Origin of the sequence: Streptomyces wedmorensis, assembly GCF_000716445.1 — a bacterium.
GTDB classification, from domain to species: domain Bacteria; phylum Actinomycetota; class Actinomycetes; order Streptomycetales; family Streptomycetaceae; genus Streptomyces; species Streptomyces wedmorensis.
In genome coordinates this window covers 57672-114386 of the sequence record NZ_JNWK01000020.1, presented here as the reverse complement: position 1 = coordinate 114386, position 56715 = coordinate 57672, and the positions used below count along the sequence as shown (strand labels likewise).

The following is a 56715-nucleotide window of genomic DNA, read 5'->3' as shown; positions in this document are numbered from 1 at the left end:
CCTGTCGGCGCGGTCGAGGACGGTCGTGTACCGGGCCTTCCTGGCCGGCGGGCGGAGCGTGGTCATCAAGCTGTACGCGGTCACCGCCCGCCGCAACGCCGCGACCGAGGCGGCAGCGGTCCGGGCCGTCGCGAAGCACGTCCCCGCGCCCGCCGTCCTCGCGCACGGACACGTGCCCGGCCACGAGGTGACCGCTCTCATCACCGCGGACCTCGGCCCGCTCACCCTGGGAAGCGCCGTGCGGTCCGGCCGGGTGGGCGACGAGCGAGCCCTGAGGGACCTCGGTGGCCTGCTCGGCCGTCTACACCGGGCCCCGGTCCAGCCGTGGGCCCCACGCCGGCCGTTCCACGAGCAGGTCACCTCGATCGGCCGTCGCTGCCCGGCCAGCGCTCTGGACCGCATCGCGCCCGCCCTGGCCGCCATCGCCGACGCCCCGGCGGCTGCCCCGGTGTGGTGTCACAGCGACCTGCACGGCGACAACGTCGTACTCGTCGGGCCCCGAGCCGTCCGCCACCTCGTCGACTTCACCGACGCCGCAGCCGGTCCCCGCGAGTCCGACGTGGCCCAGACCCTGGTCATGACCGGCGCCATCGCCTCCGCCCGGGCCCGCACGGTCACCGACGCCTATCCGCTCGCCTTGGACCACCACCAGTTGGCGGCCTGGGCCGTCCTCCACACGATGCGCTGCTGGGCCCACTCCGAACCCGGAGACGACCGCGCCCGGTGGGCCGGCCGCCTGGACGAGCTGAGCCGACGGACCCCGCACCTCTTTCGCGTACCCCGCCCGGAAAGGACGTACCGATGACCACCCCTGCCTTGTCGGTGGTGATCCCCGCCTTCAACGAGGTCGCTTACCTGCCCCGCTACCTGCCCTCCGTCCTCGCCTCCGTCGCCCGCTGGGAGGAGGTCACCGGCCGCACCGGGGAGGTGATCGTCGTCGACAACGCCAGCACCGACGCCACCGCCGACATGGCCGCCTCCTTCGGCGCCCGTGTGGTCACCGAGCCCGTCCGCAACATCGGCCGGGTACGCAACACGGGAGCGAGCGCCGCCCGCAGCGGCCGTCTCTTCTTCACCGACGCCGACGTGGCCCTGCCGCTGGAGGCGGTCAGCGCCGCCGCTGCCGCCATGGACGCCGGGGCCGTCGGCGGCGCCATCCCGCCGCTCTACACGCCCGAACGGCTCGGAGCCCGCCTGCTGTGCGCGTACTGGGACCACTACCGCACCCGGCGCGGCGGAGCCCAGGGCGTCAACCAGTTCTGCACCGCCGATGCCTTCCATCATGTCGGCGGGTACCGGGACGACCTGTTCATGAGCGAGGACGTGGAGTTCTTCGCCCGGCTCACCGCCCACGGCCAGACCACCAGACGGCCCGTGACGATCATCGACGAGCTGCGCGTACGCCCGTCGACCCGCCGCTACGACCAGTGGTCGAGCCTGCGGATGCTCTGGTGGCAGAACCCCGTCACCGCCCGCCTGCGGCTCCGGTCGCCCCGCATGTGGCGCCACTGGTACGAGACCACCGTGCGATGACGAAGGAGACCCCTGTGCGACCTCAGCGCAAGCCCCTGCCCGCCGTCGACCTGCCGGTCCCGGACGGCAGCGGCATCTACACCTTCCCCGACGACCTCCACCGCGTCCACCAGACCCACACCCAGCAGCTCGCCGCCCGCCACCGGGCCATGGACCACCGTGTCCTGGAGGTGACGGCGCCCCACACCCGCGTCCCCTATTACGTCGAGGCCCGTACCCCCGTCGGCCGCCCGGTCCTCGTCATCGAACCCCACCACGACGACTTCGCCCTCTCCGCCTCGGGTGCCTTCCTCGCCCGTCCCCGACCGCTGACCGTGGTCACCGTCTTCACCCGCTCCCGGAGCGTGCATCCCGCCCTGGAAGCCACGTACGCCGATGTCGACACGGTGTCCGAGCTGCGCGACCGCGAGGGTGCCGCCGCGCTCGCACCCTTCGCCGCCCGCCGACTCCTTCTCGGCCACAGGGACGCCGAGCCGCCGTACAGGTCCTATGACCCCGAGCTGCTCGACCGGGTCACCGAGGAGCTGCGCCGGATCGCCGCGCTCCACCCCGACGCCGAGCTCCTCGCCCCCGCCGCCGTCACCCGCCACCCCGACCACCTCCTCGTCCACGAGGCCGCCGTCCGCCTCGGCTGCACCTGGTTCTGGGAGGACCTCGCCTTCTGGGCGACGTACGCGCTCGCCGGCTGCGACCAGCACCTGTTCCGTACGCGTACGGGGGCGGCCATGCGGCCCGAGCTGGTCGACATCACCGACGTCGTCCTGGACAAGGTCACCGTCCTGAGGATGCACGGCTCGCAGATGCACCCAGCCCGGAAGATGTACCGGCCGATCCGGCACGCCTTCACCACGGCGGCCGACCTCGTCGACGGCACGGGACTCTACGCCGAGCGCTTCTACCGGACGGAGGAGACGACGTGCTGATCATCGCCCTGGAAGGGCCCTCCTACGCCGGCAAATCCACGGCTATACGCCACCTCCGCCACACCGCCCTCGGCTCGCGCGCGTTCGTCTCCGACTGCTACGTCAAGCACATTGCCCACCGCGACGACATCCCTCCGGCCCGAACCGACTCCGCGGCCGCCCAGTTGGCCGCCTTCGAGCGGTTCATGGAGATCGAGGCGACCCGAGTGGCCGAGGCCGCCGCGAGCGGCAGGCAGCTCGTCGTCCTCGACCGCTCCGTGGACACCCTGCTCGCCCACGCCTACGCCCTGGACGCCCTGTTCGGATACGGAGTCCACCACCGGCTCCGCGGCCGACTCACGACGCTCCCGTTCCTGCGCCCCGATCGCACCCTCTACCTCGACGTACCGGCCGAGACGCTCCACCTCCGCCGGAAGACCGCCGGCCACACCGCCGCCGAGTCCGAGTACTTCCTCCACGAGCCGGGCTTCCTCCACCACGCACGCGACTACTTCGTCCACACGGCCCGCCGGCCCATGACGCGAGAGCTCACGGTCCTCGCCGCCGACGCCGACCCGGACGAAGTCGCCCGGGCCGTGGAAGCCCTCGTCGGCTTCTGGACGAGGTGACCGCCGGTGCCCACCGCCCTCTTCGCCTGGCGCCGCACCCCACCCCCCTTCCTCATCGGAGGTGCCGAGGTCACCCAGCAACTCCTCGCCGAAGAACTCGCCGCCGCCGGCTGGCGCGTCACCTACCTCGGCTCACACGAGGCGCCGTGGGACGGAGCCACCCAGCTCACCGACATGCGCGCCCATCTCCACAGGAATCGCGTCCCGTACGACGAAGCGAACGGCACCCTGCGCTACCGGTGGAACGGGGTCGAGTGCGCGGCGCTGACGCAGAACAACGTGGAGCACGCACTGGGCAGCCTCCTGGGGGAACTCCGCCCCGACGTCGTGTTCACCGCCCAGGAAGGATCAGCGAGGCTGGCCGAACTGGCGAAGCCGACCACCCTCGTCGCCGGCCTGCTCCACTCCGTCTCCGCCACCGGACTGGGCGTCCTCGCCGGCCGTCCCCACTATGGGCTTGCTGTGTCGAAGTTCGTCCGAGACCGGGCACCCCACACGCCCGGCACCCGCATCGACGTGGTGTACCCGCCGTTCGCCCGCCCACGACTGGCTACGGACACGGAGCGCACCCCAGCCGTACTGATGGTCAACCCCATCCCCGCCAAGGGCGCCGAGCTGCTGCACCAGCTCATCCGCCTCATGCCGGAGCAGCTCTTCACCCTGGTCGAGGGCTGGTGGGACACGTCTGCCGACTTCGCGGCCTATCCGAACGTCACGTATGTGCCCCGTGTTTACGACATGGAGCCGCTGTACCGTAGCCACCGCCTTCTGCTGGCCCCGTCCACCGTGGAAGACGCCTTCCCCCGCGTGATCGTCGAGGCCGCCCTCCACGGCGTCCCGACCATCGGTACCAACCGCGGCGGGATCCCCGAAGCCATCGGCGACACCGGGATCGTCCTGCCCGCCACCGCCGGCCCCGAGGCGTGGGCGCGAGCAATCCGAGACGTGGACCGCGAAGCGCTGGGGGAGCGGGCACGGACCAGAGCGGCACGTTTCACCCGCCCGTGCCTCCCAGAGCTCCGGGAACTGGGGATCTAGAGAGCGCCGCCGAACGCCCGCTCCACTTCGTCGAGCCGCTCCGTCCACCAGTGGAGGAGCGCTTCGTCGGCGATGAACAGGTCGTCGCAGGAGTGGTCACCCCGGTCGTAGTGGAATTCGAGCTGCCAGAAGTCCGTCATCCGCTTCCACCACAGGCGACGTGCGGCGTCGAGTAGCGCGGCCGACTCCAACGGGATCACCGACCGGTAGCCGCTCACGAAGGCCGCCACCCGCTCCAGGTCGAAGACGCCCTCCACCCCGAACTGCACCTGTGTCGTCCGGGTGACTTCCTCGGCGTACGGGCGGACGCCCAGCCGGTCCCAGTCCAGGACGGCCGTCAGCTCGCCGTCGGCCCAGAGGAGGTTCCGGTACTGGAAGTCGCCGTGCGTCCAGCCGTACGGCCCTGCGGGGACGTCCCCCTCAGGGCGCAGGGCCGCGTACTCGGCGAGCAGCACCCGACGCTTGGCGAGGGCGTCGAGCGCCGCCGCGTCGAAGGAGTCGCCCGAACCGTGGGCCCGCGCAGCAGTGCCGAGCCGGTCGGCCTTCTCCGACGCCCGTTCCGGCGTGACGACGTCCGCGGTGAGATTGTCGGGAACAGCGGGGAGGACCCCGGTTTCGGCGGCGTGCCCGAGCGCCAGGTGGAGCTTGGCGAGGACTGCGCCGAGCCGTCGCACCTGAGCGAGGGGGAGGTCCACGCCACGAACGTGCGCCCCTTGTGCCCAGGGGAACAGGCAGTACCCGCTCCCGCCGACCTCGACCACGACCCCACCCGACGAGCCGACCACAGGGACGATCACTGGAATGCCGGCCTCGGCCAGGGTCGGCAACACGGCAAGATTGCGGCGCAACCTGTCGAGCGGTACATCCGTGACCCGCTTCAGAGCGAAGGTCCCTCGCGACGTGTTCAGCTGCCAGTTCATGTTCATGAGGCCGTCAGCCAGATGACGCCAGTCGACGACGTCCCCGAGGTCGAAGTCCTTGATCAGTTCCGCGAGATCATGGGAGGGAATGCGGTGCCTGCTCGCCATATGCGCGTTGGTCACCTTGGCGACGATACGTGAGCTGAGCACCCGGGTGCACAAGGATCACCGCGCGGCACCGGCATTAGTGGTCCAGCCGACGCTTGTACTCAGACACCGTGCCCTTCGTGCAGGTGGCACGCGGCTTCTCCGACCCGGCCCCGTCCGCGGATGCCGACGGCTAGGGTCTGAATCGTGACCGCAGGGGAGCGCGTCGACGAGGGGGGCAAAGCCATGAACGACCGGCCGAAGAAGCCGTTTCTGTATGTCGTCGTCTGCGCCGCCGGCATCGCGGGCGACGTGCACAAGCTGATCACCGCCGCGCAGGAGCAGGGCTGGGGCGTCGGCGTCATAGCCACACCCCAGGGCCTCGGCTTCCTCGACACCAAGGCGATCGAGTCCCAGACCGGCTACCCGATCCGCTCGGCCTGGCGTAGCCCCGGCGACCCGCGCCCCCTCCCGCCCGCCGACGCCATCGCCGTCGCGCCCGCCACGTTCAACACGATCAACAAGTGGGCTGCCGGCATCGCCGACACTCTCGCGCTGGGGATCCTGTGCGAGGCGTACGGGATGGGTATCCCGACGGTCGTTTTGCCGTACGTGAACGCGGCCATGGCCGCGCACCCGGCGTACGGCCGGAGCCTGGACCAGCTGCGGGAGATGGGTGTGCTGGTCGGGGCGTACGAGCCCCACCGGCCGAAGGCGGGCGGAGGAGCGGACCGCTTCCGGTGGGAGGAGGCGCTGGAGCTGCTGGAGGGCAAGCTCGACTGAACGCGATCTCGCCCCCTTCTCGCTTGGAACGGGTTCGCTGTCCCGGCGCGGAACGGCATTTTTGAGAGCTGCGACCCGTTCACCGGGTGAACGTGGGATGTGCCGATTGGGGCAGTGTCTGTGTCAGCAGCTCCTTGGAAGGGAGTCTGACCACGTCGCCCATGGCGTGGGTGTGACAGGACCATGCGGATCTCTGTATGCCGGCCTGTTGTGCGGGACTTCCCGACTGCCAGATCCGGAAGGCGCCCCAGGCGCCAGGTGAGGACTTCGGTGACATTGAGGGTGGTGTCGAGAGTGGGCCAGGCGGGTTCGGAGAGGATCTACTCGGCAAGGCCAGGGAGCGCCTGGAGCGCTACGGCGGCTTGCCGCTTCTACTGTGTCCTCGCCCCCGGCGGTCAACTCATCACGGATATGCTGGATGCGGCCTTCGTCCTCTGCCACTATCCGGCGGATCCGGAGGACGCCCGAGAGATGATCAAGCGTTGGTGCACGAAGCGCGCCTGCTGCGAGGACATCAACACCTATTTCGACTTCCGCGACCAGGACGACCACGTGACGTACGCGCCTCATCACTGGGCCCACGTTCTGGACAAGATCCGCCAGTTGTTCGCGGAGGCCGGCTTCGCGAGAGTGTCGAGCCGTGGGAATTCGACCCGACGATGGCCAACCCGAGGTGTAAGTGGGCCAGCGTGTACTTCGTGCCGATCGGCTGAGGGCGCGATTCGAGAGCCACTGTCGGTGGGGTACGTGAGACTGTCGAGGTGTCGTCAATCGGTTATCTCATCCTGGCCGTTGAGCTTGCGGCCTTGGTTGCAGTCCCCCTCTTCCTGATTCCCGGGCCCGTCCAGCGGTGGGGGGTGCGCTCTTTGGAACGCTTCGAGCGGATACGCCACTCTTCAGGGGTGTGTCGAGCCGCTCCGCTTCTGACGCAGATACTGGTACTGCCTGCTCGAATACAAGACCGTGTCGACGGTCATGGGCTGGCCCCGCTGTACGTCGTGCGCTGGTGGCGCGCCGCCCCGCTGGCGATGCCAATCAGGACACTCCAGTTCATCCTGCTGGAAATCGTCTTGATGAACGTCGACGACATGGCCGACTGGGAGCATCTGCGGTTGAGTGCGGACCCGGGGCCGACGCCCGGCGTGGTTCAGGAACTGCTCAGCAGCTTGATCTCAGTGCCGATCGCAGTGCGTACCTGGAACCTGGGGGTGATCGGTCCGGCAGCCGGAATCACGGCATTTGCCCTGTTTCTGGTCGCCGAGATGTGGGTCATCAAGCGCAGTAACCTGACCAGCTCCGGCAGCGGCGCGACCTACGCGGCATATGACCTGGAATCTCTCAAGGGATACCCCGACAAGACGAGCGCCCGAATGGAGTACCGGCGCTGCTGGCCGACCGTTGCTCTGTTGACGGTCGCAGCGCAGTGCGCCACAGTCCTCCGCCGTTGGGAGGAGACCCAGCCGGACTGTCAGATTCCACGAGTTTCCATGCAGCCAGTCGAGCAGGTCATCTGGAGGGCCCACCGCACCCGCCGTGCCAGGGCCCGACGACACAACGAACGTCAGTTCAAGGCGCACGCCGCCTTGGTGGTAGGAGCGCTACGAAGAGCCGAGGCCCGGCAGGATTCTGAACCGGGTCGCGCCTTGGAAGACCTCATCGTGATGCTGCTGACGATTGCCGAGCGCTATGCCGAAGGCCGCATCGACGACCTGCTCGACGCTGATCAACTCGCCGATGTGGCTCCGGCCACGCCGCGGGAGCGGACGCGGATGCTGACGGTGGGCGCCGTCGTCGTGCTGGTTATGGCTGGTGCGGCAACCCTTGGCTTGCCTGAGGCGGCGCTCGTCCCACTTCTGCCCGTGGTGGTGTTGTTCGTCGCGGTGGTCTTCAATCGCGGCCGGATACCAACTGCTGGGCAACTTAGCGATCTGATCATCCCCCGCTGAAGGGTGCAAGGTCCTTGCACCTTGGGGGGCGCCAGATCGGGTGTCAGCGCGTCCCGCGTTGAGACTTCTCCGGCAACTCGTTGCTGGCGTGATTTGCCCCAGGGCTTGGCCGCCAGAAGCCAGGAGGCTTCTGGACGCCGGAGGGTCGGCGGCGGGAAGTTCCCCGCCACCGGCCGGTTTTCCGTATGGGTCTCTGGGTCGTCTCAGTGCTTGAGGATCACGAATCGGTGCCCGCGACGATGATTCCGCACAGGCGGTCGTACTCCAGCATGTCCTCGTGGGTCATGAACTGGACGAGGGACCGGTGATTCCGGAGGGCGTAGGAATGCACCAGTTCGACGAGTTCGGTCGCGGCCGCTTCAGCCTCGGTGACGGCTTCGGGATTGTGGACGCGAACACCGGCGGCCTGGAATTCTTCGAAGGTGGCGTCATCGGCGAGCGCCTGTTCCTCGTCGGTGAAGGGCCGGCCGTCGAGGTGGCGGAATCTGCGGGATCCCCAAGGCCGGTTGAAATCCGTGTCGAAGAGCAAGGTCATGACGTGAGGGCGAGGGGTCGGAGCAGAGGCGGGGATGAGGAATCTCCTGAGGGTTTCGGGGTGGTCGGCGCTCGACTGGCCGGGACGGTGGGCATCCACTGGGGTGGTTGGTCCAGCGGAGTTTCCGGCCGATGGTCTATTTCTTCTCGTCAGAAGGCGTACGGGGTGAACGGGCGGACGGGATCGATCATGAGCCCGAGCAGTCGGTTGAACTCGGCCCGCTCGTCCTCCGTCATCAGCTCGTGGGCATTGCCGAGGTTCTTCTCGTCGAGCTGCTCCATGAACGGGGCGAGGAAAATCTGGATGGTCTCGGGCGCTTCCTCGCACTCACGGATTTACTCCAGATAGCGGGCCTGCTGTGCCTTCAGTTCTTTGAAGTCGGCTCGGGTGACCCGAGAGATCAGAGCCATTTCTTCTTCCGTGAAGGGACGGCCGTCCCGGTGAGTCCAGACGTCGGTTTCGTGCAGGTGTCGAGCACGTGTGTCCCAGAGTAGGGAGACGACTTCGGGATGGGCTTCGGGCTGGGGCATGCGGGAGTCCTTCCGGATGGGGGTCGGAAGGTCAATTGTTGGGAGAATCGCCGGTTAGGCTAACCGGCGATTCTGGGATATCTTTCCGCCTCGTTTCCCGGATCACCGTCGTCGGCGAGGAGTGTTCGCCGACCCTGTATCGATGTGTGCCGCCCGTTCCGGCGAGGAAACGGCAGCGGTGCCTCGTGTTTGCCGGCTCCGGGGGTACAGGGGCTCGGCAGGGAGGGCGGCCATCCGTCGTAGCCGCCACACGAGCACGTCGCTCATGCGCTCCACCGTGTCCATCTCCCGTCGGGCGGCTGCCTGTGCGAGCAGGTCGGTGGAGTTGTGGCCGGCGATCCGGGCTTCGTCGAGGGTGGCTGCGAGGGCGGGCCAGCTGGGTTCGGCGAGGATGCGGTCGGCCAGTTCGGGCAGGGCTTGGCGTACGGCGGTGGCGTGGTGGCGCTGCCAGGTGGGGGCCAGGCGGCTGCCCTGCTGGTGGAGCAGGGCCATGGAGTGCCCGACAGCGGCCGGGTAGGCGGCGCGGAGATGCGCGGCTGCCTGGTGGGCGGCTTCGGCCTGCTGGGCGTGCTGCTTCTTGGCGTGCCAGTGGGCGGCGGCGGTGATCAGGAAGAACAGCGTGTCGATGACCATTGCGGTGGTGGCGCCGTCCTCGCCCCGCCCGAGGGCCGGGCCGCTGTGGACGAGGTCGCGGGCGGCTCGGCGCAAGGCGTGATCGTGACCGCGTGCGGCGCGGACGTGGGAGCGAGAGGCGCGTTCGAAGACGGCTGCTGCGGCTTGGAGTTCGTGGCGGGTGTGGGTGGCGGAGGTTTTGGCGAGGGCGTCGAGGACCTCCCCTGCGGCGGCGATCTGTGCGGCGATGACACCGTCGTCGCCCTGGTCGATGACGAGCAGGGCCTGCCAGGCGGCCGTGGTGGCGCGTCGGCGTGCGGACGCGGGCCCGGTCACCCACGGCTGGGACGACTCCGACGAGGGGGCTTCCGCGGACTTGGTCCAGCGTTCACGGATCCGGGGCAGCGAGAGGTCCGGGGCGAGCTTGGAACCGGAGAAGAAGACCGGCTCGCCCTTACCGTTGCGGTCATCAGGGAGGGCGATGGTGTAGCCGAGGGTGTCGCCCGAGGGTGCGATGCGCCGCCGGACGAGCAGGCCGGCCGAGGCGAGGTGGTTGAAGAATTCCTCCTCACTGGCTGTGCCGGCCGCCGAGCGGCGGACCGCTTCGCGCAGCTCCTCGCGTGGGGTGCGCTGCTGGCCGAGGCGTTCGGCTTTGTGGCATTCGGCGCTGGTGGGGCGTTTGGCGGCGGTACCGTCCCCCGCCGCCACGCGGTGGAGGCCGTAGTCGACTTCGATCTGGCGGCATTCGGTCTGGGCGCGCTTGCCGGAGCGGTGGTGGTCGGGGCGGCGGCCGTCTTCGCGGACGAGGGTGGCGATGAGGTGGATGTGGTCGTCGGCGTGGCGGACGGCTGCCCAGCGGCAGCCCGCGCCGTCGCCGGGGTCGATGCCGGTAGCGGCGATGACGCGACGGGCGATGTCCGCCCATTCGGTGTCGGTGAGGGCGCGGTCGCCTGGGGCGGCGCGAACGGAGGCGTGCCACACGTGGGTGGTGGGGCGGGTGTCTGCGGCGAGGAGGTGCAGGGGTGCGTCCAGGAGCTGGGCGAGGTCGCGGAGGGTGGCCTCGGGGTCGCGGCCGGGGTCGGGGGCGAGGCTGTCGAAGGAGGCGACGAGGTGAGGGTCGGTGTGTTCCTCGCGGCGGCCGGGACCGTAGAGGTAGGCGAGCAGACGGGCGGTGTTGCGGCCCTGCTGGTGGATGCGGGGGATCAAGCGGGGGTGCCTTCGGAGAGCGGGCCTGTGAGGCGGGATGTGACGTTGCGGACGGCGTCGGCGGCGTGGCGGACGGCGGCGAGGGTGTCTTCCAGGCCGTCGGGGCAGGTGCCGCTGTTGAGTGCGCGGGCGGCCTGGTTGAGGTTGTTGTTCGCGTGCCCGAGCTGGCGCCGAAGTGCGAACAGGGCGGTCAGGGCGTCTTGGCGGGTGGCGATGGCGGCTGCGGTGCGGTCGAGGTCGCGGGCGGCGGCGAGTCCGCTGTGGGCGAGGAAGCCGGCGATGCTCATGCCGACCGCTTCGGCGCCGGCGGCGACGGTCGCGTGCTCGGCGTCGCTGAGGCGGACGCTGTGCGCGCGGCGCTGCGTACGAGCGCGTACGCGGGGCTTGCCCCGGCGATGCCGCACCGGCTGCGGTCCGCCCCCGGTCGCAGCTCCTCCCTCCCGCGCCCCCTGGCGCGGGAGGGTGCCCCCCACCCCCGGGGCGGGCACGGGTTTGGACGCACCCCCGACGGGGGAGTGTCCGAACCTCCAACTTGCTCCGCCCGGGGCAGGGCTGGCGGACACCTGCGGCGGTGCGGGCCGGTCATTCGGCTGGGGCGGGATCGTCGCGGCAGGGGTGGGGTGCTGCGGGGCGGGTGTCATACAGGGATCCTTCGGTGGGGCGGCGGTAGGGGAGGTCCGTGCTTCGTGGACGTCTCGACGGGGCTGGAGGCTGTCCGGAAATGCGGAGGGGACGGGCCGGTCGGTCCGGGTTGGGATGACCCGGACCGACCGGAATCGGGTTGACCTGCGGTTATTTCCGGTCAGTGGTCCTCAGGGGTTTCGGACGGTCCCTTGGGGGCCGTCCCACCGCGGAGCTCCTGGAGTTCCGTGAGCCGCTCGTTGCTGATGGTGTGGCCGATGGCGCGGAGGGTTGCCCGGATGGTCTTTCGGGTCTGCTTGCCCTCCATCTGCTCGACGATCCGGACGAACTCGTCGAGTTCTCCGGTCGTGGGACGGCCGACCTTGCGCGGGCGTACCGGGGGCTTGTCGGCTGCAGCTGCCTCGGTGGTGCGGTCGGGGCCTTCGGTAGCGGACGGGGCGGGGACGGGATGCGGGCGGGGACGGTCCCCTTCCCGCGGGTGCCCGGCCACCGCAGGCCCGGCGACCCGGAGATGGACAAGGCCAGTCTCACGGTTCGGGCGTGCGAGGTGCTGGTGGATCTGGCGCATGAGGACCCCGAAGGCGAGGAGCGCTGCGGTCGGGGGTACGGCGGCGACGACGTAGTCGAGGACGGGGACGTCAGCGGGGTCACGGGTGCCGGTGACGCCGGCGACGTTGAGGGCGATGGAGCCGAGAGAGCCGGTGGCGGTGAGGGCGATGGCCCACCCGTCGGGCTTGCGGCGCAGGCCGGCCCGGAGCATGAGGAGTTCGCCGGCGACGACGAAGGCGTCGAGGGTGGCCGGCCAGGCCCACTGGCGGGCGGGGGAGTTGCCGAGGCCATGGTCTCCGGCGACCTCGGCGAGGTGGGCGTAGGAGAGCCAGAAGCCGGCGGCGGTGAGGGCGAGGATCACGAACCCGGCAGCGATGAGGGTGTACCGGTCGGTGGGGTGCGGGGCAGGGGAAGGCGAGGTCAAGCGGGGATGCTCCAAGGGCAGGGTGGTGAGGCGTCCGTGGCGAGGGGAACGGACGCCCGGGAGAGGGCACCGCGGTGTGGTGGCAGATGTCAGGCGGCGGGTCTGGTGCGGCGGCGGTCGTCGCCGTCGAGGGTGACGCGTTCGGTCATCTGGGCCAGGCGGGAGGCGACGCGGTCGCCGAGGGCCGCGCGCAGGGTGTCGGTGGTGAGGTTGCTGGTGATCAGGGTGGGGCGCAGGTGCTCGTACCGGTGGTTGATCAGCCGGTAGGTGAGCTCCTCGGTCCACTCGCTGGTCTTCGCCGCGCCGAGGTCGTCCAGGAGCAGCAGCGGGCAGCGCATCAGGCTCTGTAGGTCGCGTTCGCTGTCGAACCCTGGGCGTGGGCGCAGGCGGGCGTAGAGGTCGGCGGCGGTGATGGCTTCCCAGCGCAGACGGACTCCGGCGGCGAGCAGGGTGCGGATGGCGCCGTACGCCTGGTGGGTCTTGCCGGTGCCGGTCGGCCCGACGATGCGCAAGGAAGGCCCCTCCGCGATGCCTGGTGCGCCGGCGGGGCCGCGGCGTCCGGCGCGGGCGATCGTCTTCGCCCAGGCGGTGACCTGGGGGTGGTCGGCGAGGGCGTGCCGGAAGCGGGCCGGGATACGGGCCTCGGCCAGTTCCAGTGCGGTGACCGGCTCGGGCGCCGGCTCCTGGGCGGCGGTGTCGGGGGCGATGCCGCGCTGGGCCAGGATGTTGCAGAGGCGGCCGGTGATCCGGGCGGGCTGCTGCGGATCGCGGGTGAGGGTGGCGGTCAGAGGTCACCTCCGTAGGCGGCAGCGGTGTCGGTGGGGTTGGTCCACGCCCGGTGGGGAGCGGTGGCGGCCGGGACGGCGTTCATGACCTCGTGGACGAGACTGGGCAGGAGGCTCGCGTGCAGGCCCTTGGCGCGGTGGCGGACGAGGCCGGCGCGGATGTGATCCGGGGCGATGCCCTCGGCGAGGAGCTTCTTCACCTCACGGCCGAGGTGGCTGAGCACGTCCTGCGGCGGGCGATGGGGGCACGCGGCGGCGTACTCGCCGATCAGGTCCTGCGCCGAGACCGAGTCGGGCGCGGGGGCGCTGGCGCCCCCCAACGGGGTAGATCCTAGATCCCTGTTCCTAGGTCCTAGATCCGGACGGTGAGGGCTCACGGAGGGCTCGGTGAGCCCTCCGCGCGGCTGCGGCGAGTGCTCACGGAACCGGCTCTTACCTGCGGATTCGTCGTTCACGGAGGACTCCGTGAGTCCTCCCGGACGATTTGCGGAGGGCTCCGCGAGGGCTCCCTGCGTCTGCGGTGAGGGCTCGCGTGGAATCCCGAGATCGTGGTGTGGGCACGGGGGAGTGCGGACGCCGCTGGGCCGGTTGATCTTCTGGTGCTGGGCGAAGGTCACGATGTGCAGGTACCGCTTGCCGTCGGCGCCCTCGTAACGGCAGATCAGCCCGGTGCCGTCGAGCTGGATCAGGTCGTCCTCGACCGCCTCCGGGCCGTGCTCGCGGCGCAGCGACCACAGCTGGCCGGCGATGACGGCGGCCTGGTCGCGGAACCGGCCCTGGTCGTCGGCCTGGGTGAGCAGCCCGAAGAAGGTCCGCTCGGCGGACAGGGACACCGCCGCGAGAGACTCGGACGAGAACGCCTCGGGCTTGATGGTGCGGATACGGGCGATGGCGATCGACCACCTTTCAGGGGAGGACAGGGGAATCCGGCGGCGCCGGGTGCATGGCCAACACAGCCACACCCGGTGCGCAGAAGTCCAGACTTTGCACTGGAATTCCGTACAGCCCGTCGGCATGCCACCTCGGCGAGTCCCGCAACTGTAGGGACGAATTCCCGGTCACCGAAATCGCCACCGAAAATCGCCGGGTGATTCGCATCGCTCACGGCAGACAGGAAAACCCTTCCGGACCGGCCGGCGTGCAAGCTACAACATCACCCATGCCGCCACGCCCTCTCGCCATCGGACCCGCCGGACACGCCGCCGCCCATGCCATCGAACGCACGCGCACCGCCCGCGGCTACTCCCAGCGCCAGCTCGCCGCCCGCGTCACCGCACTCGGCCGGCCCATGACCTTCACCGCGCTCTCCCGCATCGAACGCACCGTCCGTCGCTGCGACATCGACGACCTCGTCGCCATCGCCACAGCCCTCGGAATCGCCCCGCAGACCCTCCTCACCGGCGCCCTCGCACCCCCAGGGGCGGCCGGAGTGGGCGAAATATAGCCGACGATCCCCGGTTAGGGAAACCGGGGATTCTCCGGATCATTGTGCGTCCCGGAACGCCCGTCGCGCCGGTCCCTGCCAGAAGTCTGCCCACATCCCCAGAGGACGCCTTGCTCGATTCGCCTACGCGCCGATTTCAGATTCCCCGCCGCGTACACGTAGCCCCGCTCGCTTCTTCTTCCGCTCCGCCCGGAGATCCTGGCCGTACGTAGAAGCGCTATTCGACGATCTTGCAGCATCGGCCGGGCTTGTTGCCTCCCGTCCCGGCTAGATCCCTCAATTCTCGCCGCTCTTTCTCACGTAAAGGAACCGCCTATGGCCCCGCGCCTGCTGTCCATACCCGCCGTCGCCGCCGCCCTGGACGTCGACCGCCGAACGGTCTACCGCTTCATCGCCGCCGGCGAGCTGCCCGTCGTCGACCTGCGCACAGGACCGGCTCGCTCTCGCGTCCGTGTCCCCGCCGCGAGCCTGGACGACTTCATCAACAGTCGGGCGGTCTCCTCGCCCGCGCGCCGCCGCTGACCAGGGCCAAGCCCCTCAGTACGCGAAACAGGAAGGAACGGAACCACGTATCTCCGGAAGCTGAAGTCCGGCAAATGGCAGGCGACCGTCCGCAACCGGGCTGGAGACCGGTTCAGCGAGTCGTTTCCCCTCAAGGCCCAGGCCCGTGCCTGGGGCGCCGAGATGGAGACCCAGTTCGCCCGCGGAAGCATGCGGGACCCCCGAGCGGGCGAGATGGCGTTTCACGAGTGGCACGCCCGCTGGTGGCAGGCCCGTGTCGTCGAGCCTCACACGCTGCGCGGCGACGCCTCCAGCATCAAGAACCACGTGCTGCCCCACTGGGCCGACTGGGAGATGCGGGCAGTCACCCGCATGGACGTCCAGAGCTGGATCCGCGGACTGATCGAGAAGGGGGTCGGCGCCTCGGCGATCAAGAGGGCGTACAACCTGATGTCGTCCATCATGCGTGCGGCCGTCGACGACGATGTCATCGCGGTCAGTCCCTGCCGGAACATCGACCTGCCGCAGATCGCGATCAAGCCCCCGCAGTGGTTCACCCTCGATCAGGCACAGAGCATCATCGACGAGCTCCCGGCCCCGTGGCGCACCATGTGCCTGCTCGGCTTCTACACAGGGCTGCGCTGGGGCGAACTCGCCGGCCTGCATCGCCATCGGATCGACCAGCGCCGTTCCCGCCTGTTCGTGGTGGAGGTCAACACCAAGAGCGGCATCAAGGAGTACCCCAAGAGTTCGAGGAGCCGCCGGGAGGTCCCGCTCCCACCACACGTCCTGGACGCCCTCGAACGGCACATCCACCCGCTCGACCGTGACGCCCTGGTCTTCACCACCATCACCAAAGGCCGAGCCGGCCGTCACCTCGACGACGGCAACTGGCGCCGCCAGACCTGGTGGCCGGCCATCGAGAACGCCCACTACTTCGACACCGACGGTGAGCAACTCCCCGTCCCGCGCTATCCGCCGCACTCCATGCGACACACCTGCGCCTCATGGCTCGTCCAGAAGGGAGTTTCGCTCTACGAGGTCCAGCACCTTCTCGGCCACGAGAGCTTCCAGACGACCCAGCGCTACGCCCACCTCCAGCCTGATGCCCACAAGGCAGTGCTCGGGGCGTGGGAGCGGCTGGACGTTCCGCTCACCATCGCAGCATGAGCGAAGCTCCGCCCCGTCCGGTACGGACGAGGCGGAGGTGTTTGTGCGGTCAGGCGGACGCACTCTCATCAGGAGGGGACCAGCGCCCCTTGTTGTCGAATGGCCAGGCATATGCTTGCAGGTTGCCCTGAAGGAGCTCGCGCAGAGCCTCATGGCTGGAGGGAGGAAATGAGCGCGGGGAACGCGGTGCTGGAGGTGGGGTGAGACGTCCTTATAGGTCCGGCCCTTCACCCGGCTCCTCCTGATAGCTGTAGCGCTGCTCGCGCCGGACCTCGCCGATGTTGTGGTAGCCGCGCTCCTCCCAGAACCCCCGGCGGTCACCCGTCATGTACTCGATGGCCCGGACCCACTTGGGGCCCTTCCAGGCGTATAGCGGGGGTACCACCAGCCGGACCGGGAATCCATGTTCCGGTGTCAGGGCCTCCCGGTTGCGGAACCGCGCCAGGAGCGACTGGGCGGAGGCGAATTCATGCAGGCGGAGGTTGGCGCTGTAGCCGTATTCGGCCCAGACCATGACGTGGGTGACGTCCGGTGCGGGAGGGGCGAGTGCCAGCAGGGTCGACGTGGCCACCCCCGACCATTCGTTGTCCGGGACGGTCTTGCCGGAGACGCAGTGCAGGTCGGCAACGATCGTCGTCAGCGGCAGCTCGGTGAACTCCTCGAAGTTCCAGGTGTACTTGTCGCCGGAAGCCGTGGCGCCAAAGACGCGGAACTCCCACCGCTCCGGCTTGAACTTCGGGACGGGGCCGTAATGGCGCACGGGCCAGCCCGCCACGGAACGCTGTCCGGGTGGAAGAGCCTCGTCGTCGCGGGGGCGGGTGGGGAGCGGGCCCTGCGCCCCACGTGACCGGTCGCTGTCCCTGGTCCACCGCTGCCAGAAGGAGAGCCTGCGAAGGGTGGCGAGGGTGTCGTGGTGGTCGGGGCCCAGCCGCTCGGTCTGGTCTGCCAGCAGCTCGGCCAGTGCCGAGGCGGCCTTGCGTGCGTGGGCCTCGGCTAGATCCGGCTGTTCGGCGCGGGTGAGCGGGCCCTGCCCGTTGAAGTGACGGGCCAGCTTCATCGCGGTCGTCGCCAGGAGGGCTGCATCCTTGGCTGGTCCGTGTTCGAGCAGGGCGAGCGCGCCGACGAGACAGCCCTCGTAGTCGACGGCGAGTGTGTTGCTGTCCCCCGCATTCCCGGCGGAAACCCGGGCCAGCGCGTCAGCCGCCAGCACCATCGTGGCGGCCCTGCGCTCGGCGTGCTCCGCGTGGACCTCCTGATCGGGATGGCCCGCCACGACTCCGTAGGCGTCCGCCGCCCGCGTCAGCAGCCCGTACACCGCCCAGGACGGGCCAGCCTGCCCGGGCGGGCCCTCCAGCAGCTCCGGGGGGACGAGCCGCGTCCAGTCCTCCGTCCTGTCGTGCTCGCCCGCCAACACGACGAGCGCGTCCCCCAGGGCGCCGGTGGTGACGAAGTCGCCAGGCACGATCGGGCGGTTCAGGTCCCGCAGCCGGGCCCCCTCGTGGGCCGTCTCCACTGCCTCGGTCAGATCCTCCGGCATGCCGAGGGCCCGCCAGCGGCGCAGCAGCGCGCCGGAGAGGAGCCCGCGCAGCCACGTCGACCGTGTGTTGTCGCACGGGCTCTCCCGCAGCACGCGGAGCAGCCGAATGGCCTCCTCCAGGTTGCGTACGGCACCGTCCTCGTCGTAACGGTGCAGATGGCGGTCAGCACGCCGGAAGTGGGCGAACCATTCGGCGTTGAGCAGCCGGATGGGTCCGGCGGACTCCGCCGACGCAGGGCGGGGCGAATCGCTCGCGGTCGGGTAGAAGCGCCGGAGCACCTGGCTTGCCACGTGGGCGAACGCCTGCTCGGCGGGGTGCGCATAACCCTCGTCCGCTCCCGCCGTGTCGCTCATGTGTCCGGTGGTGCCGTCGAGGTAAGTCGCTGCGAGCGCCGGGAAGTTCCGGGTGCCACGGCCGAACTGGCGCTCCACGTAGTGCGAGACCTCGCGCAGAACGAGGGCGGCCTCGCCGCGGTCCACCCTGAGAAGCAGTTGCTCCCGCACACCATCCTGGAAGTCGAAGAAGATGTCGTCGATGTCGGCCGATGCCTCGGGACGGCGTACGAGGAGGCCGCTGAGCAGCACCTCGGCCAGCTCGGAGGGGCCGGTGTGGGGCAGCATCACTCGCTGCACGAGGCGCATGACCGGAAGTATGAGGGGGGCGGTCGCCAGGTAGTGCGCGAGCCGGACGGCGTCAGGCGAGGCGGCTGAGAAGAAGGCACGCAGGAGGTGTGCGGGGTCGCTCACGGCCGTGGTGGTCCTCGGTGCACGGGAGGCCAGGTGGCGGGGAAGCACCCAGGCGGCGGCTCCTCTGACCACTGGGGTAGTGCCCGCCAACACGCGGGACCAGGCTCCGAGCGCCGAAGGCGTCGGCGAGAGGACTGGGACGGCAAGTGCGTTCGACGCTGGATCGGGCGGCTCCTGGCCGTGGGCGCGGAAGTCCCAGCGGGCGCTACGTTCCTGCCGCCGCAGGGTGCCCGGGACCGGCGGCAGGTGGGTGCGTGACCACATGCGCTGCGGCAGCGGCTGGAGTACGGCGACGGGTGCGGCCTGCGCCCACCGGTGGAGATCACGCTGCATGTGGCCGCTGCGCCAGAGCGGGCCTGTGCAGTCGGAGAGGACCAGGGTGATCGTCCGCCCGCCTGTGTGGCGGAGTCCGGGGGCCGGGGTGGACACGGAGTCCGGGCGGGGGGAGTCGGAGACCACGACCATCCCGGTGCCGGGGAGTTCGTGCAGGTAGTGCACGGTGATGTCGTGGAAGGCGCCCGAACGTCCGCAGGCACGCCGGAGTTCGCGCAGCAGCTGGTGCCAGGGCGCCATCGAGGTGGAGACGTCCATGAGGAGCTGGAGACGCGCCGCGGGACGGTCTCGTCTCTCCAATACAGGCAGCAGGAAGCCGGTCTCGGCGGCGAGTTCGGCTGTAGCGTCCTCATTGAGCGCGGGATCGGAGGGCGCTCCCGTCGGCGGGCTGTAGTGCCGGAGCGGGCGCAGGGCGCGGCGCAGCGGCTGGGTGTCCGGCAACGCGGTGCCGCCCGGTAGCTGGACGCCGCCCTGGGCGGCGGCTTGGCCAACCTGCGCCCGTACGCGCACCAGCTGTTCGTCCTCCGGGCCGGCATGGAGGTTGGGCGGGGGCGGCGGGGCGTCGGCGAACGCGGCGTGCGCGTCCCCGGGCGCGGGGGGCGGCGCCTCCGTCCCGGCGTCTCTGGGCCCCGTGGGGGAAGGCGTGACGTACCTGGCCAGCCACAGAGCGTCCGCGATCGTGTCAGGGGCCGTGGACAGGCCCGCGCCGGTGAGCCTGCGCACTAGCTCCTCCACTGGTGGGCGGGCTGGTGCGGTGTCACGGCCTGGGGGTTGTGTCCCCCTCTCTCCCGGCCGGGCGCCTCCGGGCGTTCCCGGCTCCGTGCTCATGGCCGGCCCGGTCCCAACGGGCGCATCAGCAGGTCCGCGAGGCGCTCGCGCCCCACAGGATCCTCCTGGGCGCTGTACTGCGTCAGATAGATCGCGTTCAGGAGCTGATCGGCGGCGCGCAGCACGCCAGGTGACGTGGAGAGGAACCGCTCGATGATGTCCTCGTTCTCCTCCGCGGATGCGCTGCCGAAGTGCGCCTGGACCATCGCTGCGAGCCGGTCGGCGTTCGGGGTGCGCATATCAAGGTGGATGCAGCGGCGCAGCAGTGGGGCGGGGAAGTCGCGTTCGTCGTTGCTGGTCATCACCACCACCGGGAACTCACGGCAGCGCACGCGCCCGTCTACGACCGTCGCGGACAACCCGTCGTGGGTGAGTACGGAGACCGTCCCGCCTTCGTTGTCCCGGCGAGCGCGCTCCAGCTCCGGGATGGCGAACTCCCCCTCCTCCAGCACGTTGAGGAGGTCGTTGGGCAGGTCGACATCGCCCTTGTCGAGTTCATCGATCAGCACCACACGGGGCCGCCCTGAGGGTAGGAGCGCAGTGCCGAGCGGACCGAGCCGCAGGTAGCGGCCGATGCCGGTGTCGGTGGTGCCGGGCAGCTGGGACTCCTGGAGCCGGCCGATGGCGTCGTACTGGTAGAGCCCGTCGCGCAGCGTGCTGCGGCTGACGATGGGCCACTGCAGCACGCGGCCGAGTTTCAGCTCGTGCGCGATCGAGTGGGCGAGCGTGCTTTTGCCGGTGCCGGGGTCGCCGGTGATCAGCAGCGGGCGGCGCAGATACAGGGCTGCGTTGATCAGTTCGAGTTCGTCCAGGGGGCCACGGACGGCGAACGGGCCCCGGGGTGTACCGAGCCGGCGAGTGGAGGCGCTGTCGAGCGGGGGGGCCGGCGGTGCCCCCGCGAGCTCACCGTCGAACGTGCGCCAGGGGGGTGGTGGGGGCAGCCGGCTGATGCCGTCGTGCGGTTCGCTCACGCCCTGGTAGATGAACCAGTTGCTGTTCACGGAACTCCTTCGGTACGGGAAGCGGAGTGCGGGCAAGGGTCAGGGTGCGTCGAGAACACCTGCGGGCTCGGCGAGGGGCCGGTCGGCGTCGTCGTACATCAGGGCCAGGGGTTTGGCCCAGTAGGCGTGCGGATCGCGGCGGTGGATTCGCTCGCGCAGGACGCGCAGCCGCTCGGGCAGCTCGGCCGCGGAGCCTGCGTCCGCCAACAGCTGCGCGGCGTTGCCGTTGAAGCTGCGGCACTGCTCGTCACATCCGTCCGGAGGGTGGGGCCCGACGTTCCACAGGAAGACGCCGTGTCCGCTCTCCAGGGCTAGGCGCAGGGCCTCACGGCCGGTGGCGTCGGCGGCTGGCCGACAGACCACTGGGACCTGGCCAGGCCCGGCACCGGCGAGACCGGCGCGGCGCAGGAGCCGGCCGGGCTGCGGCGTCGGCAGAGCACGCAGCGCCGCCGCCGCGGCCGTTTCCTTCCACCGCATTTCCCACAGAGGGTCGACGCCGCCTCGGCGGGACGCGTCCCGTACGACGACCTGCCGACGTACGCCCAGCGGCCAGCAGGCGGGGTCTGAGAGGTCCAGGTCGGTGACGGCGGCCTGCGGCAGCCAGTGCTGTACGGCGAGGTCGAAGTGCTCGGGCGGGAGGACGACCTCCAGCGGGGCGTGGCGTTCGGGGGTGTCCAGCTGGAGGAAGAGCCGGGTCAGCGGGCGCTGGAGCGCGAGCGGCAGGTCGTCCGGTGGGACCCCGTCGCCATTCTCGTCGGCGTCGACGACCGCGTCGTCGTCCTGCTCGGGGTCGAGGACCCGCAGCCGCCAGTGGAAGGCGGCCGAGGGCGACCACAGGGCGGGTTCGAGCTCCAGCAGCACGCTGGGCCCGTCGCCCGGCCGGGCATCGAGGATGCCGACCTGTAAGGGCTCTGCGGCGAGCGGTGGGTTCTGGGCATGCCCGCCGGGGCGGACCAGGACCCCCGTTGCGTTCGTCCCGCCCTGCACGGTGATGTCTCCGTCGACTCGCCCAGGCAGGGTGACCTCGCCCACGCTGACGTCGGCCTCCAAGCCCAGGCGGCGCATACGGCGTCCCACCCAGCGGTCCAGGTCGGCCGCCGAGGACGCCGCGCCCGGCATCGATGCGACGGCGAGGGCGACGAGCTTGGCGTACCGCAGATAAGGCAAGGCCTCGATCGTGAACTGCATTCGGTACTGATAGATCTCGCCGTGCCCGTCCCGCCAGTGCCGGAGGGCGGAGGTGGCCGGGAACTTCGCGCGGTTGTGGAACACCACGCGCAGCAGGCTCCGCACCAGCGTCGGGTCGTCGGGCGCCGGGAGAGCGGCCAGCAGCTCGAACAACTCCAGCCGGTCGCCCGGCGACCAGGAGGTGGTGCTGTCCGGCAGACCATTGCCCGGCAGCTCGCCCTGGACGTCCGTCCATCCGTCGCGGAGGTCGCTTTCGGCGTGCCACCGGTCATGGGCGCAGACCAGGGCGTGATAGGGGTCCGGCCCGAGGACATGGTCGGGGTCCACGACGACAGGGCTGGCGAACTCCCGCAGCAGAGTGCTGCGTACAGCCCGGCCGCCGTCCTTGATGTCGCCCTCGGATGTGCGTCTGCTGGCCTTGGTCAGACCGACCAGGGCGCCCTGCGAGAGGTCGATGACCGGTCCCCCGGAAGCCCCTTTCGGAATCTCCGTCTGCGGGCCGAGGCGGAAGCTGTAGGGGCCGTCGTTCCCGGCGACCACGCAGACGCCGTTCCAGTCGAGCAGTTCCTTGCCACGCTTGCCGCCGGCGACGTACCAGCCGTAGGCCCGGACCTCGCGCGATGGCGGGTCGCCGCGGTCGCTGAGCCAGACACAAGCGTGATCGGTGTCGTCCTCCAGCAGGCGTACGAGAGCGATGTCCGACTCCGCGGGGACGGGTCCGCTGTCGGGCACCCCGGACAGCAGATAGCCGGTCCTCGCCGAGATCGAGCGGCCGTTCCACAGGGTCACGGTGTACGGAGCGGCGCCCGCGGCCCGGACCACATGGGCCGCGGTCAGCGCCCAGCCGGGTGCGATCAGCCCGGCGGACCCCCAGTGCGTGCCTTCCTGGGCACTGATCGCCGCCGTTGCCTCCCTGGCCAGCCGGTCCAGGCGCGGAATCTGGTCAGGCATTCCCCTGCGCACCGGCAGTCGTGCCGTCGTTCCGGTCGCCGGGCCGCCAGGTGAGCGTGACGTTGAGGGCGGCCTTGGCCTCACCGTCGGCGAGGAACGCGACCGCCTTGCCGGACTTGGCTGCCAGCTCGACACCGAACGAGACGCTCACCTCGTCGGGGTGGGCGGCCTCGCGGGCGGCTTCGAGCACGGAAGTGCCGACCGACCGGATCACCCGCTGGACGCTGTCGACCCGTTCCATCAGGGTGTCGAGGGCTGTGACCTCCTCTTCCTCGCCGTATTCGGTGAGCCGTTTGCGCAGATCCACCTCGTCCGGGTCGAGCGTCTCCACTCGGGCGAGGACAGTCTCGCCGCCGATCTCCACTTCCCGCACCCGGTACGCCACAGCTCCGCCGCTCCCGTCGCCGATCTCCGTGCCGTCCGCACCTTGCTCGGGCGACAACATTACGGTCACACACTTGAGTTGTTCAGATTACTTCCCTGCATCGACGCGCGGGCCTGTTAACGGTCTTCTCCTGGCAGAGGTCCGGCGCGCCCAGCCCGGGATCCTCACACCACCGGCAGTGCGGCGACCCTCTGATTGCCGATACCGAACCGACGTCCATGACGCTCATTTGACGCTCCGGGCGACCGGCTGTCCTCATTCGGGCCCTAGAAGCATCTCTGACCTGCTGCTTTCCTGGCTGCGTCCAGGCCGACATCTTTCCGATGACCCACCATGTCGAGTGCGTGGCGATCCTTGAGCCCGCCGAGAAGGGCCGCTGACCTGCGGCTTTAGCGAGTGTGCACTATATGCGTTACGGGCGATATCTTGACGCATATCTGACGCACGTGACGCACGTTTGACGCATGAACGGCCTGTTCTCTGATGGGTCGTCATGCGTAGGTTGAAGCTGCCGACCAGGGCACTCGCCCGTGTGGACGTGGCATTCGCGATGGGATGGTGAGGCCGGCTGCCGCGCGGTTGACCGGCCCCGCCCAGACGTTTCTCGGTCGTGACGCTCCGTGATGCCGTGTCGGCGTCGGGCGGATGCCGCCTCAAGGGCCTGAGGGGCTCCATTGTCCGAAGAAGGGTTCAGGGTGTGGGGTCGCGGTTCCGGGACGTCTGGCCGCCGGGGTGGTGGCGTGGGCCTCGGGCCTGTGAAGGCCCAGGCCGCGCCCTGAGTCGCGTATAGACGGGGGCCCGTCGCCCATATGCGGCCCGCCTCGACCGGATCGGCCCGGTTGCGCGCGGCCTGGTGCTCGATGGCTGACACGGGCTCGTTCTGCGCAGCTGTCAGTGGCGAGTGCCATGCTGTGCGGGAGGGTCCATTGCGAGGTAGGGGCGCTGTGGCGTTCGAGTGGGATCGGATCGGGCAGCCACACTTCGACCGAGTCGTTGAGGCGTTGGTCCACCGGCTTTACAGCGAGACGGCGGAGGTGCGGGCCGTCAACGGGCGCGGCGGTGACGGCGGCCGAGACATTGACGTGGTGCAAGGCGGCCGCCTGCGGATCTATCAGCTCAAGTACTTCCCTGACGGTCTGCAGGGACGTGGGCGCAGACCGAGTATCAAGAAGTCGTTCAAGCGAGCCATGGACCACGACCCCTATGAGTGGGTCCTCGTAGTTCCTTGCACTCTTACCCCGGGCGAGCGGGCGTTCGTCATGGGTCTGGGTGAAGGCCGGAACGTGAAGGTCACGGTGATGGACCGGGCCGCCCTGGACGATCGCCTCGCCGCGCATAGCGATATCGAGCGCAGTCTCAGCCGCACCAGTGGCGATGTTGGTCTGCTGGAGTACGCGAAGATCATGAACCGGGAGCAGGACGTTCTGGCGTGCGGTACGGCCGACCTGGGGGCTCGAGTGCAGGCTCTGGGGCGCGTGGTCGACGACCTTGACCCGAACTGGACGGTGGACTTCGCCCGCGAAGGTGACAAGGTCATCCAGACTTTGCGAGCTAAGCATCCTCGGGCTCATGAGGTAAGCCCCATCACCCTGACCATCTCCGGAAGGGCCATGGACGCCGGCCTGTCAGCCGCCGTCACCCGCTCCCTGGGGTTCGGAGTCGCTGAGGCGGTCGAGCTCCCCGCCGACGTGGTAGAGAGCCTGACGGTCAGCGGACCGGAGTGGATTGCGCAGACATTTACCAACACCACGGTGCTGTGGAGACCCATCTCGCCTGTGTCGGAGACCGATGCTGCAGTCTCCATAGCATTCCTCGGCGAGGACGGCAGAGTGCAGGCGTCGTACGCGGGTCGGCTTAAGGCGCGAGGTTCCGGCTCCCTGGGGAGCTCGGTCGAGGTGGATCTACCTGGTGCGGTGCTTCGGGTGCTGCGTCCGTTCGATGAATCGGCCCCCGCGAAACTCGCTTATCAATTCGACCTCGCCGGCCTCGGTCCCACAGAGGCGCTCAAGGTGCTGCGGCTGCGTCGGCGTCTTTCGCTCGGCGGTGACTTCCGAGTGCTGATTGACGGCCAAATCGCCGGTGCGGGGCGTCTGCCGAGGAGCGGCACTGCGGATGACAATCGGCGCTGGGCACAGCTGCAACTGTTCCTGGAGGACCTCGAAGTGGTCCAGCGACACTGTGAACAGGACTTCCCCATCCCAGCAGACATGTCGATGGCCGACCGGATTGCTCTACGGATGGCTCGCCTCCTGGTGGAAGGCCGCTGCGTCGCATCGCCATTCAGCCGCGAGCTGACGATCACACTCACCTGGATCGACGATGCGAACACCAGGGAGTTGCTCAGCGGACGACCGCAGTCGCTACGCGTCACGAGCTCCGAATACGGGATCACGATCGCAGGGCACCTTCTCAACCTCGGCTCCGTCTGCATCTTCCACACGGAAGTCACAGCCGACGACGGGCCTACCGTCCTCGAGTCGCTCCGCAGCAGCCTCGTGCCGGAGGCGACCCTCGTGCTGCGCCCCGCCAGGGGCGAGCACTACCGGATGTTCCTGACCGACGCACCTGACGACGGTATGCCGCTCAGCCCCTGTTCGCTGGGCCTCGACGGCTTCCCCGACCCTCGCTAGGTGTGTGTTGGTGGGGGCGAGCGATTGCGGCGGGGCGCCTTGGGCCACCTGGTGGTCGCGGCCGGCGATTCAGAGAAGCGCCGTGATGTGGGTGGTCACGGGCGGTAGACCAGTTCCAGGAGGATGGCCGCGATGAGTTGCCACGCGCCGGCGCCGAGCAGCCACATGCTGTCGAGGGCCAGCCCGAGGGGACTGGCGAGGCAGGCGCCGCCGACGAGCGCGATCGAGTGCCGGCGCACGCTGCGGTCGGAAGGCATGCGTCCGTCGGGTCGCGTCATGGGCCGAACTGTAGGGCGGGGTCGGGCCGGCCGGCCTGTGCCCGCCGAGTCTTCACGCCACCCTGACGCGCCCGCGCCGTCGAGGCCGGCGTCAAGGACCTGTCAGGGGAAGGCCGGGCGGCGCCAAGAATGCGCCAGGAAGGGCGGACAAGCCTGGGGGATGGGCGGAGGCTGAGCGGAGCCCTATCCGAAGGAGTCCGTCCGCATGACCACCGTGACCGCTGAGAAGGGCGCCGTACCCGGCGCCGAGGAACCGCCCGATACCGGCGCGCGGCACAAGCTGACGGCCGTCACCGGGCTCGCTGCTCTGTCGCTGGACGCGATGGCGTCGGTGGCGTACGGGCCCGAGGCCATCGTGCTGGTCCTCGCGGCCGCCGGCGGGTACGGGCTGGGATTCACGCTGCCGGTGACGCTCGCCATCGCGGGGCTGCTTGCGGTGCTGGTCGCCTCGTACCGGCAGGTCATCGCCGCGTTCCCGGACGGCGGTGGTTCCTACGCGGTGGCGAAGGCGTACCTGGGGCGGCGTACGAGCCTGGTCGCGGCCGGTTCGCTGGTCCTCGACTACGTCCTCAACGTGGCCGTGGCCGTCACCGCGGGTGTGGCCGCGCTGACGTCGGCCTTCCCAGGGCTCTATGGCGACCGGCTGGTGATCTGCCTCGGCGTCCTGGTGCTCATCACGGCCGTGAACCTGCGCGGCATCGTCGACTCGGCCCGCGCCTTCATCATCCCGACCGCCGTCTTCGTCGGCGCGATCCTCGTCATGATCGCCGTCGGCCTGTTCCGCGACACGCCCGTCTCCACCGCCGCCTCCGACGGACACGCCTCCGTCCTCGCCGACAACGCCACCACCGTCGGCGCCCTGCTCCTGCTGAAGGCCTTCGCCTCCGGCTGCTCCGCGCTGACCGGCGTGGAGGCGATAGCCAACGCGGTGCCGTCCTTCCGGGCGCCGGCCGCCCGACGGGCGATGCGCGCCGAGGTCGCGCTGGGCGGGCTCCTCGGCGTGATGCTGATCGGGCTGTCGGTGCTGATCTCCCGCTTCGGGCTCCAGCCGGTGGAGGGCGTCACCGTCCTCGCCCAGCTCACCGACGCCTCCCTCGGCCACAACGGGGCCTTCTACGTCGTCCAGTTCGCGACCATGGTGCTCCTCGCGTTGTCTGCGAACACGTCCTTCGGAGGCCTGCCCGTCCTGCTGAAGCTGCTGGCCCGGGACAACTACGCGCCGCACGTCTTCGGCCTCAAGGCGGACCGTCAGGTGCACCGGCACGGCGTGGTGTGGCTGGCGGTGGTGTCGGCGGCGCTGCTGGTGTTCTCCGGCGGCGACACCAATACCCTGGTGCCGCTCTTCGCGATCGGGGTGTTCGTGGGCTTCACGATCGCCCAGACCGGCATGGTCCTGCACTGGAGGGCCACCCGGCAGTGGGGCAGGGCCTTCCTGAACGGTCTCGGCGCTGTGCTGACCGGTGTCTCCGCGGTCGTCGTCACCGCCACCAAGTTCCACGACGGGGCCTGGCTGATCGTGATCGCCCTGCCTGCACTCGTCCTCGCCTTCGAGACCGTCCACCGCGCGTACGGGCGGATCGGTGAGCGCCTCGGCGTGGGCAGGATCCCGGAGCCGCCCCATCGTGAGCGCTCCCTGGTCCTGGTCCCCGTCTCCTCGCTCACCCGGCTCACCAGCGAGGCCCTCACCACCGCCGTCTCCCTCGGCGACGAGGTCCGCGCGGTCACCGTCTGCCACCCGGACCCCGAGGACCTGGCGGTCACCGAGGCCCTGGAGCGGGACTGGGCCCTGTGGAACCCGGGTGTTCCGCTCGTCCGGCTCCCTTTCGAACGCCGCTCGCTCGGCCGGCCCATCAGCGCCTACGTACGCGCACTGCGCGACGCCGACCCCGGAACCCGTGTCACTGTCCTCATCCCGGAGGCCGAGCCCGAGAGCCTGTGGCAGCGGCTGCTGCAGAACCAGCGCGGCGCGGTCGTGGCCCACGCCGTACGCAGGGACACCGACGCCGTGATCTGCCGGTTGAGGTTCCGGCTCCGGGATCGTTAGCCTGCCGGATCGTGTCCGCCATGCCTCCGAAGCGGACATGCCGCCGGATACGGACCCCGTCGCCATGGGTTTCACGACGGGCCGCGTCCCCAGGACCGATGGGCGGCCGCCTGGTCAGCCGACGTGGACGCGGGGGCGGCGGTCGCGGTCGGACTCGGCCTCGCGGAGGATCTCGCGGGTGACCGGCGCGATCTCGCCCTGGCCGAAGAGGAAGAAGCGCAGGAAGTTGGCGAAGGGGTTGCCCTCGGTCCACTCGAAGTAGACGTGCGGGCGGACGCCGGTCATGTCCCGGGCATGGAGCAGGAGGGCCGCGAGGGCGTTGGGGACGGAGGAGGACTCGACGGTGAGCACGCGGTAGCGGTCGTGCAGGACCTCGCCGCGGACGGTGAGGCCGGCCTCGAACTCGGAGGGGTCGGTGACGGTGACCTCGATGAAGACGAAGTCCTCGGTGCCCGGGAGGTCGTTGTCGGCACGGATCTGGTCCTTCTTCGCCCGGTACTCCTCCGCGTCGCGGTTGTCCGGCTCGTTGGCGATGAACCGCGGGGTCCGGCTGGCGATGTCGCGGATGAAGCGCTCGGCCATGCCGTCGAGTTCGACGTGGGTGACACGCAGCTCGAAGGCGCGGCCGAGGCGCGAGAGGAGCGAGATGAGGATGATGCCGGCGATGAAGCAGGCGCCGATCTTCACGCCGTCCGGGCGCTCGATGACGTTGACGACCGTCGTGTAGAGGAAGACGACGGAGATGATCCCGAAGCCGATCGTCCAGCCGCGCTGGCCGGCCTTGCGGGCCGCGATGGTGACGGCGATGGCGGCCGAGCAGATCAGGACGAGGACGCCGGTGGCGTACGCGCCGCCCTGCGCGTCGACGTCGGCGTCGAAGATCCACGTCACCAGAAAAGCGACCAGGGTGAAGACGATCACCATCGGGCGTACGGCCCGGGCCCAGTGCGGGGCCATGCCGTACTTCGGCAGGTAGCGGGGCATCAGGTTGAGCAGGCCGGCCATCGCGGAGGCGCCGGCGAACCACAGGATGAGGATCGTGGAGACGTCGTAGACGGTGCCGAAGGCGTTGCCCAGGTACTCGTGGGCGAGGTAGGCCAGCGCGCGGCCGTTGGCCTTGCCGCCGGACTCGAACTCCTCATGCGGGATCAGGACCGTGGTGATGAAGCTGGTGCAGATCAGGAAGACGCTCATGATCAGCGCGGCGGTGGTGAGCAGCTTCTTGGTGTCCCGGATGCGGCCGGTGGGCCGCGCTTCGGTGTCGCCGGGGTCGCCCTGGACGTGCGGCATGACGGCGACGCCGGTCTCGAATCCGGACAGGCCGAGGGCGAGCTTGGGGAAGACGATCAGCGCGACGCCGATCATCACGAAGACGTTGCCGTGTTCCTGGGTGAGGGCCGCCGTCCAGTCGGTGACGACATGGCCCTCGGTGATCACCTGCCACATGCCCGTGACCACGACGACCACGTTCAGCGCCAGGTAGATGCCCACCAGGGCCACGGCGACGCCGATCGCCTCCAGGAAGCCCTTGAGGAAGACCGCGCCGAGCAGCGCGATCAGGATCATGGTGATCAGCACCTGCTTGTCGTGCAGGGCCGATTCCAGGTGGGGGTTCTCCACCAGGTGGGTGGAGGCGTCGGCCGCCGACAGGGTGATGGTGATGAGGAAGTCGGTGGCGGCGAACCCCAGCAGGGTGAGGACGAACAGCTTGCCCTTCCAGAACGACAGCAGCCGCGACAGCATCGCGATCGAGCCCTCGCCGTGCGGGGACTCCTCCGCCACCCGCCGGTAGACCGGCAGCGCGCCCGCCAGCGTGACGATCACCAGCACGATCGTCGCGACGGGGGAGAGCAGGCCGGCGGCCAGGGCGGCGATGCCGGGCTGGTAGCCGAGGGTGGAGAAGTAGTCGACACCGGTCAGGCACATCACCCGGTACCAGGGCTGCCCCTTGTGCCCGGCGTCCGGGGCCGCCGCCTTCGGGCGGGAGGGTTTGCCCTTGCCCATGTCGGACAGCCCCTCCAGCATCCACGCCCGCAGCCTGCTGCCGCGCGTCTCGTCCGTGGTGGCCATGGAGGTACTCCTGAGGTCTGCTCGATGAGGGGTTTTCGGCCGCTGGTCGCGCGGCCGGGCCAGCGTAAGCAGCATGCGCGGAGACACATCCGGCGGGCGCGTCAGGGAACCGTCAAGATCCGCCGGTAGGGCGTCACCTTCGTCACATCGGCCGCAGCCTTGAGACGTGCCAGGTGCGTGCGAGGGGCCACTGAGGAGGCCGACGATGCGTATGCCGTTTCGGGACGTGGCCGCCTTGGCGGCTGCGGTTCTCGCACCCTTCCTGGCGGCTCTCGCCTTGGTGCCGTCGCGTACGAGCGTCACGCCCACCAACCTTGCGCTCCTGCTGGTCGTGGTGGTCGTCGCCGTCGCCGCCCTGGGCAACCGGTGGGCGGGAGCGCTGGCCGCGCTGTCGGCGGCGGCCTGGTTCGACTTCTTCCATACGCAGCCGTACCAGAGCTTCCACATCGAGGATCGGGCCGATGTCGAGACGGCGGTCCTGCTGCTCCTCGTCGGCCTCGTCGTCTCCCAGCTCGCCGCCCGCGCCCGCGTGATGGGGTCGGTCGCCGTGACCGACGCGGAGCGACTGGAGCGCCTGCACCGCGCGTTCCGGCGGGTGCGGTCGGGCGGCGGTACGGCGTCCGAGCTGGTCGACCGGATCAGGCGGGACCTCGCAGAGGTCCTGGAGCTGCGGGAATGCCGGTTCACCACCGCCGTGGAGCCCGACGGGCCCCCGCCGTCCCGGCTTCGGGCGGACGGTTCGGTACGCGTGGAGGGCTGGATCTGGGACCTGGACCGGCAGGGCTGGCCAGAAGGTGAGGTCGAGCTGCCGGCGGTGGCGGGCGGCCGAGTCCTGGGGCGCTTTCTCCTGACGCCGGAGCCCGGGGCCGTACCGGCCTCCGCGGAGGCGCGGCTCGTCGCCGTCGACCTGGCGGGCCTGGCCGCCCTCGTGCTCGACGGTGACGGACGGCCGTCACAGACCGGAGAGCTTGAGGACGGAGCGGGCCGTCTCGGTGTGGACGTGTAGGGCGAGCCGCGCGAGGTCGGCCGCGCCGTGGTCCAGGGTGCCGCGTTCGCGTGAGGCGCGGGCGTCGGCTTCGAGCCGCAGCCACAGGGCGGGGTTGGCGAACAGGACGCGCAGATCGATCTCGGCCCGTCCTCCGTCCTCGTCCCGCAAGGAGAGGCGCCCGGCGGTGTCCGCCGGCCAGACGGCCGCCGCGAGCCGGTCGGTGCGCACGGTCCTGGTGACCCACAGCCCCTGGACCGTCAGCAGGCCCGGGACCGCGCTCACCCGGGCGGGCAGCAGGACCACCAGCAGGAGCGCCGACAGGGCGATGCAGCCCACCGTCCGGAGCAGGGTCAGGCCATGGACACCGGCCTCGACGATCAGTGCGACGCCGAGCAGGAGGCCCGAGCAGATGAGGGCGGCCCGGGCCTCACCGGGCCATCCGGTGTCGTGCAGCAGGTCGGAGGAGGGGCGGGGGGAGGGGAGCGGCGGCTGCATGCCGCTGACGCTAAGGCCAGGGTGGTGTGTGTCCGGCGGAGGCTACGCGCTGTTTACGCGGCGGCGAGCAGTTTTGACGTGCCGCTGACGGTGGCCGGTCCGGTGGTGTGGTGGACGTACTCGCGGTGAAGCCGGAAGCCGGCCGTCCATGCGAGCAGGCGGCTGGCCCGGTTCTCGCGGGAGCAGCTCCAGGTGGCGGTCCGGCCGCGGGCGGCGACGTCGGCGGTCAGGCCCGTGACGCAGGCGAGGGCGAGGTGCCGGCGCCGCTCGCCGGGGTCGGTGGCGCAGGCCACGTCCTCGTACCGGCTGCCTGTGAACCGCGCGCAGGCCACGGCCAGGACGCGGCCCTTGCGGAAGGCCGCCCAACCGTGTCCGGACCGGGCGAGTCCCTCGGCGCCGCCCCATGTCGCGAAGGTCCAGCCGAGGGCGAGACCGGCGGCGGCGAGCGCCGGACCGTCGTCCGCGCGCAGTCGTCGGACGGCCGTGCCGCGGGGGAGGCGGGCGGTGGCCGGATCGGCCTGGTGGAGGTAGAGCATGCGGTCCCACGGCTGGAGGAGGTCGAAGGCTGCTGTGAGGACGGGCAGGAAACGGGCGGACGCCTCGACGCAGTGACCGGCCAGCGGGGACAGGTCGGCCGGGGCGAGGGCGGTCGGATCGCCGGCCAGGAGGGCGTGGCGTCCGCTGGTGACGGCGACGGCACGGGGCCGGACGGGCCGGTCGGTCCACCAGGTGCCGTGACCGGTGGTGAGGACGTGCTCGGCCAGTGTCGCCGTGCCGGGCGCGCCGACGGGGAAGGAGCGCGCGCAGGACGGGGGCTGGTGGGCGGGGTGGGGGATCAGCATGGGGAACCTCCGGGGGTACGCGTGCGGGGCGGCCCGCCGTCCTGGTGGACCGCCCCGGGCTGGGTCAGCTCTGGCCGGCCTTGCGGCCGTGGTTCGCCTTCTTCTTGCGGCGGGCCTTCTTCTCGCGGGCGCGCTTCGACATGTCCCGGCCCCCTTCAGGCGCTCTGGCCGATGAGGAGGTCGGCGAGCTTCGTGAGCCGCTTGACCGTGCGGGGCTCGGTCGCGACCGGTGCCGGGGTCACGCGCTGGTCGCGGTCGTAGTAGGCGCCGTTGACGATCTCGGTGGCCGGGTCGCAGAGGCGTACGACGTGGGCGGCGCCCTCGGCCGGGGCGATGCCCTCGTGCGCGTACAGGGGAAGGAGGCTGGTGGCGCAGATGCCGGGGTGGACGGAGACGGCGGTGACGCGCGGGTCGGCGGCGAAGACGGTGAGGGCCAGCTGGGACTGGGCGTAGGCGGCGAGGCGGGAGTAGCGGCGGACGCGGTGGGGGTCGTTCCACTGGATGGAGCCGGTGCGGTGGAGCACGGAGGAGACGTTGACGACGCGACCGCCGGGCTCGCTGGTGAGGGCGGGTTCGAGGAGGTGGGTGAGGAGGTAGTGGGCGAGGAAGTTGACCTGGAAGGCGATCTCGTTGCCGTCGGTGGTGACGGTGTGGCGCTCGGGCGCGGCCATGCCGGCGTTGTTGACGAGCACGTCGAGGCGCGGGTGCTCGGCCAGGACGCGGTGCGCGAGCCGCTCGACCTCCTCCAGTCGGGTGAAGTCCGCGCCGAACGGGCACAGCAGGGCCTCGTCGATGTCGGCCAGGGTGATCAGCCGGTCGGTGGCGGCGTGCGCCTCCTCGGTGGTCCGGCCGTGGACGAGGACGGTGGCGCCGCGCTCGGAGAGGAGCCGGGCCGTCTGGTGGCCGATGCCGGAGGTGGCGCCGGTCACCAGGACGGTGCGGGAGGAAAGGCCGGAAACGGACATGACTGGTCAGTCCCTTACGGGTGTCGAGGGTGTACGGGTACGAAGAAGGGGCGCCGGACGGGAAGAGGTCACGACGCCCCGGGCGGAACCGGAGAGGATCAGCGCAGTGCCGCGGTCTCCGGGCAGCGGGGCTCACGACGGGGCGCCCGGTGGGGCGGCCGGTCGAGCAGGAGCCACATGCTGTCCATGCCTTCCATCGAAGCGGAGCGGACGATCGACCTCAAGCCGAACGGGCTTTCCCTGACGGCCTTCTGACGGGGGTTCACCCGAGACCGGGGATCGCCGAGACGAGCAGGTCGATGACCTTGATGCCGACGAAGGGGAGGAGGAGGCCGCCGAGTCCGTACACCAGTAGATTGCGGCGCAGCAGGTCGTGCGCGGACGCCGGGGTGTAGCGGACGCCGCGCAGGGCGAGCGGGATCAGGGCCACGATGATCAGGGCGTTGAAGATGATGAGGAGTTGCTTGCCGATCTCGACGATCTCGATGAGCTTGGTCGGGTTGGAGTCGAGGTCGACCATGTTGCCGGCCTCCTTCGCGGCCGACGTGCCGGTGTTCATCGCCACGCCGACGTCCGCCTGCGCGAGCGCGGGCGCGTCGTTGGTGCCGTCGCCGGTCATCGCGACGAGCTTCCCGCCCGCCTGTTCCCGCTTGATGAGAGCGAGTTTGTCCTCGGGAGTCGCCTCGGCGAGGAAGTCGTCGACCCCGGCCTCGTGGGCGATGGCCCGGGCCGTGAGCGGGTTGTCCCCGGTGACCATGACGGTACGGATCCCCATGCGGCGCAGCTCGGCGAACCGTTCCCGGATGCCGTCCTTCACGACGTCCTTGAGGTGGACGATCCCCAGGACCCGGGGACCGTCGGCGTCGTGGACGGCCACGAGGAGGGGTGTTCCTCCCGCGTCCGCGATCGCGTCGGACCAGGCGCGGGCCTCGGGCGGCACCGTGCCCCCGTACATCTCCACCCAGGCGACGACCTGGGTCGCGGCCCCCTTGCGGATGTGGCAGGCGCCGCCGTCCCAGCGCAGGTCGATCCCGCTCATGCGGGTCTGCGCGCTGAACTCGACGAACCGGGGGTTCGCCAACTCGCCCTCGGCGGGTGCCTCCAGGCCGTACTGCCGACGGGCGAGCGCGGCGACGGACCGGCCCTCGGGGGTCTCGTCGGCGAGGGAGGAGAGCTGGGCGGCGTCGGCGAGGAGCGAGGGCTCGACCCCGGGGAGTGGGATGAAGGCGGCGGCCTCGCGGTTGCCGAGGGTGATGGTGCCGGTCTTGTCGAGCAGCAGGGTGTTCACGTCGCCGGCCGCCTCCACCGCCCGGCCGGACATGGCGAGCACGTTGCGCTGCACCAGCCGGTCCATGCCCGCGATGCCGATCGCCGAGAGCAGCGCGCCGATCGTCGTGGGGATGAGGGTCACCAGGAGGGCGACGAGCACGGTCGTGGACGGGGCGGCGTCCGCGTACCCCGCCATCGGCTTCAGCGCGACGACCACCAGGACGAAGACGACGGTCAGCGCGGAGAGGAGGATGTTGAGGGCGATCTCGTTCGGGGTCTTCTGCCGCTGTGCGCCCTCGATGAGGGCGATCATCCGGTCCACGAAGGAGTGGCCGGGCCGGGACGTGACCCGTACGACGATCCGGTCCGAGAGCACCGTCGTGCCGCCGGTGACCCCGGAGCGGTCGCCCCCGGCCTCGCGGATCACGGGCGCGGACTCACCGGTGACGGCGGACTCGTCGACCGAGGCGATCCCGGCGACGACGTCACCGTCCGCCGGGACCAGCTCGCCCGCCTCGACGAGGACGAAGTCGAACTGTCTGAGCTCGGTCGCGGCCACCGCCTCCGTCGCCGCGCGGTCGACGTCCGTGCCGTACCGCCAGTGCGGGAGCCGCAGCGCGACCGTGTCCGTACGGGCCCTGCGCAGCGACTCGGCCTGCGCGCGGCCCCGGCCTTCGGCGACGGCCTCCGCCAGGTTCGCGAAGACCACGGTCAGCCAGAGCCAGACGCTGACGGTCCAGGTGAACACGGACGGGTCGAGGAGTGCCGAGAGCGTGGTCAGTGCCGATCCGACGGCCACCACGAAGAGCACCGGCTTCCGGATGAGGGTGCGCGGGTGCAGCTTGCGCAGCGCGTCCGGGAAGGACTTCACCAGCTGCACCGGGTCGAGCAGCCCGCCGTGGCCCGCCCGGCGCCGTCGGGGGCGGAAGCGGGGGGCAGGATTCCGGGGTGGTACGGCAGGGAAGTCGGGGGCGGACGGATTCACGGGGGACGCCGGGGCCGTGGAGGTGGGCGTCGGTCGGGGCGCGGCGGAGTGCATCGCGGGAGACCTTCTGAGAAGCCGGCCGTCCGCGCGGCGGAGGCCGGAAGGGGACGGCTGGGGCCATCGGCTCACAGCGCACGGCGACCGCTGCGCGGGGCACACCGTGCGGGAGGCCGGGGCGCGTGCCCCGGCCCCCGCCGTGCGGCTGTGGACGGGCAGCGCGGTCGCGCGGTACGGGGGCACGGGCGCCGGATGGGAGGGCGTCCCGCGCCCCCGCGGCCCGGGACGGTCAGGCCACTGACGTCCCCGGTCGGTGAGCGACCGAGGGCGAATCTAGACGCCCGGAGCCGCCGGCCCCGTGGTTCGGGGCAGGCTTTGACGAGGCTCTTACGGCGTCTCCGACGGCTTCGTCAAAGGCCCGTCAAAGCGGGGCGACGCGGCGTCAGAAGACCGTCAACGACGCCCGGAACGGGACCGGAACCGACGCAGGATGATCACCTCACGGGGGATCGGACGACCGTTCGAAGGTCCGAGGTGGGAGGGAACGCGCCGTCGAAAGACCGGCGCGCACGGTCCGTGACCGACGGCCCGGACCGACACCTCGGCGCGATCGACGACGCCGTCCGACGCGAGGGACGATCCGGCCCGCGGCACCGAGGGGGTGGCCGCGGGCCGGACGAGTCCGGCCGTACGCTCCCGGCCTCGCCTTGCCGTGCCAGGTAGTGCCGCACCCGTCCGTGGGCATCACGCGTACAGGACCCGTCAGGGCTTCATCAGTGTCCGCCCGTCCGGCGACAGGACGTCGTCAAGGTGACGGAAGCGGGCCACGTCGCCCGCTTCGATGGAAGCAGACATCCGCACACCGGCCCCGGCCGGCACTCCAACGGGAGTTGATCGTTCGTGAGCATCGAGAACGTGGTCGGTCTCCTCGTCGCCCTCGCCCTCGTCGGCTACCTCGTGGCCGCACTCATCCGCCCGGAGAAGTTCTGACCGTGACCGGGCGCCCGGAGACGTACCCCTCCGCCGCCCGCCCGGAGACGGGCCCGCCCGCCGCCCGCCCCGGCAGGCTGAGGGTCCTCGTCGGCGCCGCGGCCGGGGTCGGCAAGACGTACCGGATGCTCGACGAGGGCCACCGCAGAGCGGCACGGGGCACGGACGTGGTCGTCGGCGCCGCCGACTGCCGGGGCCGACCGCACACCGAAGCCCTGCTCCACGGTCTGGAGCGGCTGGAGCGGCCGGAGCACGCGAGCGGGAACCGGCCCGGCGGCGGCCTTGGCTACGGATCCGGACGTGACCCCGCCAGCGCGCCCGTCAGGGATCCGGGCGGCGCTCCCGGCACGTTCGACCTCGACACCGCCCTGCGCCGCAGGCCCGAACTCCTCCTTCTCGACGACCTCGCCCGCACCAACCCGCCGGGTCACCGAAACGCCCGCCGCTGGCAGGACGTCGAGGAACTGCTCGCGGCCGGCATCGACGTCGTCTCCACCATCGACGTCCAGCACCTGGAATCGCTCAGCGACGTCGTCGAGCGGATCACCGAGGTGCCGCCGGGCGAGACCGTCCCCGACGGCTTCGTCCGCCGCGCCGACCAGATCGTCCTCGTCGACGTCGACCCCGAGGAGCTGCGCCGCCGGATGGCGCACGGCAACGTCCACCCTCCCGAGATGGTGGACGCCGCCCTCGCCGGCTGGTTCCGCCCCGGCAACCTCACCGCGCTGCGAGAGCTCGCCCTGCTCTGGGTCGCCGACCGGGTCGACGACGCGCTGCGGACGTACCGCTCCGACCACGGCATCGCCGGCGTCTGGGAGGCCCGGGAGCGGGTCGTCGTCGGTCTGACGGGTGGCCCGGAGGGTGACACCCTCATACGCCGCGCCGGCCGGATCGCCGCCCGCTCGGCCCACGGCGAACTGTCGGCCGTCCACGTGGTGGGCGGCGACGGGCTCGCGGCGGGAGCCTCCTCCGGGGCGCTCGCCCGCCAGCGGCGTCTGGTCGAGAGCATCGGCGGCAGCTATCACACGGTCGTCGGCGAGGACGTGCCGACGGCGCTGGTGGAGTTTGCCCGGGCGTCGGACGCCACCCAGCTGGTCCTCGGCACCAGTCGGCGCGGCCGGCTGGAACGCTTCCTCACCGGGCGGGGCATCGGCGAGACCGCGGTCACCCTCTCCGGCGGCATCGACGTGCACATGGTCACGCACGAGCGGGCGGGCCGAGGTCGCCTGCTGCCCTCGCTGCGGCGCACCCTCCCGCTGCCCCGTCGGATCGCCGGCCCCCTCGCGGGCGTGGTCCTCCCCGTACTGCTGACACTGCTCCTCGACCGGGCCCGGGGGAGCCTCAACCTCACCAGCGAGGCCCTGCTCTTCCTGGTCACCGTGGTCGGGGTGGCGTGCTTCGGCGGCATCGGCTCCGCCCTCGTCGCCGCGGTGACGGCCTCACTGCTGCTCAACTACTGGTTCATGCCGCCCATCGGAGCGTTCTCCTTCGGCGACCCCGACAGCGTGCTCGTCCTCGGGGTGTTCGTCCTCGTCGCCGGCATCGTCGCGGCGATCGTCGACCGGTCGCTGCGGTTGTCGCGCCGGGCCTCGCGGGCCACCGCCGAGGCCGAGACCCTCTCCGCGCTCGCCGGCTCCGTCGTACGGGGCGAGCACACGGTGCCCGCCCTGCTCGCCCGCACCCGGGAGACCTTCGGTGCCCACGCTGTCGAACTCGTCGACCACCCCGTGGACGATCCGGCCGCGAGCCAGGTCGCCCTCGGCGACGGAGGCTTCCTCGTGCTGCGCGGGCGCACCCTGCCGGCCGCCGAGCGCCGTGTCCTCACCGCCTTCGCCGCCCACGTCACCGCCGCCGTCGAACGGGCCCGCCTCGCAGAGGCGGCGGCCGAGGCCGAGCCCGTGAAGGCGGCCGACCGGATGCGCACCGCGCTGCTCGCCGCCGTCAGCCACGACCTGCGGACCCCGCTCGCCGCCGGCTGGGCCGCCGTCGCCTCCCTGCGCAACCCCGACGTCGACTTCAGCGCCGAGGACCGCGACGAGCTCCTGGCCACCGCCGACGAGTCCATGGCCCGGCTCAGCCGACTCGTCGAGAACCTGCTCGACATGAGCCGCCTCCAGGCCGGGGCACTCGCCCTGGACCTCCGCCCCACGGCCTGGGAGGAAGTCGTCCCCGCCGCCCTGGACGGGCTCCCGGACGCGGAGCACCGGGTGACCCTGGACGGACTGGAGCACTCCCCGCTCGTCCTCGCCGACCCTCCGCTCCTCGAAAGGGTCGTCGCCAACCTGGTCGCCAACGCGGTCCGCCATTCCCCACCCGGGCGCGGCGTCCGCCTCGGGGCCAGTACGCTCTCCGGCCGCGTCGAACTCCGTGTCGCCGACCGAGGGCCCGGCCTCCCGGCCGCCGACCGCGACCGTGTCTTCGAACCCTTCCAGCGTCTCGGCGACACCGACAACACCACCGGTGTCGGCCTCGGCCTGGCACTGGCGCGCGGGCTCACCGAGGCGATGGGCGGCACCCTCACCGCGGAGGACACCCCTGGCGGCGGCCTGACCATGGTCGTCACGCTGCCCGGCGCGGATTCCCGGATGCCGGGTGCCCCTGCCCACGCCGACTCATGAGGCCGACGGCCTCCAGGGGCTGAAGTCGACGGCGCCCGAGAGATAATTCACGATCTCCTGAATTCAGGATCCCGTGCACTTTCGTGAGTGTGCCGACTCTCGCCTCCGACGTCGAAGTGCTGGCCCGCTTCGGCCGCGCGCTCGCCGATCCGATCCGCTGCCGCATCCTCCACGGCCCTCATCGGCTTCGGTCTGGACTCGATCATCGAGGTCTCGTCCGCCGTCGCCGTCGCCGTCGCCGTCGCCGTCGCCTGGCGGTTCTCCGCCCGCGACCACGCCGTCCGCGAGGCCCGCGAGAAGACGACGCTGCGGATCATCGCCGTCTCCTTCTTCGCCCTCGCCGCCTACGTCGCCTTGGAATCCGTGCGGGCCCTCATGGGATCCGGCGAGGCCGAGCACTCCGCCATCGGCATCGTCCTGGCCGCCCTCTCGCTGGCCGTGATGCCGTTCCTGTCCGCCGCCCAGCGCCGCGCGGGGCGTGAACTCGGCTCCGCCAGCGCGGTCGCCGACTCCAAACAGAGCCTGCTCTGCACCTACCTGTCCGCCGTCCTGCTCGTCGGCCTGCTCGCGAACAGCCTCTTCGGCTGGTCCTGGGCCGACCCCATCGCCGCGCTCGTCATCGCTGCCGTGGCGGTGAAGGAAGGCCGCGACGCCTGGCACGGCAAGGGCTGCTGCGCCCCCCGCCCGCAGCAGCCGAGAACGCGGCGCCCACAGTGGACGCCTGCGGCTCCCGTTGCTGCGGCTGAACAGTCGCCGGCCGCCCGGCCCGACCACCCGATCCACCTGGTGGCATGGTTCGCGGCGATCGTGAACATGCTGCCCGCAGTCCTGAGTCTGCCCTGTCCGGCCTGTGCACGTATGTGCCGCCTCGCCGGATCACCTGCGCCCTCCCGTCACCGCGCGGTCGGGGTGATCCTGGTGAACAGCCTGCCCCCGAGGTCGACTCCGGTGATCGCGTCGGTGCGGTCGCGGGAGAAGTAGCCGCGCTGTCCCTGGAGGCCGCCGGCGGTGACGATGAACTCGTCGCCGTCCCCCGGAAGCAGGCCGAGGCCGGCCGCCGGGAGGTCGGCCGGCATCTCGGCGGCGGATGCCGCGCGGAGTTCCGGCTCGATCGCGCAGGCGATCGTCAGCTCGGACCGGTCGGTGTCGACGGTGATCGTCATCATCTCGTTCTCGTAGTCCCCTGCGATCTCGCGGGCGCGCGCAGGGTTGTAGGGGAGAGGCTCGGGATCGCGGTCGATCACACCGAGGCAGTGCTCAAGTGCCCAGCGGACGACGGCCTGGTTGAGGGCGAGCCCGCCGTCCGGGCCCTCGTGGGACGCCACGGCGATGGCGAAGTCCCGCTCGGGGACGAGGCGCAGGTCGGCGAACTGGCCGCGGGCGGAGCCGCCGTGCTCTACGACGCGGACGCCGTCGGTGTCGCGCAGGAGCCAGCCGATGCCTATGGCGTCGCCGAGCGACGTCGCCCGCAGCTCGACGGTCGGCTGCTGCGTCCGGCGCAGCTCCTGAAGGGACATCACGCGGGCGCCGTCGTCGGAGAGGCCGAGCCGGAGGTGGAACCGGGCCCAGCGGAGCAGGTCGGACATCGACGAGACGGCGCCGCCGCCGGCGCTGTTGGCGCGGTCCTCGGTCCAGGGCGCGAGAGCCGAGAGGGTGCCGTCCTCGTCGCGGTGGTGCGGGGCCGTGAAGGGCCGGGTGAGCGTCGCGTCGAGCGAGTAGACCGTGTCCGCCCTCCCGAGTGGAGCGAACAGCAGCACGTCGACGGCCCGGTCGAAGGGCTGTCCGGTGACCTTCTCGACGATCCGCCCGGCGAGGTTGTAGGCCGTCTGGCTGTACGAGAAGCGTGCGCCGGGCGACCCGATCAGCTGGGCCTCGTCCAGGCGGGCCACGTAGGAGGCCAGTGCTTCGTCGCCCTCTCCCGTCTCGGCGCCGAACCGCCAGTCGAGGACGGAGGTGTGGTCGAGCAGCTGCAGGACGGTGACGGTCTCGGCGGACCGCTCGTCGGCGAGCCCGAGTTCGGGGGCGTACCGGCGCACCGGGGCGTGCAGGTCGACGCGGCCGTTGGCGACCAGCCGCATCAGCGCGGTCGCCGTGAAGGACTTGGAGATCGATCCCGCGAGGAAAAGGGTGTCCTGGTGATTCCTGAACCAAGTTCAAGAGCGATGTGATCCTGCCCGTGCGGGATCTCCAGGCGTCGACGGCATGCAGAAGGCCCGGGGGATCCCCGGGCCTTCTGTCCCTTACGGGCCCCGCGGCCCTGACGTATTGGCCTGCCGGTCAGTTCTGTGTGTGCGGCAGGCGGGCGGTCAGGCCGTCGAGGAGGGACTGGAGGCCGAAGTCGAAGGTGTCGTCGGGTGCGTCGGCGTAGCCGGCGGCGGCCGCAGCGTCGATCCGGGACCGCAGGCGGGGGAAGCGGCCGGCGACCTCGACGGCCTCCTTCATCGTGGCGGCGAAGGCTGCCTCGGTGTCCTCGCCGTCCCGCTCGATGCGGCGGGTGAGGGAGGCGGTGGCGGCGACGGCGGAGGCGTTGCCGAGGACGTACGTGAAGACCGCGCCGGCGGCACGATCCGCCTCCGGCTCGCTGAATCCCGCGGCCTCGTAGACGGCGAGGGTGTGGTCGTCGTGGCGAGCCTTGGCCTCGCCGTGGAAGAGGTGACTCGCGAAGGCCTGCACCAGCCAGGGATGGCGAGTGAACATCGCGTACAGGTCGCCGGCCATGGCGGTGGCGGCCGTGCGCCAGTCGACGGCGTCGAGGTCGGGTAGGCGGATCTCGTCCCAGACCCGGTCGCCGGCGAGGGTGACGAGGTTGTCCTTGCTCTTGACGTGCCAGTAGACGGCCGTGGCCGCGGAGTCCAGGCGTTGCCCGAGGGCGCGCATGTTCAGTCCTTCGAGGCCTTCCTCGTCCAGGAGCTCGATGGCGGTCGTGACGATCTGGTCGCGGGTCAGTGTGGAGCGAGGCATGGGCTCACGATAGGGCCGCGAAGTCGAACTGCACAAAGTTCAAGAGACCACTTGCACATAGTTCAAGTCCGGTTCTACAGTTCTCGACATCGCCACTTGAACTAAGTGCAAGTCCAACGGAGCCGATCAGGAGCCCCACCATGCAGACCCTCACCGTCCTCGCCGCCGCCGCCCAGATCCTCGTCGCCGCCGCCTTCGTCAGCATCCCGGTCCTCCGCCACCGCTTCGGTGCCGTCGCCAAGGCCGCCGCCGTCGCCGAGCTGCGCCGCCAGGACGTCCGCCCGGAGGTCCTGGAGGAGAACAAGCTTCGCTTCGACGCGAGCGGTCACGAGTGGTGGGCGCCCGGCGCCTTCGCCGCCGCCTCTCTCGCCGCCGCCGTGCTCAACCTCACCGGAAGCGGCTGGGGAACCGGCCTGACATGGGTCTTCTCTTCTATCGCCTTCCTCGCCAACATCGCGATCCTCCAGAGCCAGCTCGGCGCGGTGAAGTCCGTCACCGCCGCCTTCCGCCGCAAGGGCGACCCCGAGCTGGCCCGGATCGACGTCCCCGCCTTCCTCAAGGCGGCCGAGGGTGCCTTCCCTGCCTGGACCCGCACCCTCCAGAACGTCCGCCACACCGTCGTCTTCGCCGGCTCGGCCCTCGCTCTGACCGCCGCCGCCCTCGTCTGAACCTCCCCTCACCACGCAGAAGGACTCCCGTGAACACCACCGCTCTCGCCGCCGCCCTTCAGCTCCTGCTCGCCGCCACCTTCTTCGTCATCCCCGTCGTCGCCTGGCTCCGCGGCGGCGCCTCCCAGGACGCGGCCGAGGCCGAGATCCGCCGCCAGGGCCACGGCCCCTCGGTCCTCGCCCAGCACGGCATCGCCTTCCGCGAGAAGCCCTGGGAACTCGCCCTCGCCCTCTCCATCGGCGCCACCCTCACCGCGCTTGGCGTCCTGAACCTCACCGGAAGCCCTACCGGCCGACTGCTCTCCTGGATCGTCGAGCCGCTCGTCCTCCTCGGCGTCGGCTTCATCACCGCCGGCCAGGTCTTCGCCACCGCCTACACCCGCGCCGCCTTCGCCCGCTCCGCCGACCCCGCCCTGCACTCCGTCGACGCCACGGCCCTCATCGCCGCCGCCAACAAGGGCCTTCCCCGCGTGGCTCCGCCCCCTGGTCCTGACCCGCTTCGCCCTCGCCACCCTCGGCCCCGCCCTCGTCCTGGTCCTCCTGTGGGTCTGACGCGGAGGTCTGAGGCGCCCTGGGGGAGAGCATGCGCACCGGGCCGGCCCGGGTGGAGCGCGGGCATCCCGTCCGTGTCGCCCTCGGTGTGATGGCCGAGGACAGGGGGGACGGTCAGTGGCTACCGGGGGACGGTCAGTGGCTGCGGGGCGCGTACATGATCACGGCCATGCCCGCGAGGCAGACCAGCGCGCCGATGACGTCCCAGCGGTCAGGGCGGTAGCCGTCGGCGACCATGCCCCAGGCGATCGACCCGGCTACGAAGATTCCGCCATAGGCAGCGAGGATGCGACCGAAGTTGTCGTCGGACTGGAGCGTGGCGACCACCCCGTACAGGCCGAGAACGATGACTCCGGCGCCGATCCAGACCCAGCCCTTGTGCTCGCGGACGCCCTGCCAGACCGACCATGCGCCCCCGATCTCGAACAGGGCGGCGACTACGAACAGTGCGACGGAACGAGCGACTGCCGTGCCGCCGACACTACCGATGGGCAGGACGCCCGAATGTCGACGGGCCCCGGCCCCGGCGGTCGGCCGCCCGCCCTGATCATCGAACCTCGTGCCACAGTCCAGGGCGGCGCGAACGCTGCAGAGGTCGGTGATCACACAGGTTCCGGCCCCGGGGAGTCCTCGCGGCGACCTGTCTCCCCGCGCAGGCCCACGCTCACCGTGTGCTCCGAGTCGCGGTCCGTGCGGAGAGGGCGTCCAGTACGGCCTCCTGCGTCGGGTCCACCCCGATGTCCAGGAGTGTCAGGTCATCGCCGGGCGTAACGGTGAGGGCGAAGAACGAGCAGCAGGCGGCCTCGCGCGCGGCAAGGTCCCTCAGCCGCTGCTCGACGCCAGGCCCGCCGATGAGGCCGAGGCGCAGCCGGAGCGGCCCGGGTCTCGCCGACGAGGCCAACCGCTCGGCGAACAACGCGTTCCACTCCGCGACCCGCAGGGGCTGCCCCTCGGTGGGCAGAGTGCAGGACTGCGGCAGCCACGACAGATCGCTCATCTGACTCACTCCCGTGAGTACGGTTTCGACGGCGCCGGGACACATTCGACTTTAGATCCGCGCCCGGCCCCTGTGGCGAGGCTGCCCGCGTGGGCACGAGTGCCCCTTCGTGGCCCGTGCCCGTCCCTGGGCCTGGTGGCGTGCCGCCGGCGGGCGCTCCATCGCGTAGGGGTTGCGTCAAGAGCGGCGTCAATGGCGTCAGGGCGGCGTCAACGGCGGCGGTGAGCGGCCGAAAAGGCTGTTTCCTCATCTCGTCAGAGAATCCGCTCTTCCTTCTTCCGGGAGTTCACGATGGCCGACCTGGCCTTCGTCGTCACCACGATCGCGGTCTTCGCGCTGGTGGCGTTCATCGCCAAGGGGGTGGCGAAGCTGTGAGTGCCGAGAACATCGTCGGTCTGCTCGTCGCCGCCGCCCTGCTGGGATACCTCGTCCTCGCGCTGGTCAAGCCGGAGAGGTTCTGAGTACGGATATGAGTCCTGTTCTGGCTGGGGTCCTCCAGCTCCTGGCTCTCCTGGTCGCGCTCGGCCTGTCGTACCGGCCGCTGGGCGACTACATGGCGAAGGTGTACTCCTCGGAGAAGCACTACAAGCCCGAGAAGTGGGTCTACAAGGCGGTCGGCGCGAACCCGTCGGTCGAGATGCGCTGGCCGGCGTACCTGCGCGGGGTGCTCGCCTTCTCCGCGGTGAGCGTGCTGTTCCTGTACTTGTTGCAACGCGTGCAGGGGTCGCTTCCCGGCTCGCTCGGGTTCGTGTCCATCGATCCGGACCAGGCCTTCAACACGGCCGCCTCGTTCGTCGCGAACACGAACTGGCAGTCGTACTACGGCGAGCAGGCCATGGGCCACGTGGTGCAGACCGGTGGCCTCGCCGTGCAGAACTTCGTGTCCGCCGCGGTGGGCATGGCGGTGGCGGTGGCGCTGGTGCGCGGCTTCGCCCGGTCCCGTACGGGTGAACTGGGCAACTTCTGGGCCGATCTGGTCCGGGGCGTCGTCCGGATCCTGCTGCCGATCTCCGTGATCGGCGCACTCGTCCTCGTCGCCTGCGGCGCGATCCAGAACTTCTCCGGCATCCACGAGGTGGGCCAGTTCACCGGCGGTGCGCAGCAGTGGAACGGCGGGGCGGTGGCCTCGCAGGAGGTCATCAAGGAGCTGGGCACGAACGGCGGCGGCTACTTCAACGCCAACTCGGCCCACCCCTTCGAGAACCCCAACGGGCTCTCCAACCTCTTCGAGATCTACCTGATCCTGCTCATTCCCTTCGCGCTCACTCGCACCTTCGGCCGCATGGTCGGCTCCCTGAAGCAGGGGTACGCGATCCTCGGCACGATGGCGGTCATCTGGCTCGGTTTCACAGCGCTGATGATGTGGACCGAGTTCTCCCACCACGGCCCCGCGTTCGACATCGCCGGCGGGGCGATGGAAGGAAAGGAGACCCGCTTCGGGATCGGCGGCTCCTCGATCTTCGCCGTCGCCACCACGCTCACCTCCACCGGTGCGGTGAACTCCTTCCACTCCTCGTACACCGGCTTCGGTGGCGGCATCACGATGCTCGGCATGCAGCTGGGCGAGATCGCGCCCGGCGGTGTCGGTTCCGGCCTGTACGGCATGCTGATCATGGCGGTCATCGCGGTGTTCATCGCCGGCCTGATGGTCGGCCGTACGCCCGAATACCTGGGCAAGAAGATCGGCACCCGCGAGATCAAGTTCGCCGCCTGCTACATCCTGGTCACCCCGGCCCTCGTTCTCGGCTTCACGGCGGCGTCGTTCGTCCTCGACACGCCCGCGAACTCGATGACGAACTCCGGCGCGCACGGCTTCTCCGAGATCCTCTACGCCTACACCTCGGGCGCCAACAACAACGGCTCCGCCTTCGCCGGGCTGAACGCGGACACCCAGTGGTTCAACTCGACCATCGGCATCGCGATGCTGCTGGGCCGCTTCCTGCCGATGGTGTTCGTCCTCGCGCTCGCCGGCTCCCTGGCCGAGCAGACGCCCGTCCCCGAGACCGCAGGCACCCTGCGCACCGAGAAGCCGCTGTTCACCGGCCTCTTGGTCGGCACCATCATGATCATCACCGGTCTCACCTACTTCCCGGCGCTCGCCCTGGGACCGCTCGCCGAAGGGCTCGCGGCATGACCATCGACACAAAGAAGCAGCAGGACTCCATGTCCCCTACGGCCTCGACCACAGCGGCACCGCACAGCGACGTCCCCAGCGGCCACAAGCCGGCGGCGGGACGGGTCGGCGGAGGCCTCTTCGACCCCAAGCAGCTGATCGCGTCCTTCCCGGACGCGATCAGGAAGCTCGACCCGCGGGTCATGGTCAAGTCTCCCGTCATGTTCGTGGTGCTGATCGGCTCGGTCGTCACCACCGTCCTCGCGGTCAAGAACCCGGGGGACTGGTTCGGCTGGGCGATCACCGCCTGGCTGTGGCTGACCACGGTCTTCGCCAACCTGGCGGAAGCCGTCGCCGAGGGCCGCGGCAAGGCGCAGGCCGACACCCTGCGCAAGGCCAAGACCGACACCGTCGCCCGTCGCGTCACCAAGACCGGTGAGGAACAGGTCCCCGGCACCGAGCTGCGGATCGGCGACCTGGTGGTGTGCGAGGCCGGCGACGTCATCCCCGGCGACGGTGACGTCGTCGAGGGCGTGGCCTCGGTCGACGAGTCCGCCATCACGGGTGAGTCCGCCCCCGTCATCCGCGAGTCCGGCGGCGACCGGTGCGCGGTCACCGGCGGCACGAAGGTGCTGTCCGACCGGATCGTCATCAAGATCACGACGAAGCCCGGCGAGACCTTCATCGACCGGATGATCAACCTGGTCGAGGGTGCCGCCCGGCAGAAGACGCCGAACGAGATCGCCCTCAACATCCTGCTGGCGTCCCTCACCATCGTCTTCCTGCTCGCCGTGGTCACCCTGAAGCCGTTCGCGATCTACGCGGGCGCCGACGAGCAGACCTCCCTCATCGTCCTCACGGCCCTGCTGGTGTGCCTGATCCCGACGACGATCGGCGCGCTGCTCTCCGCGATCGGCATCGCCGGCATGGACCGGCTCGTGCAGCGCAACGTCCTGGCGATGTCCGGCCGGGCGGTGGAGGCGGCCGGCGACGTGTCGACGCTGCTGCTCGACAAGACGGGCACGATCACCCTGGGCAACCGCCAGGCCTCGGAGTTCGCCCCGGTGGCCGGGACGACGGAGGCCGAACTGGCCGACGCCGCCCAGCTCTCCTCGCTCGCCGACGAGACGCCCGAGGGCCGCTCGATCGTCGTCCTCGCCAAGGAGAAGTACGGGCTGCGCGAGCGCCACCAGGGCGAACTCGCCCACGCCACGTGGATCGAGTTCACCGCCCAGACCCCGAACTGCGCCGGATGGGCATCAAGACCATCATGATCACGGGTGACAACCCGCTGACCGCGAAGGCGATCGCCGAGGAGGCGGGGGTCGACGACTTCCTTGCCGAGGCCACGCCCGAGGACAAGATGGCCCTCATCAAGCGCGAGCAGGCCGGCGGCAAGCTGGTCGCGATGACCGGCGACGGCACGAACGACGCCCCGGCGCTCGCGCAGGCGGACGTCGGTGTGGCGATGATGGTCGACCTCGACTCCAACCCGACCAAGCTCATCGAGATCGTCGAGATCGGCAAGCAACTCCTCATCACCCGAGGCGCCCTGACGACCTTCTCCATCGCCAACGACGTCGCCAAGTACTTCGCGATCATCCCCGCGATGTTCGCCGTCGCCTACCCGTCGCTGGACAAGCTCAACATCATGGGCCTGGCCTCGCCCGAGTCCGCGATCCTCTCGGCCGTTATCTTCAACGCCCTGATCATCATCGCGCTCGTACCGCTGGCGCTGAAGGGTGTGCGTTACCGGCCGTCCAGCGCCGACTCGATGCTCCGCCGCAACCTCGCGGTCTACGGACTCGGCGGCCTGATCGCCCCGTTCATCGGCATCAAGCTCATCGACCTGCTCATCTCCCTCATCCCCGGAATCGGTTGATCGCCGCCATGAACAACTCCGTAGGAAACACCGGCCGCGTGCTCTGGGCCGGCCTCCGCGCCCTCCTCGTCCTCACCCTGGTCTGCGGCGTCCTCTACCCGCTCGCCGTCATCGGCGTCGCCCAACTGGCCTTCCCCGGCAAGGCGAACGGCTCGGAGGTCACCGACGCGAGCGGCAGGGTCGTCGGCTCCGAACTCATCGGCCAGACCTACCACCTCCCGCTGAAGGACGGCGAGGAGACCGCGAGTGCGGACCTGAAGTGGTTCCAGCCGCGCCCTTCCAACGGCCTCGGCGCCAACTCCGTCAACACCCAGTACTCGATCATCCTCTCCGGCGCGACCAACCGCTCCGGCGACAACGCGGACCTGATCAAGTGGGTCACCGACGCCAAGGCCGCCGTGATCAAGGACAACTCGACGGCCGGCTACCAGGTGCGGCCTTCCGACGTCCCCGCCGACGCCGTCACGTCCTCCGGCTCCGGCCTCGACCCGCACATCTCACCGGAGTACGCGAAGCTCCAGGTCCACCGCGTCGCCGAGCGGAACAAGCTCACCGTCGCCCAGGTCGACGAGCTGGTCGCCGCCCACACCGACGGCCGGATCCTCGGCTTCATCGGCGAACCCCGCGTCAACGTCCTGAAGCTCAACATCGCTCTCAAGGACCTGGTGGCCAAGGGCTGATGGGCTTAACCGAATGACAGCGGAGCCGGCGCGGCCATGGACGATCCACGGACGCGCCGGCTTCCGTCGCACACCGAACCACTACAGGAGGGGCAGCACCGATGACCCGGGTGCTGGTCGTCGAGGACGACGCGCAGCTCGCACGCGCACTGGTGATCAACCTGCAGGCACGGAAGTACACCGTGGACGCCGCGCCCGACGGCGCCACGGCGCTGCGGCTGGTTGCCTCGGAACGGCCGGACATGATCCTGCTCGACCTCGGCCTGCCCGACATGGACGGGGTCGACGTCATCAAAGCACTCCGGGGATGGAGCAGAGCCCCGGTGCTCGTGCTCTCCGCGCGCAGCGGGTCCGAGGACAAGGTCCGCGCGCTCGACTCCGGCGCCGACGACTACATGACGAAACCGTTCAGCATGGACGAGCTGCTCGCCCGCGTACGGGCGGCGACCCGGCGCACCGAAGAGGCGTCCACCCGGCCGCTCACGACGAGTCTGGTCACGGCCGGGTCGTTCACCGTCGACCTCGTGGCCAAGAAGGTCCGGCGGCAAGGCCGTGACGTACGGCTGACGCCGACCGAGTGGCACCTCCTGGAGATCCTCGTCTGCAACCCGGGCGTTCTCATCAGCCAGAGGCGCCTCCTCACCGAGGTCTGGGGACCCAGCTCGGGCACGAAGACCAACTACCTCCGGGTGTACATGGCCCAGCTCCGTCGCAAGCTGGAAACGGACCCGGCACACCCCCGCCACCTCGTCACCGAACCCGGGATGGGCTACCGCTTCGAACCCTGACCACTATCCGGACACCACCCGCACGAGAAACGGCAGCGCACATCACCATGGGACGTGGAAAGTTCCGCATCTACCTCGGCGCGGCGCCCGGCGTCGGCAAGACCTACGCGATGCTCTCGGAGGCCCACCGCCGGGTCGAGCGCGGCACCGACTGCGTCGTCGCCTTCGTCGAGCACCATCACCGGCCGCGTACGGAGGTGATGCTGCACGGCCTGGAGACGGTGCCGCGTAAGGAGATCGCGTACCGGGACACCGTCTTCACCGAGATGGACGTCGACGCGGTCCTCGCCCGTCGGCCGGCCGTCGCGCTCGTGGACGAACTCGCCCACACCAACGTCCCAGGCTCGCGCAACGCCAAGCGCTGGCAGGATGTCGAGGAGCTGCTCGCGGCCGGCATCGACGTGATATCCACGGTGAACATCCAGCACCTGGAGTCGCTCGGGGACGTCGTCGAGTCGATCACCGGTGTCCGGCAGCGGGAGACGGTCCCCGACGAGGTGGTCCGCCGGGCCGACCAGATCGAACTGGTCGACATGTCCCCCCAGGCCCTGCGGCGGCGCATGGCCCACGGCAACGTCTACAAGCCGGACAAGGTCGACGCGGCCCTCTCCAACTACTTCCGCCCCGGCAACCTCACCGCCCTGCGCGAGCTCGCCCTCCTCTGGACCGCCGACCGGGTCGACGAGTACCTCCAGGAGTACCGGACCGAACACCGGGTCTCGAAGATCTGGGGCTCCCGCGAACGGATCGTGGTCGGCCTCACCGGCGGCCCCGAGGGGCGCACCCTCATCCGGCGCGCCGTACGCCTCGCCGAGAAGGGCGCCGGCGGGGAAGTCCTCGCCGTCTACATCTCCCGCAGCGACGGGCTCACCGCCGCTTCGCCCAAGGAGCTGGCGCTCCAGCGCACCCTCGTCGAAGATCTCGGCGGCACCTTCCACCACGTCGTCGGCGACGACATCTCCACCGGACTGCTCGAGTTCGCGCGCGGCGTCAACGCCACCCAGATCGTCCTCGGCGTCAGCCGCCGCCGGACCTGGCAGTACGCGTTCGGGCCCGGCGTCAGCGCCACGGTCGCCCGCGACTCCGGCCCCGACCTCGACGTCCACATCGTCACCCACGACGAGGCCGCGAAGGGCCGTGGCCTGCCGGCGACCGGCCGGACGCGGCTGGGCCGGTCCCGCACGCTGTGGGGCTGGGCCGTCGGCCTCGCCGGCCCCGTCCTGCTCACCCTGCTGCTCGGCAGAGCTCTGCCCGACGTGGGCCTGGCCAACGACGTCCTGCTGTTCCTCACCCTCACGGTCGCGGCGGCCCTGCTCGGCGGACTCAAGCCCGCCCTCGCCTCCGCGGCCGCCGGATCGCTGCTGCTCAACTGGTACTTCACCCCACCGATCCACGAGCTCACGATCGCCGACCCGCGCAACATCGTCGCTCTGGTGATCTTCGTCGGCGTCGCCATCGCGGTCGCCTCCGTGGTGGACGTCGCCGCCCGCCGCACCCACCAGGCGGCACGGCTGCGAGCGGAGGCGGAAACGCTCTCCTTCCTCGCCGGCAGCGTGCTACGTGGGGAAACCGGTCTGGAAGCCCTGCTCGAACGGCTCCGGGAAACCTTCTCGATGGAGTCGGTGGCACTCCTGGAGCGGGGCGACGACACCGAACCCTGGTCTTGCGTCGCGGCCGTCGGCCCCCGCCCGATCAGTCGCCCCGAGGACGCGGATGTCGACATGCCCGTCGGAGACCACCTCGCTCTCGCCCTCACCGGCCGCGTCCTGCCCGCCGAGGACAGGCGCGTCCTCGGCGCCTTCGCCGCCCAGGCCGCCGTCGTGCTCGACCGGCAGCGGCTCGTCGGCGAGGCCGAGGAGGCCCGCAAGCTCGCCGAGGGCAACAAGATCCGCACCTCCCTCCTCGCCGCCGTCAGCCACGACCTGCGTACCCCGCTCGCCGGCATCAAGGCATCCGTCTCCTCACTCAGGGCCGACGACGTCGAGTGGTCGGACGAGGACCGAGCGGAACTCCTCGCGACCATCGAGGAGGGCGCCGACCGGCTCGACCACCTCGTCGGCAACCTCCTCGACATGTCCCGCCTGGACACCGGCACCGTCACCGCCGTGATCAGGGAGACCGACCTCGACGAGGTCGTACCGATGGCGCTCCTCGGCGTCCCAGAAGACAGTGTCGACCTGGACATCCCCGAGACGCTCCCCATGGTCGCCGTCGACCGCGGCCTGCTGGAACGGGCCGTCGCCAACATCGTCGAGAACGCCGTCAAGTACAGTCCGCCCGGAAAGCCCGTCCTCGTCGCGGCGAGTGCCCTCGCCGAGCGCGTCGAACTCCGCGTCGCCGACCGGGGCCCCGGCGTCCCCGACGAGGCCAAGGACCGCATCTTCGGCGCCTTCCAGCGCTACGGGGACGCCCCGCGCGGCGAGGGCGTCGGTCTCGGCCTCGCCGTGGCCCGCGGCTTCCTGGAGTCGATGGGCGGAACAGTGACGGCGGAGGACACCCCGGGAGGCGGCCTGACCATGGTCCTCAGCCTGCGTACGGCCGGCAGCCCCCTCCTTTGAGCCCAGAGCGCTCGGAGGACAAGCAGGCATGAAGCCCGTGCAGCGTCCCGCCCTGGTCAGCCGGCCCCCGGGTGCGCGCCCAGGAACGAGAGCTCCACGTCACAGGGATACTCCCGACCTTCCCATAGGAAGGCCAAGCGGACCACGGGAACCCGGGCGGACTGATCGACGGCAGGCTGCCCGGTGATCGTGCCGTCCGTGCGACCGCCGTCCTCGCTCAGCCCGTAAGCGCCACCCCGGTCGCCTCGCTCGATGTGCCTCACAACCGCTGCGGCTCAGACTGCGGTTCACGTGACGTCGTGGGAGCGGTCTTGCCGGATGATCAATGCGGCAGCAACGGGCAGAGCATATGAACAGCATCAAGAGGTGATGTACGGGTGAAGTCGGGCGTCACTCGAGTCGAGTAGATGCCTGAAGTGGGGGTGGCGGGTGTCAGGCCTTCTCGGCGGTCACGCGCGGGCGAGCACCAGGCCGTGATCGTCAGACCTTCTCAGCGGTGACGCGCCGGTGGTCGCTGGTGAGCATGACGATGTCTTCGACATCGGATGTCAGGATGGTGACCTGGCCGGGCTGGGCGAGAGCGGTGGCGCAGAGCATCGCGTCGATGGCGTACTTGTGGCCGTGGAGTCCGACCGTGCGCAGCAGGGTGGCGGCGGACTGGGCGATGGCCTGGGTGACCGGCTCTACTCGCAGCCGCGACAGAGTCCACTTCAAGGCAGTGTCGTTGATCTTGGGATGGGTCACCTCCACGAGCACCGCGGCCGAGGTGATCACCGGGAGATCGGCGTCGCGGGCGGCGGTGAGCCACTCGTGGACCTCGCGGTCGCGCCGCACAGCCTTGGCCAGCCCCTCGCTGTCCAGGACCAGCGTGCCGCTCACGCGGCCGCCCCGGCGTCGGAGGAGGTGCCGCCGGTCAGCTTGGCCCGCTTGGCGGCCACGGCCTCGGGATCGGCGGGGCCGTGGGTTCTGTCGAAGTCGGCGATCAGTTCGTCGAGGTTGTCCCGCTCGATCTGCCGCTGCGCGGCCTTCTCCAGGTACGCGGAAACGCCCCGCTTGCCGACCCGCTCGCGGATCGCCTGCAGAGTCCCGGCGGTCAGGGTGACGGAGATGCCGCTGCTGGGGCCGTCGCCGGGCGGGAAGTCGGTGTCGTCGTCAGCCATGACCTGAGTATGGCATTTCGAATGCCATACGGCGAGATTCTCGTTGGCGAAGAGCCCCCCAGTGTCCTCCGCGTGTGCGTCAGGGGGCGCGCGTGGCGCCCGTACCGCACGTAATGCACATTGATCTTGAGTCTGTTTTGCGCCTCGTGCGTCACTGACCTGCGGTTTTCTTTAACGTGTTCTGGCTCTGCATGTTTGCGATGACGCACCACGTCGAGTGCGCGGCGACCCTGGAGCCGGTGAAGAAGGAAGCGTGAGCTGGGTCTTCTCGGAGTGTGCGTGATGGGGCGTCTCGGCGACCGGGATGCGGTGCTGATCATGGACGAGACCGGCGTCCTGAAGAAGGGCGATCGTTCGGCCTGGGTTCCACGGCGGTAGGGCGCTGGTGCGGTACTGGCTCGTCAGCCCGACTCGTGTCCCGTGTCGGCGCCGGGGTCGTGGCCCGTGGCGGCGCGGGCGTACGAGGAGAGGGCGGCGATCACCTCGTTGCGGGTGCGGCGGCCGGCCAGGACTTCCATCTGGTAGCCGTCCTCCATGGCCACGAAGTTGGCGGCGATGAGGCGGGGCGGGTCCTGGAGGGTGAAGTGTCCTTGGGCCTGGCCGAGGACCAGGATCGACGCGTAGATGGCGACCTGCCGTTCCGTGAGGGCGCTGTCGAGGGCGGCGGCCTTGGCGTCGCGCAGACAGCGGGGCCAGTGCTCGAAGAGCAGTCGGGTGAGCGCGTCGTCGGGGCCGGTGGCCACGCCCTTGTCGATGCAGGCCCGGAGCTTGAGGCGGGCGTCGGCGAAGCCGTCGGTGGCGGCCTCGCGGTCCTGGCTGTAGCGGGTGATGGCCTGCTGGTAGGTCTCGTGGACGAGGGTGTCGAGATCTCCGTAGTAGAGCACGGCGGCGGGGGTGACTCCGGCCTCATCGGCGACGTCGCGTAGTCGCAGGCCTTCCAGGCCGCGGGCGAGGAGGGCGCGCTGCACCGCCTCCGCGAGCTGGGCCCTGCGCGCCTCCTTGCCGCCTCGGCCGTTCTTCGTTGATCCCGTGGACTTCGCCGCCATGGCGCCTCCTTCCTGTCCGATCGTTTATACGCAGATTCAAATCCTAATCCAAGAAGCCTTGACCAGCTGGATGCGCGAATCTTAAATTCAAATTTAACAAGCCTCCCTCCCTCAGGAGCACGTCATGATGACGACGCCACCAGACGAGACGGGTAAGGGCCTCCGCGGCGGCTCCGTCGGTCTCCTCGCCTCCGTCGCGCTCGGCCTGTCCTCGACCGCGCCGGCCTACAGCATCACTGTCACCCTCGGTTACGTCGCCCTGGTCGTGGGCGATCTCGCCCCGGCGGCGCTCCTCCTCGGCTTCGTGCCGATCCTGCTCACCGCCTTCGCCTTCCGCGAGCTGAACCGCGAGATGCCCGACTGTGGCACCACCTTCGTCTGGAACACCCGCGCCTTCGGGCCTCGGGTCGGATGGTTCGCCGGTGGCTGGGTGCCGCAGATCGCGACCCTCATCGCGATGGCCGCCCTCGCCAAGGTCAGCGCCGGCTATCTGCTCGGCCTCCTCGGTCTGGAGGGAGTGCCGGACAACGCCGTCGCCGCCGTTGCCGTCCTGATCGTCGCCGTCCTCACCGTGGTCGCCCGCCGTGGCCTGCGCGTCGCGGCCGGTGTCCAGTACGTCCTGCTCGGCCTGCAGCTGCTCGCCCTCGTCGGCTTCGGGGTCGCCGCCTTCGCCCGTCCGGGTGTCTCGGGCCCCTCCCTGAGCTGGCTCAACCCGCTTGCGATCGACAGCTTCGGCTCCTTCGCGCAGGCCGTGCTGCTCTGCCTGTTCATCTACTGGGGCTGGGACGCGCTGATCACCACCAACGAGGAGAGCCGCGACAGTGGCCGCGTCCCCGGTCAGGCCGTCGTGATCTCCACCCTGGTACTGCTCGGCACCTACCTCTTCACTGCCTTCGCGGCGCTGTCCTTCGCGGGAGTCGGCACCGACGGCATAGGTCTCGGCAACCCCGACAACGCCACCGACGTCCTCGCGTCCCTCGCGCCGCCCGTCCTCGGGGACGCGTTCGCCAAGGTGATCGAACTCGCCGTCTGCGTCTCGGCCGCCTCCGCCCTGCTGACCTGCCTGCTCAGCAGCCCGCGCAGCAGCCTCTCCATGGGCGCGCACGGCGCCCTGCCTGCTGCCTTCGCCCGTGTCCACCCCCGGCACCGCACCCCCGCCTTCGGCGCGGTCGTCTACGGCTCCGTGACGGCGGCCGTACTCCTCGCTCTCTCGCTGCTCTCGGACGACTTCCTCGGCGACGCCATCCTCTGCGTCGGGCTGCTCATCGCCTGCTACTACGGCACCACCGCCCTCGCCTGCGTCTGGTACTTCCGCAAGCGCCTGCGCGAGTCCCGGCGTGCGCTGTTCCTGCGCGGCATCCTGCCGCTCGCCGGCGGCCTCCTCATGCTCGGGGCGTTCGTCCGCAGCTCGTACGACATGATCGACCCCGCTTACGGCAGCACGTCCTTCCGAGGCATCGGCGGCGTCTTCCTGCTCGGCGCCGGATCGCTCGCCGCCGGAACGCTCGCCGTACTCGCCGCGCGCGCCGCCTACCCCACCTTCTTCCGCACCGGGCGCACGACCGTCGTCGCCCGGCGAGTCACCCCCGAGGACTGATCCCATGCGCACTCTCGCCATCGCCGCCCTGCAGACCGCCCCCGTCCCGTACGACCTCGAAGCGACCTGGCAGCGGTACGCCGACCAGGTCCGCGCCACTCGGCGCCTCTTCCCGCACGTGCGGCTGGTCGTCGTGCCCGAGCTGCTGCTCGCCGCCGAAGGACCGCTGCTCGGGGCGTCCCCCGAGGGCTGGATGGAGCGGGTCGCGGAGCCGCTCCCGGGCCCGACGATCGACCGGGTGTGCGCGCTCGCCCGGGAGACCGGCCTGTGGCTGATCCCGGGCAGCCTCTTCGAGCGCGCCGCGGACGGCCGGATCTTCAACACCGCCGTGGCCGT

Annotated in this window: 50 protein-coding genes and 5 pseudogenes (2 of these 55 running past the window's edge); 27 read left to right on the top strand and 28 right to left on the bottom strand. The window is 70.5% G+C overall.

The genetic code is table 11. The features are described from left to right. The 5 genes in view from OO54_RS17960 to OO54_RS17940 are tightly spaced (at most 6 nt apart) and all read left to right on the top strand, a layout consistent with a single transcriptional unit that may run on beyond the window. Positions 1-805, top strand: the 3' portion of a protein-coding gene (locus OO54_RS17960) for an aminoglycoside phosphotransferase family protein (RefSeq protein ID WP_033204397.1). The gene continues 80 nt to the left of window position 1, outside the view; only the last 805 of its 885 coding nucleotides appear in the window; its start codon lies off the left edge, out of view; it ends in the stop codon at positions 803-805. Then, positions 802-1533 (top strand): glycosyltransferase, encoded by a 732-nt coding sequence (locus OO54_RS17955; protein ID WP_033204291.1) that lies wholly within the window; start codon positions 802-804, stop codon positions 1531-1533. The genes OO54_RS17960 and OO54_RS17955 overlap by 4 nt, the downstream gene beginning before the upstream one ends. After that, the gene (locus OO54_RS17950) at positions 1530-2456 is read left to right on the top strand and encodes a PIG-L deacetylase family protein (RefSeq protein WP_051787014.1); all 927 of its coding nucleotides are present in this window, start codon (positions 1530-1532) and stop codon (positions 2454-2456) included. Before OO54_RS17955 ends, OO54_RS17950 begins: the two co-directional genes overlap by 4 nt. Beyond that, on the top strand, positions 2450-3064 hold the full coding sequence (locus OO54_RS17945) for a hypothetical protein (RefSeq protein ID WP_033204289.1): 615 nt from the start codon (positions 2450-2452) through the stop codon (positions 3062-3064). The genes OO54_RS17950 and OO54_RS17945 overlap by 7 nt, the downstream gene beginning before the upstream one ends. Positions 3065-3070: 6 nt before the next feature. Continuing rightward, the gene (locus tag OO54_RS17940; RefSeq protein WP_033204287.1) at positions 3071-4102 is read left to right on the top strand and encodes a glycosyltransferase; all 1032 of its coding nucleotides are present in this window, start codon (positions 3071-3073) and stop codon (positions 4100-4102) included. On the opposite strand, the gene OO54_RS17935 is transcribed toward OO54_RS17940, so the two are convergent. Then, positions 4099-5184 carry a phosphotransferase gene (locus OO54_RS17935; protein ID WP_033204285.1) on the bottom strand — a complete coding sequence of 362 codons (1086 nt, stop codon included), beginning with the start codon at positions 5182-5184 and terminating at the stop codon, positions 4099-4101. The two genes, OO54_RS17940 and OO54_RS17935, sit on opposite strands and share 4 nt — an antisense overlap. Before the next feature lie 171 nt (positions 5185-5355). Here OO54_RS17935 and OO54_RS17930 point away from each other — a divergent pair, with 171 nt between their 5' ends. Both OO54_RS17930 and OO54_RS47440 read left to right on the top strand, forming a co-directional pair. Continuing rightward, positions 5356-5892 (top strand): flavoprotein, encoded by a 537-nt coding sequence (locus OO54_RS17930; RefSeq protein WP_033204283.1) that lies wholly within the window; start codon positions 5356-5358, stop codon positions 5890-5892. A 761-nt stretch (positions 5893-6653) separates the two neighbouring features. Continuing rightward, complete coding sequence (locus OO54_RS47440; protein ID WP_234439281.1) at positions 6654-7838, top strand: hypothetical protein; 1185 nt, start codon at positions 6654-6656, stop codon at positions 7836-7838. A gap of 217 nt (positions 7839-8055) precedes the next feature. Here the strand turns inward: OO54_RS47440 and OO54_RS17920 are convergent, their stop codons facing one another. The 8 genes from OO54_RS17920 to OO54_RS17890 form a co-directional block, all read right to left on the bottom strand. Continuing rightward, the gene (locus OO54_RS17920; protein ID WP_033204281.1) at positions 8056-8373 is read right to left on the bottom strand and encodes a hypothetical protein; all 318 of its coding nucleotides are present in this window, start codon (positions 8371-8373) and stop codon (positions 8056-8058) included. Between the two features lie 149 nt (positions 8374-8522). Then, positions 8523-8654: a hypothetical protein gene (locus tag OO54_RS48340; protein ID WP_267888946.1), complete on the bottom strand. Its 132-nt coding sequence runs from the start codon at positions 8652-8654 to the stop codon at positions 8523-8525. A gap of 54 nt (positions 8655-8708) precedes the next feature. Continuing rightward, a complete protein-coding gene (locus OO54_RS47435) occupies positions 8709-8903 on the bottom strand; it encodes a hypothetical protein (RefSeq protein ID WP_234439280.1) in 195 nt (64 codons plus the stop codon). 102 nt (positions 8904-9005) lie between these two features. Beyond that, entirely contained in the window at positions 9006-10721 is a 1716-nt protein-coding gene (locus OO54_RS17910; RefSeq protein ID WP_033204279.1) for a relaxase/mobilization nuclease domain-containing protein, read from the bottom strand. Further along, on the bottom strand, positions 10718-11125 hold the full coding sequence (locus tag OO54_RS17905) for a plasmid mobilization protein (RefSeq protein WP_324611644.1): 408 nt from the start codon (positions 11123-11125) through the stop codon (positions 10718-10720). The genes OO54_RS17910 and OO54_RS17905 overlap by 4 nt, the downstream gene beginning before the upstream one ends. Before the next feature lie 398 nt (positions 11126-11523). Further along, positions 11524-12336 (bottom strand): DUF2637 domain-containing protein, encoded by an 813-nt coding sequence (locus OO54_RS17900; RefSeq protein WP_033204275.1) that lies wholly within the window; start codon positions 12334-12336, stop codon positions 11524-11526. 89 nt (positions 12337-12425) lie between these two features. Then, on the bottom strand, positions 12426-13124 hold the full coding sequence (locus OO54_RS17895) for an ATP-binding protein (RefSeq protein WP_051787013.1): 699 nt from the start codon (positions 13122-13124) through the stop codon (positions 12426-12428). Further along, positions 13121-14011, bottom strand: coding sequence for a hypothetical protein (locus tag OO54_RS17890; protein ID WP_033204393.1), 891 nt, complete (start codon positions 14009-14011; stop codon positions 13121-13123). Before OO54_RS17890 ends, OO54_RS17895 begins: the two co-directional genes overlap by 4 nt. 269 nt (positions 14012-14280) lie before the next feature. On the opposite strand from OO54_RS17890, the gene OO54_RS17885 reads away from it, so the two are divergent. The 3 genes from OO54_RS17885 (at position 14281) to OO54_RS17875 (ending at position 16236) form a co-directional block, all read left to right on the top strand. Beyond that, complete coding sequence (locus tag OO54_RS17885) at positions 14281-14565, top strand: helix-turn-helix domain-containing protein (RefSeq protein ID WP_033204271.1); 285 nt, start codon at positions 14281-14283, stop codon at positions 14563-14565. Positions 14566-14880: 315 nt separating this feature from the next. Continuing rightward, positions 14881-15087: a helix-turn-helix domain-containing protein gene (locus OO54_RS17880; RefSeq protein ID WP_033204269.1), complete on the top strand. Its 207-nt coding sequence runs from the start codon at positions 14881-14883 to the stop codon at positions 15085-15087. 162 nt (positions 15088-15249) lie between these two features. After that, positions 15250-16236 (top strand): tyrosine-type recombinase/integrase, encoded by a 987-nt coding sequence (locus tag OO54_RS17875; RefSeq protein WP_234439279.1) that lies wholly within the window; start codon positions 15250-15252, stop codon positions 16234-16236. Positions 16237-16447: 211 nt separating this feature from the next. Here the strand turns inward: OO54_RS17875 and OO54_RS43665 are convergent, their stop codons facing one another. From OO54_RS43665 to OO54_RS17855, 5 genes and pseudogenes are all read right to left on the bottom strand, one after another. Next, on the bottom strand, positions 16448-17011 hold the full coding sequence (locus OO54_RS43665) for a molybdopterin-dependent oxidoreductase (protein WP_234439290.1): 564 nt from the start codon (positions 17009-17011) through the stop codon (positions 16448-16450). Positions 17012-18196: 1185 nt separating this feature from the next. Then, a pseudogene (locus OO54_RS48335) lies at positions 18197-19681 on the bottom strand (SAV_2336 N-terminal domain-related protein); the annotation flags it as partial. Further along, positions 19678-20682: an AAA family ATPase gene (locus OO54_RS17865; protein WP_033204265.1), complete on the bottom strand. Its 1005-nt coding sequence runs from the start codon at positions 20680-20682 to the stop codon at positions 19678-19680. The pseudogene OO54_RS48335 and the gene OO54_RS17865, both read right to left, overlap by 4 nt. Positions 20683-20721: 39 nt before the next feature. Further along, on the bottom strand, positions 20722-22821 hold the full coding sequence (locus OO54_RS17860) for a VMAP-C domain-containing protein (RefSeq protein WP_033204263.1): 2100 nt from the start codon (positions 22819-22821) through the stop codon (positions 20722-20724). Then, complete coding sequence (locus OO54_RS17855; protein WP_234439289.1) at positions 22814-23266, bottom strand: CU044_2847 family protein; 453 nt, start codon at positions 23264-23266, stop codon at positions 22814-22816. The genes OO54_RS17860 and OO54_RS17855 overlap by 8 nt, the downstream gene beginning before the upstream one ends. 884 nt (positions 23267-24150) lie before the next feature. Between OO54_RS17855 and OO54_RS17850 the strand changes: the two genes are divergently transcribed. Then, entirely contained in the window at positions 24151-25836 is a 1686-nt protein-coding gene (locus OO54_RS17850) for a hypothetical protein (RefSeq protein ID WP_033204261.1), read from the top strand. A gap of 95 nt (positions 25837-25931) precedes the next feature. Here OO54_RS17850 and OO54_RS45885 read toward each other — a convergent pair whose 3' ends face one another. Continuing rightward, positions 25932-26114 (bottom strand): hypothetical protein, encoded by a 183-nt coding sequence (locus tag OO54_RS45885; protein ID WP_157856490.1) that lies wholly within the window; start codon positions 26112-26114, stop codon positions 25932-25934. A gap of 205 nt (positions 26115-26319) precedes the next feature. Between OO54_RS45885 and OO54_RS17845 the strand changes: the two genes are divergently transcribed. Continuing rightward, positions 26320-28158, top strand: coding sequence for an APC family permease (locus OO54_RS17845; protein ID WP_033204259.1), 1839 nt, complete (start codon positions 26320-26322; stop codon positions 28156-28158). A gap of 114 nt (positions 28159-28272) precedes the next feature. On the opposite strand, the gene OO54_RS17840 is transcribed toward OO54_RS17845, so the two are convergent. After that, the gene (locus OO54_RS17840; RefSeq protein ID WP_033204257.1) at positions 28273-30228 is read right to left on the bottom strand and encodes an APC family permease; all 1956 of its coding nucleotides are present in this window, start codon (positions 30226-30228) and stop codon (positions 28273-28275) included. A gap of 205 nt (positions 30229-30433) precedes the next feature. Between OO54_RS17840 and OO54_RS17835 the strand changes: the two genes are divergently transcribed. Next, positions 30434-31234, top strand: coding sequence for a DUF4118 domain-containing protein (locus OO54_RS17835; RefSeq protein ID WP_078905242.1), 801 nt, complete (start codon positions 30434-30436; stop codon positions 31232-31234). Here the strand turns inward: OO54_RS17835 and OO54_RS17830 are convergent. The 5 genes from OO54_RS17830 to kdpB (OO54_RS17815) form a co-directional block, all read right to left on the bottom strand. Beyond that, positions 31181-31711: a hypothetical protein gene (locus OO54_RS17830; protein WP_051787011.1), complete on the bottom strand. Its 531-nt coding sequence runs from the start codon at positions 31709-31711 to the stop codon at positions 31181-31183. The genes OO54_RS17835 and OO54_RS17830 overlap by 54 nt on opposite strands. Before the next feature lie 53 nt (positions 31712-31764). Then, positions 31765-32553, bottom strand: coding sequence for a GNAT family N-acetyltransferase (locus OO54_RS17825; protein WP_051787010.1), 789 nt, complete (start codon positions 32551-32553; stop codon positions 31765-31767). A gap of 64 nt (positions 32554-32617) precedes the next feature. Then, complete coding sequence (locus tag OO54_RS49045; protein ID WP_483414687.1) at positions 32618-32695, bottom strand: 50S ribosomal protein bL37; 78 nt, start codon at positions 32693-32695, stop codon at positions 32618-32620. Between the two features lie 13 nt (positions 32696-32708). Next, positions 32709-33518, bottom strand: a complete 810-nt coding sequence (locus tag OO54_RS17820) for an SDR family NAD(P)-dependent oxidoreductase (protein ID WP_033204255.1) — start codon at positions 33516-33518, stop codon at positions 32709-32711. 262 nt (positions 33519-33780) lie between these two features. Further along, positions 33781-35826, bottom strand: coding sequence for a potassium-transporting ATPase subunit KdpB (gene kdpB, locus OO54_RS17815; protein ID WP_078905241.1), 2046 nt, complete (start codon positions 35824-35826; stop codon positions 33781-33783). Between the two features lie 843 nt (positions 35827-36669). On the opposite strand from kdpB (OO54_RS17815), the gene kdpF (OO54_RS43035) reads away from it, so the two are divergent. From kdpF (OO54_RS43035) to OO54_RS17800, 4 genes and pseudogenes are all read left to right on the top strand, one after another. Next, positions 36670-36759, top strand: a complete 90-nt coding sequence (kdpF, locus tag OO54_RS43035; protein WP_033204253.1) for a K(+)-transporting ATPase subunit F — start codon at positions 36670-36672, stop codon at positions 36757-36759. Between the two features lie 77 nt (positions 36760-36836). Beyond that, entirely contained in the window at positions 36837-39377 is a 2541-nt protein-coding gene (locus OO54_RS17805) for an ATP-binding protein (protein ID WP_033204381.1), read from the top strand. Between the two features lie 89 nt (positions 39378-39466). Next, a pseudogene (locus OO54_RS47430) lies at positions 39467-39547 on the top strand (transcriptional regulator); the annotation flags it as partial. Then, positions 39540-40067, top strand: a pseudogene (locus tag OO54_RS17800) (cation efflux transmembrane domain-containing protein); the annotation flags it as partial. The pseudogenes OO54_RS47430 and OO54_RS17800, both read left to right, overlap by 8 nt. A gap of 203 nt (positions 40068-40270) precedes the next feature. On the opposite strand, the pseudogene OO54_RS17795 reads toward OO54_RS17800, so the two are convergent. Then, positions 40271-41506 (bottom strand): annotated as a pseudogene (locus tag OO54_RS17795) (serine hydrolase domain-containing protein); the annotation flags it as partial. A gap of 148 nt (positions 41507-41654) precedes the next feature. Continuing rightward, positions 41655-42338, bottom strand: coding sequence for a TetR/AcrR family transcriptional regulator C-terminal domain-containing protein (locus tag OO54_RS17790; RefSeq protein ID WP_033204251.1), 684 nt, complete (start codon positions 42336-42338; stop codon positions 41655-41657). A gap of 140 nt (positions 42339-42478) precedes the next feature. Between OO54_RS17790 and OO54_RS17785 the strand changes: the two genes are divergently transcribed. Together OO54_RS17785 and OO54_RS17780 are read left to right on the top strand one after the other, a co-directional pair. Next, on the top strand, positions 42479-43006 hold the full coding sequence (locus OO54_RS17785) for a hypothetical protein (protein ID WP_033204249.1): 528 nt from the start codon (positions 42479-42481) through the stop codon (positions 43004-43006). Between the two features lie 29 nt (positions 43007-43035). Further along, positions 43036-43650, top strand: a complete 615-nt coding sequence (locus OO54_RS17780; protein WP_033204247.1) for a hypothetical protein — start codon at positions 43036-43038, stop codon at positions 43648-43650. 43 nt (positions 43651-43693) lie between these two features. On the opposite strand, the gene OO54_RS17775 is transcribed toward OO54_RS17780, so the two are convergent. Next, a complete protein-coding gene (locus tag OO54_RS17775; RefSeq protein WP_033204375.1) occupies positions 43694-44047 on the bottom strand; it encodes a YnfA family protein in 354 nt (117 codons plus the stop codon). Between the two features lie 175 nt (positions 44048-44222). Then, positions 44223-44555 carry a hypothetical protein gene (locus OO54_RS17770; protein ID WP_033204245.1) on the bottom strand — a complete coding sequence of 111 codons (333 nt, stop codon included), beginning with the start codon at positions 44553-44555 and terminating at the stop codon, positions 44223-44225. Between the two features lie 371 nt (positions 44556-44926). Between OO54_RS17770 and kdpF (OO54_RS43030) the strand changes: the two genes are divergently transcribed. The 6 genes and pseudogenes from kdpF (OO54_RS43030) to OO54_RS17740 all read left to right on the top strand — a co-directional run bounded on the left by kdpF (OO54_RS43030) (position 44927) and on the right by OO54_RS17740 (position 52576). Continuing rightward, complete coding sequence (gene kdpF, locus OO54_RS43030; RefSeq protein WP_033204243.1) at positions 44927-45016, top strand: K(+)-transporting ATPase subunit F; 90 nt, start codon at positions 44927-44929, stop codon at positions 45014-45016. 8 nt (positions 45017-45024) lie between these two features. Beyond that, the gene (gene kdpA, locus OO54_RS17760; protein WP_033204241.1) at positions 45025-46689 is read left to right on the top strand and encodes a potassium-transporting ATPase subunit KdpA; all 1665 of its coding nucleotides are present in this window, start codon (positions 45025-45027) and stop codon (positions 46687-46689) included. Next, positions 46686-48550 (top strand): annotated as a pseudogene (gene kdpB / locus OO54_RS41590) (potassium-transporting ATPase subunit KdpB). Before kdpA ends, kdpB (OO54_RS41590) begins: the two are co-directional and overlap by 4 nt. 8 nt (positions 48551-48558) lie before the next feature. Further along, positions 48559-49230: a potassium-transporting ATPase subunit C gene (locus OO54_RS17750; RefSeq protein WP_033204373.1), complete on the top strand. Its 672-nt coding sequence runs from the start codon at positions 48559-48561 to the stop codon at positions 49228-49230. Positions 49231-49331: 101 nt separating this feature from the next. Then, positions 49332-50018, top strand: coding sequence for a response regulator (locus tag OO54_RS17745; RefSeq protein ID WP_033204239.1), 687 nt, complete (start codon positions 49332-49334; stop codon positions 50016-50018). Positions 50019-50065: 47 nt separating this feature from the next. Further along, positions 50066-52576 (top strand): sensor histidine kinase, encoded by a 2511-nt coding sequence (locus OO54_RS17740; protein WP_033204237.1) that lies wholly within the window; start codon positions 50066-50068, stop codon positions 52574-52576. A gap of 480 nt (positions 52577-53056) precedes the next feature. On the opposite strand, the gene OO54_RS17730 is transcribed toward OO54_RS17740, so the two are convergent. From OO54_RS17730 to OO54_RS17720, 3 genes are all read right to left on the bottom strand, one after another. Further along, positions 53057-53455, bottom strand: a complete 399-nt coding sequence (locus OO54_RS17730) for a type II toxin-antitoxin system VapC family toxin (RefSeq protein WP_033204235.1) — start codon at positions 53453-53455, stop codon at positions 53057-53059. Continuing rightward, the gene (locus OO54_RS17725; RefSeq protein ID WP_033204233.1) at positions 53452-53736 is read right to left on the bottom strand and encodes a hypothetical protein; all 285 of its coding nucleotides are present in this window, start codon (positions 53734-53736) and stop codon (positions 53452-53454) included. Before OO54_RS17725 ends, OO54_RS17730 begins: the two co-directional genes overlap by 4 nt. A gap of 401 nt (positions 53737-54137) precedes the next feature. Beyond that, positions 54138-54782, bottom strand: a complete 645-nt coding sequence (locus tag OO54_RS17720) for a TetR/AcrR family transcriptional regulator (protein ID WP_033204231.1) — start codon at positions 54780-54782, stop codon at positions 54138-54140. Positions 54783-54909: 127 nt separating this feature from the next. Between OO54_RS17720 and OO54_RS17715 the strand changes: the two genes are divergently transcribed. Both OO54_RS17715 and OO54_RS17710 read left to right on the top strand, forming a co-directional pair. After that, complete coding sequence (locus tag OO54_RS17715) at positions 54910-56379, top strand: APC family permease (RefSeq protein WP_051787025.1); 1470 nt, start codon at positions 54910-54912, stop codon at positions 56377-56379. 4 nt (positions 56380-56383) lie between these two features. Next, positions 56384-56715: the 5' end (the start) of a carbon-nitrogen hydrolase family protein gene (locus tag OO54_RS17710; RefSeq protein WP_033204227.1), read on the top strand. The gene runs 550 nt beyond the window's last position; the window shows 332 of its 882 coding nt (coding positions 1-332); its start codon is at positions 56384-56386; its stop codon lies off the right edge, out of view.

Excerpts from the sequence above, each read along its gene's own strand:
- OO54_RS47435 (WP_234439280.1), bottom strand. The coding sequence starts at position 8,903 with ATGCCCCAGCCCGAAGCCCATCCCGAAGTCGTCTCCCTACTCTGGGAC.
- OO54_RS17930 (WP_033204283.1), top strand. The coding sequence starts at position 5,356 with ATGAACGACCGGCCGAAGAAGCCGTTTCTGTATGTCGTCGTCTGCGCC.
- OO54_RS17920 (WP_033204281.1), bottom strand. The coding sequence starts at position 8,373 with ATGACCTTGCTCTTCGACACGGATTTCAACCGGCCTTGGGGATCCCGC.
- OO54_RS17820 (WP_033204255.1), bottom strand. The coding sequence starts at position 33,518 with ATGTCCGTTTCCGGCCTTTCCTCCCGCACCGTCCTGGTGACCGGCGCC.
- OO54_RS17880 (WP_033204269.1), top strand. The coding sequence starts at position 14,881 with ATGGCCCCGCGCCTGCTGTCCATACCCGCCGTCGCCGCCGCCCTGGAC.
- OO54_RS49045 (WP_483414687.1), bottom strand. The coding sequence starts at position 32,695 with ATGTCGAAGCGCGCCCGCGAGAAGAAGGCCCGCCGCAAGAAGAAGGCG.
- OO54_RS17835 (WP_078905242.1), top strand. The coding sequence starts at position 30,434 with ATGCGTATGCCGTTTCGGGACGTGGCCGCCTTGGCGGCTGCGGTTCTC.
- kdpA (WP_033204241.1), top strand. The coding sequence starts at position 45,025 with ATGAGTCCTGTTCTGGCTGGGGTCCTCCAGCTCCTGGCTCTCCTGGTC.
- OO54_RS17725 (WP_033204233.1), bottom strand. The coding sequence starts at position 53,736 with ATGGCTGACGACGACACCGACTTCCCGCCCGGCGACGGCCCCAGCAGC.
- OO54_RS17955 (WP_033204291.1), top strand. The coding sequence starts at position 802 with ATGACCACCCCTGCCTTGTCGGTGGTGATCCCCGCCTTCAACGAGGTC.
- kdpB (WP_078905241.1), bottom strand. The coding sequence starts at position 35,826 with ATGCACTCCGCCGCGCCCCGACCGACGCCCACCTCCACGGCCCCGGCG.
- OO54_RS17745 (WP_033204239.1), top strand. The coding sequence starts at position 49,332 with ATGACCCGGGTGCTGGTCGTCGAGGACGACGCGCAGCTCGCACGCGCA.
- OO54_RS17825 (WP_051787010.1), bottom strand. The coding sequence starts at position 32,553 with ATGCTGATCCCCCACCCCGCCCACCAGCCCCCGTCCTGCGCGCGCTCC.
- OO54_RS17750 (WP_033204373.1), top strand. The coding sequence starts at position 48,559 with ATGAACAACTCCGTAGGAAACACCGGCCGCGTGCTCTGGGCCGGCCTC.
- OO54_RS17950 (WP_051787014.1), top strand. The coding sequence starts at position 1,530 with ATGACGAAGGAGACCCCTGTGCGACCTCAGCGCAAGCCCCTGCCCGCC.
- OO54_RS17790 (WP_033204251.1), bottom strand. The coding sequence starts at position 42,338 with ATGCCTCGCTCCACACTGACCCGCGACCAGATCGTCACGACCGCCATC.
- OO54_RS17720 (WP_033204231.1), bottom strand. The coding sequence starts at position 54,782 with ATGGCGGCGAAGTCCACGGGATCAACGAAGAACGGCCGAGGCGGCAAG.
- OO54_RS17860 (WP_033204263.1), bottom strand. The coding sequence starts at position 22,821 with ATGCCTGACCAGATTCCGCGCCTGGACCGGCTGGCCAGGGAGGCAACG.
- OO54_RS17855 (WP_234439289.1), bottom strand. The coding sequence starts at position 23,266 with ATGTTGTCGCCCGAGCAAGGTGCGGACGGCACGGAGATCGGCGACGGG.
- OO54_RS17885 (WP_033204271.1), top strand. The coding sequence starts at position 14,281 with ATGCCGCCACGCCCTCTCGCCATCGGACCCGCCGGACACGCCGCCGCC.
- OO54_RS17830 (WP_051787011.1), bottom strand. The coding sequence starts at position 31,711 with ATGCAGCCGCCGCTCCCCTCCCCCCGCCCCTCCTCCGACCTGCTGCAC.
- OO54_RS17875 (WP_234439279.1), top strand. The coding sequence starts at position 15,250 with ATGGAGACCCAGTTCGCCCGCGGAAGCATGCGGGACCCCCGAGCGGGC.
- OO54_RS17715 (WP_051787025.1), top strand. The coding sequence starts at position 54,910 with ATGACGACGCCACCAGACGAGACGGGTAAGGGCCTCCGCGGCGGCTCC.
- OO54_RS17840 (WP_033204257.1), bottom strand. The coding sequence starts at position 30,228 with ATGGCCACCACGGACGAGACGCGCGGCAGCAGGCTGCGGGCGTGGATG.
- OO54_RS17845 (WP_033204259.1), top strand. The coding sequence starts at position 26,320 with ATGACCACCGTGACCGCTGAGAAGGGCGCCGTACCCGGCGCCGAGGAA.
- OO54_RS48340 (WP_267888946.1), bottom strand. The coding sequence starts at position 8,654 with ATGGAGCAGCTCGACGAGAAGAACCTCGGCAATGCCCACGAGCTGATG.
- OO54_RS45885 (WP_157856490.1), bottom strand. The coding sequence starts at position 26,114 with ATGACGCGACCCGACGGACGCATGCCTTCCGACCGCAGCGTGCGCCGG.
- OO54_RS17770 (WP_033204245.1), bottom strand. The coding sequence starts at position 44,555 with ATGAGCGATCTGTCGTGGCTGCCGCAGTCCTGCACTCTGCCCACCGAG.
- OO54_RS17785 (WP_033204249.1), top strand. The coding sequence starts at position 42,479 with ATGCAGACCCTCACCGTCCTCGCCGCCGCCGCCCAGATCCTCGTCGCC.
- OO54_RS17740 (WP_033204237.1), top strand. The coding sequence starts at position 50,066 with ATGGGACGTGGAAAGTTCCGCATCTACCTCGGCGCGGCGCCCGGCGTC.